Here is a 57671-nt window from a genome sequence, read left to right as displayed (position 1 = left end):
TGGTTCCTGAAACAATCGAACACTACCATCCTCCATCGTTTTTAAAGATAATTCTCGAGGAATAGACATTGCTCCCATCCATGGGTCTGTTGGACTTTGATATGGATATCTCCAATTTGCCATCCAAGCTAACCAAACTCTCCTCCCATCTTTTTTCGGAATATCGGAAAATGATTGTGCAGCATAAAAATCTTGACCATAATCAGTAATTAAGACTGTTTCAGGTGAATGATCATTTATAAACTGCTCGCCATCAAACTCACCAACAAAATATTGAGCAGTTGAGCCATTTGTTTTATTGTTATCACCAATGCTAACGTGCAAAACCCATTTTTCGTTACCTTCGTCTCCATCAACTGCTAAACGAAAAAGATCAGGACACTCCCAAACAGCTGCATGTGAACCTTGCCCATCTCCAAATCGGCTAAGGTAGTGCCAATTAATTAAGTTATCTGAACCAAAAAATGTAACACTTTTATCAGTTGAGACAACCATAACCCATTTTTCTGTCTCATCATGCCAAAAAACTTTAGGGTCTCTAAAGTCTTTGATCCCAGGGTTTTTAATCACTGGATTCCCCTCATAACGCTGCCATGTTCTCCCTCTATCTTTACTATAAGCGATACTTTGAGCTTCGCCACCAACCGTACTCGTATAGATCGCGACTAAACCAGCTTTACCGTCAAAAAAGCCTGTTGAATCATTCCAATCCACGACAGCACTGCCAGATAAAGCCTGTCCTAGTTCATCATGTTCCAATGCAATCGGTTGATGCTCCCAATGCAATAAATCCTTACTAATGGCATGGGCCCAGTGACCGTTTTTTTGATGAAATAAATGGTATTCTCCTTTAAAATAAATCAACCCATTCGGATCAGCTAAATTTCCGGTTAAAGTTGAAAATGATACTGCGGCCGATATCTTTCAGTATAATAATCATCATTTGCATCGTAATCTAAACTTATAGTCTGACTACATCCAACCATCCCAGCTAAAGTAATTGCTAAACAAAGTAGGATTTTTTTAGAAGAAAAAAACAAGATCTTCACCCCTTAATTCATTTTAGTTACTTCATAAATTACTTTTCACTATAACAAATGGTCGTAATTTTAGAGTTTAATATTTTTGGATTCATACATATAAAAATTAAAGGTTCTAAAAACACAAAAAAATCCTCTAGATTTAACTTAGAGGATTATCTTCTTATATCATTTAAGCTAGCATTAATTTTTTCTACTGCTTCATCTGCAGAGATTTTAACATCTTTTTTACCTATCCCAACATCTTCAAACAGTGTCTTAATTGCCTCACTGACGACAGGATAGACCGGAGTAATCGGGCGGTTTTTCGCAAAGTTTTGAGCTTGGATCACAAAGATATTTTTAGGGTATTCATTCAGTTCAGGAAATTGATTAGCTACTGAGTATCTAGCCGGTAAATCACCAGTAACTTCCACATAATTCTTAGCTCCATCAACATTCGTCAAATAGTGAATAAATTGCCATGCTTCTTCAGGATATTTTGTTTTTGAGGATATTCCGAGCGCCCAGCCCCCATTTGGTGCGACTTGATTTTTGCCAATCGGTAAAGGGGCAATTCCAAAATCCTCGCCTAATTTAAAGTCAGGAAAGTTCTTTTTTAAGTCTTCTAAATACCAAGAACCTAGAACAGTCATACCAACTTTTCCATTTACTAATGGATTTGGAAGTGATTCAATCGGTGCAACTTGATATTTGTGATATAGATCTTGATAAAATTGTAATGCTGCCAATGCCTCATTGGAATTTAAAAATCCGTCTGCAGTAGTTGCCTCCGAATTTAACACTTCCGCCCCAAATTGCCAAAGGATCGGTAATTTAAAATAAGCTGGTGCTTCTCCATCAGCAAAACCTTGTGCTGGATCAATTCCATATACGCCATTCTCTGGTTGATTGATTTTCTTAGCAATCTCTAAGACTTCCTCCCAGGTCATCGGTTGGTATGGATCGTTTGATGGAAATGGAAGATCCGCTTCTCTGAATAATTGCATACTGTAAAAAAGCGCTAAACCAGATTCTACAATTGGGGCTAAATAAATCTCATTATTAAAGATCATTCCATTAAGAGTTGTTGCTGGTATATCTATAATATTCCCTTCTTGTCTCATCTTTTCGTCAATGGATAAAAGCGATCCTGAATTTGCATACAAAGCCAAGTTTGGACTATCGATAGCCATAATATCAGGAGGATTACCAGCAGCAATTTCCGTTCTCAATTTCAATTCATAATTACCATAAGGAATTAATTCCATCTTAATTTTAATATTAGGATGCGCTTTTTCAAAGTCCGAGATCAGCTCACTGTAGGCACGATTTTCTAAATTCGTTCCATTAGCTCTCCAAAAGGTTAACTCTATTTGAGTTACTTCTAGATTTCCCTTTGCATTTTCGTCATTTGAATCGGTGAAAATGACTGAGAAAAAAGACAATGTATATCCTGTGAAAATAAGTACAATAGATGTAACTATGATCAAAACAAGCTTATTTTTCATATAATTGTCCTTTCCTTCAAGTTACTTAACACGATTTAACGATTTCCGATATTCAACGGGCGTTTGATCAAAGTATTTTTTAAATACTGTACTGAAGTATCCGGAATTTGAAAAACCGACTAAATGTGCCACATCAATAATCTTTAATTGAGGATCTTTTAAAAATTGCCTCGCATTTTCCATACGTAAATTAATTAAATAATCACTAAAGGTTTGTCCTACTTGTGATTTAAAAATTTCCGATAAATATGCGCTATTTATATGGAAGTGTTCCGCTAATAAAGATAAGGAAACTTCGCTTCCGTAATGTTGATCCAAAAAACGTCGAACATTTTCAACGATTTCTGCCCCATTAGATGACGCTCGAATTTTTATCACATTCTCAATGATCAAACCAGCTAAATCAACAAGCTGTTCGTTTACTTTACTTTGTGAATTGAGTTCCCAGATACTTTGCTGGCAATTCCAAATCAAGTTATTGATTTCCACTGAATCGATATCGTATTTTCTGGTCAGAGACCCTAACAAAAATAACACCCGGTTCGCAACAAAAGAATATTTCATCATCGATTGGTTTGTGGTTTCCCCTAGAATGACACTCATGTTTGTTTCGAAAGCCTTATGATCAACGTTTTCGATTGTGTTCATTAATCTTTTTTCCAATTCCATTGAAAAATCAAACATCTCATTTGTCGCTGAACCATCGATCACCTGTGAATGTGAACCTAATTCACTTTGACTCCAAGAAAGTAATGCTGAAATATATCCGTTCTTAAACTGGGATAATCCTATAGCAACCTTTCCAATCCCAATGACCGTTTCTAATTTTAAAAACTGTTTCACTTTCCTTTGTAAGTCTTGAATAAAGCTCGATGAGCCAGTTAAAGGCTCTTCATCTAGACGACTAATAAAATGAACCATATTTGCGTAGTTGGTATCATAAAATGAATATGTTCCTTTTGCCCCTTCAGCAATTTCCTTACAGAGCATTTTAAACGGAAGCCATAGTTCTTTTTCATTTTTTTCTGAATCTCGAATTTCCACGGTCACAAATTGAACACTAACATGGTCATTCGAGAAATCTTCCAACCCTAACTGTTGTAACCTATCTTTTGTTATATTTAATTCAGACCAATCCTCTTTAACTAAATAAAGTAGATATTGTTCACGTATTTCCTCAAACTGATTGTGAACTAGCCGAATGATTCGCTCCGATTCCATTTGAGTTTTTTTTTCTTCTTCAATTTCTCCACGAATTCTAAATAATGCATCTAGTAGTTCGTCAGGAGCAACAGGCTTTAAAAGGTAGTCTCTAACTCCTGCTTGTAACGCTGATTTAGCGTAGTCAAAATCGGAGTATCCTGATAAAACGATCATTTTTACATGGGGGTATTTTAGCTGACATTGCTTCACAAACTCAATTCCATCCATGATGGGCATTCGCACATCGGTAATAACGATATCGATCTCATTTTCGTTTAATATCTTTAGCGCATCTTTTCCATTTGCAGCCTCTGCTACAACTTGGAAACCTTCCTTTTCCCAATCAAGCTTCATGCGTAATCCTTTACGAATTTGAATTTCATCGTCTGTAATTAATACCTTCATCATGTATAGCCCCCCCTGTTTTAATACACAATGTAATTTTTGTACCTCGATTTTTTTCAGAGTCTATGTTAAATGAAAAGTTCTGTCCATAATATAACTTCAATCTACCGAGGACATTCTTCAACCCAATGCTAGTCCCTTTACTAGCTAAAACATCATTTGTTTCATTGTCGATATCTACATTCATCAACTCTGAAATAACCTCACTAGACATGCCCATTCCATTATCTTCGACGATAATCAAAATTTTATTGCCACACTTTTCTGTTCGAATTTTGATTTTAGCAAAAGTATTTTCAATAAAACTATATTTAACAGCATTTTCAACGAGTGGTTGGATCACAAACTTTATGATCTGCACGTGTTTCGTTTCTAGATCTTCCTCAATTTCAATAGAAATAGAGTCTTCATATCTCAATTTCAAAATATCCGTGAAATTACGAATATAATTGATTTCTTCACCTAATTTCACCTCATCACTATGAGTATCCAACGAATATCTCATCATTCGACCTAAGTAAACACTTACATTTATAACGTCCTTATTTTTACCTTGTGCCGCAAGACCTCCAATAATTTCCAACGTGTTATTCAAAAAATGCGGGTTAATTTGTAGCAACAAGGCTTTGTATTCTGCATCTTTCCTACGAAGATTCGCTTCATACTCAATTTTGATTAAATGGTTTAGACGATCAATCGTTTGATGAAAAACTTTAATTAAATAACTAACTTCATGGTTATCTGACTTAATCGATGGCATTAAACCTTTCGCTTCAGAAAACTCTCCTCTTTCAAGGAATCCCAACGCTTTCGCTAACTTTCCAAGGGGACCTACAATATTAGTAGAGAGTAAATAAGCAGCGATTAAGGTTAGAATAAAAATGATACCACTTGTCATTAACAATCTCTTTTGTATTTGATCTACCTTAAAAAACAACTCAGATTTCGTAATTTCAGTAAATAACACCCAGTCACCAACTGTTAGCTTTTGAAAAAACACGTAATATTCTTCCCCATCATAAACAGTTTCAATTAAGCCTTTACTTTGATTACTTTCATTTATTTGAGTTAAGCTATGCTCCAACACGTATTGAGGAGTTTCAATCTGACCTGATAATACATTTTCACCAAGCCTAGTTAATAAATGAGCACGCCCTGTTTCACCAAGCTTAATTTTACCCAAAGCAGTCTTTAATAATAATGAAGGAAAGTTAACTTTTATAACTCCAGAAAGGTCTAGCGTATTCATATCAAACAAAGGGATAAGAAAACTATTGATGACATCCAAATCGTTGTGGCCATACGAGTCTGTGTGTGCTTTTACCCAACGCTGATCATGATTTGAAAAGTCTTTGAACCACTCTGTTTCCTCTAGCAACGGATGATCCCCCCATATTCCTGTCCCATCATTCAAAAAAATCGATACAGACATTGTATGAGAATTATTTAAGACCATTGAATTTAATTGTTTTCTTAACTCATTTCTCAATAAATAGCGATCAGGGTTATTGGCATCAACATTTTTCTTTTCAAATTTTAACCATTGTTGAGTTGACTGATTGACGAGTACCTGCTTTCCCAAATCTTCAGCTTGTACAGTAATCGCATCAATGTAAAAAGAGTATTGATCCATCATATCCTCTGTTGAACTTATTGTTTCATCCTCAATTATAGTTGTAAACCAACTTGGAATGATTATGGATAAAACAAGAAATGGTACCGTTAATATAAGTGTAAAAATGACAAACATTCGATTACGTAACGAAAAAAACATATTTCCTCCTATGGAAATGGCTTTTTATCTTTTTCTTATGTCCTATTCTCTTAAATTTATCACAACAACCCAAATCTTACTATAGTTCAAGGGGAAGTGGAAACATAGGGACGGATCGAGACTGGTGAAAAGGTCTATAAATAATCGAATTAGTATTAAACACTTACTGAAAATGGTGATTTTTTCTCTTGCGTAAGTCGCAAATATATTGTACTTAGAAATCATATATTACTTTTTCACTTGTCTCGAACGGTTCTGGAGTCATAGGATTAGGTTCCTATACGCTTAAGTTGCATTCATTTACTTCCATTTTTGTTGCCAGAGCAACATTTGTTTTAAATTAATCTCTATTTTAATAGCCTAATTAGAACAAAATATCATTAAAAACCACCTGTCAAGAATCAATTCATTTTGAATACTGACAGGTGGTTTTTTTGAATTATGGAAGGTCCTTTGGAAAAGTAAGCCTAGCCTTCGTTCATGATTTTAGTTTCAAGTTGTGGCCAGTAGTAAAGCATCTCTTCACGCATCATCAATCTATGATTGAAATCGCTTTTTCATGAGAAATGTTCATTATTGAAAAGGGAAAACTGAAATTTTTAAAGATATATAAAAACGGTTCTCATGCATCTTTCGTTTCGCAAAACAAAGAAAGCAAAAGAACCACCCCTTTATTTCACCAATTCTTAAAATATATTACCCTATTTATTAAATTTTATATGAGATACTATTCTTGTGAAATAATGAACATGACTAGGGGAGTGGTTTCTATGCAGCGATGGTTATGTAGTCTAATGTTGATCATTAGCTTTTTCTTTGGGTTTGTGAATGTTGTGTCTGCTAATGAAGCAACAAGCAAAATGTATTATCTAGGAAGTGACACTTGTCCTGTATGTAATGAGGCCTCACAATTTTTAGATCGATTGAAATCACAAGGTGAATTAAATTACGAAATTATTTATGTAGAAATTAGCAAGGAGCGAGAAAAGGCACGCGCCTTATTTGAGCAATTTGAAATCCCCCCTCAAGAACAACTAGTTCCACTTTTTATATTTGAGGATAAACATATTCTTGGGTTTAATCAAATTGTTGAGGGTGAATTGACACAACGACTTTCTCCTCATTTTAGCAGTGGCTCAGGCTTTTTGAGTAATAATCTTGAGAATATACCTCTCCTATTTGCTACGGTTTTAATAGGGACTGTTGATGGCTTTAATCCTTGTTCACTATGGGCACTGATGTTTTTAATAAGTATGGTCATTCGTTTTAACTCTCGAAAAAAGATGGCAATCGTTGGTGGAGTCTTTATTGTTACAGTGGCAATTATTTACGGATTATTCATGGCCGGAACATTTTCGATCGTTGTTCGTGTCATCGATTTTTTCTGGTTTAGATTTGCATTATTTTCCCTGGCAATGATTGTTGCTATCGTAAACATTCGAGAAGGTTTTGGAAAAAAATCTTCACTATCCTTTACAATTAAAGATGAACATAAAAAGAGCTATGTAAAAAAAATAAGAGAACGTCTTTTCCGTGTCGAGTCAGTCACTGGAATTGTTCTCGCTTCCATCTCTATTGCTGCATTAGCCTCTTTTATTGAATTACCATGTACAGCTGGATTTCCAGTTATTTGGAACGGTTTAGTCTCTAGCTATGGTGTTGGCCTTGGAGAATACGGATTTTATTTAGCCATTTATTTATTGATGTATATTTTAATGGAATTAATTATTGTTGTTTTTATGGTTTGGACGATGAGAAAAGCTTTTATGGGCCAATTTATTGGTGAAAATTTAAAATTATTATCAGGGATGTTAATGGGATTTTTAGCAATCATATTATTAATCGGATACGAGTACATGAATAACATTTGGATTGTACTAGGTGGATCAATTGCTATCGTTGTTCTTTCAGTAATCATTATGTTTATTAGAAAGCTTATAAAACCATAGGCTTTGTCCTGTGGTTGTTTTCATGAGACATAGGTCTTGGCCATTTTTAAAAATCGAGGTTTTCCCCTCTATTTCAGTTATCCGATCAGAAAAAAATGTAGTATGGGAAGCCATACTACATTTTTTTTAATTCTTCATCAAACATTTGTTTTTGCCGCTTTATAATATCAATTGCCTGATCTGAGATTTCGCTTAATTCCGAATATAATTCTTTAGAAGTATGTTGATCTCCTTCGTTTACTTCCTGAAAAATTTGTTCGACTAATTGTCGTCTTATGTGTCCAATCCCTCGTAATTGATCACCTAACTGTTCTAATTGATTATGATCCAATTTATTTACCTCCCAATACTATTTATCCTATCTTGCCAATTTTCTTACGTTACTATCCATAATTGTCTCATTGAGCAAGCTAGGCGTTATCCTTATTTTTAGAACGGGGTTCCCAAGCATGAATATACTGTAATGGAGAAATAGTGATATTCATAGAAAGGAGAATACTAGATGGGCAAAAGCACCGAAATAACAATTTCTGAACTCATAAAGAAGTTGGGAATAACATCTGAAGCTAATCTTCGTAACTATATTCAATCATTATTAGAAGATGAGGAAATTCTTAACCTTGTTAAAAATGGAATCCGCAGACATCTTTCAACGGTTAATCTATTAAGAAACAATTCTGATATTTTATCGCAACAACTGAATTTCCCAACTAAAAACGATGTCGCAAACATCGCAAAATTAGCTATCCAAATTGAAGACAAAATCGATGCCTTAGAGGAACGTATTTTTCATTTATCTGAGGCTCAACAGATTCAGGATACTCCGGTACAAAATGTTGTTAGACAACAAGGGTCTGAATTATCTGATGCACAATTAACTGAAGAAATCGCCAATATCAAACGTCTCCTTAAAATGAATTTGATCCTCAATGCCGGAAATATCACAACTGAAAACGGTCTTAACAACAGAATTGAAGACCTAAGAAACAGAGGAAAAAGACGTGGCTAAATTCAAGGCTTTTACTTCAATTTGGAATACACCAAACCCGAAAGTTGGACAAACACCTAAAACTTCTATTTGGAAGAAGAATAAAGCTACTGTTTGGTACTACCCTGCAAAAGAGAAAAAGTACAAAACACCCTTACTCCTTATTTATTCATTAGTTAGTAAGCCATATATCCTTGATCTTAGCCCAGAAACAAGTATGATCCAGGCTTTCAATCATAAAGGCTATGATGTTTATTTACTCGATTTCGGTGTCCCTGGATACGAAGATAAAGATTTGACTCTTGATGATTATATTCACAGCTATATTCAAAAAGCCGTACAACATACCTTAAGGCACTCAAAATCCAATGATTTAACGATCGTTGGGTATTGTCTCGGTGGTACACTTGGTACAATCTATGCAGCAATTGCAAAAGAACCAGTTAAAAATCTGATACTCTTTGTTACTCCAATAGATTTTAAAAAACTTCCTATAAACCAAGAGATACGAAAACTATTAAACGATGAGCGAAAAAATATAGAAAAATTGATTGATCAATATGGCATAATCCCCGCAATGTTCATTGATAAAGCTGTTAAATTGGTAACATCGCCGCTTCCAATTACACCTTACCTGGCACTATATGAACATTCAACTGACAAACAGTATGTGGAGAGATGGCGAAGATTTAATCATTGGGCAAGAGATCATATTCCATTTGTCGGCGCAACATTAAAACAACTAATCGACTTAGTCCTTGATAATCAGCTTACCCAAAATAAATTGTTGATTAACAACGAAAGGGTTAACCTTTCAAACATACACGCAAATTTATTAGTAATTTCCACCTCTGATGACGAGCTTGTTCCTGAAGAACTAACCGCACCAATCATGGATCTAGTTTCAAGTAAAGACAAGACGTACAAAAAGGTTAAAGGTGGCCATGCAACGTTAGCTGTCAAAGGGTATTTACCAGAAGTACTTGAAAAATGGTTAGAAAAGCGTTCGTAACCTAACAACATCTACCCTTAGGTAACTTCTTTGCCTAAGGGTAATTTTCTAATTTAGCTAGATTAATACAGCTTATCTATAACATCCGTCCAAGCTATTTTTATTTTGATGAATAGTATAAAAAGTCTTAACCACCTAAATTTAAGGAGGGACCACATCGTGAAAACTGACAATCTTCCTCTCGATCTGAAAGGAAAATTACTAACTGGTCACTTAACAGAATTCCAAGCAGATCCTCTCGCCTTTCTCACCAAGCTTACAGAAGAATATGGCGATTTTGTCCCATTCAGGCTTGGACCATTTCAGAGGGTGTTTTTAATCAATGACCCAAATCTAATCAAGGAAGTTCTTGTAACCAAACAAACGTCATTTGTTAAATCAAAAGATATTCAAACTTTAAAAACAATTGTTGGTGAAGGACTGTTAACTAGTGAGAAAGATCTTCATAAACGACAAAGGAAGCTTATTCAACCATCATTTAAACGATCTCATATTATTAACTATGGACATGACATGATTGACACAACTTTACACTACCTATCTAATTGGCAAAATGGTGAACATAGACTCATTTCAGAGGATATGCAAAATATTACTTTAGGAATTATTAGCAAGACCATGTTTGGCACTGATTTTGAAAAAGGGGCCAAAATCATTGAAAAATCAATGGATGCAGTAATGAAGCTTGGCATTAAAAGAATGAGAGCCATCGTTAAGCCGCCGTTGTGGATACCAACAAAAAATAACCGCAAATTGCTAGCTGCTATCAAACATCTTGATGCTGTTCTCGATGACATTATTGCAAAGCGAAAGCAGAGCTCAACTAGGTATGAGGACTTGCTTGGAGTACTAATGAATGCCAAGAACGAAGATGATGGGACCATGATGAGTGACAAACAACTGAAGGATGAACTAATGACAATTTTCCTTGCCGGTCACGAAACTACAGCAAATGCCCTTACTTGGACGCTTTACTTACTTGCTAAGCATCCTGATGTTGATGCAAAATTTCATCAAGAATTATCAAATGTAATAGATAGTGGCACCCCAACTCCTGAACATTTTAGTCAATTAAAATATACCCAAAGCATTGTCTGGGAATCGCTTCGTCTATATCCACCAGCCTATATCATTGGCAGACAGGTTGATACTGACGTCACGATTGGTAACTATCAGTTAAAAAAAGGTGACATGGTTGTTATGAGTCAATATGTCATGCACCGTAACAACGCCTATTTTGATCAACCTGATTCATTTCTTCCTGAACGATTTGAAACTGATTTACTGAAAACACTGCCTACCTATGCTTTCTTTCCTTTTGGCGGAGGTCCAAGAGTGTGTATTGGAAACCATTTTGCATTAATGGAGACTGTACTTGTTCTCGCTTGTATCGGACAACGGTATCAAGTAAACTTACTAGAAAATCACGATGACGTAAAACCACAACCTCTGATCACACTTAGACCAAAACGTGGTGTAAAGATGCTCATTACCGAAAGAAAAGGAGCAGATGGCGCCTAAAGCTAGACATCATATCTCCCACTTAGCACCGACAAAAGCTACTCAGCTCTTTCATACATGTAGCTTTACCTCGAAGACCTACCTGGACCACAGAGGCAGTGTTTAAGTGAACTAGGGTATTTTACCTCGGGATACTGGGCACTCGAGCGAGGCATCAAGTACTAAGTACGGTTAAACTTTTCTATCCTAGAACAAAGCGCAAGCGCCTTTGGTAGCCCCGACAAGCAAATGTTCTTCGATGAAAAAAAGTGTGCTCATTCACTTTTATTCTCGAAGAACATTTGATTTCGAGGGGCTTAACAGCTGCTCCTTCCCCACTACGTTTGCTCCTGCGATTACTCGTCGCACGAAAAACCTTTGCTCCTGCGATTACTCGTCGCACGAAAAACCTTTGCTCCTGCGATTACTCGTCGCACGAAAAACCTTTGCTCGTCGCAAGGCACCTAGAAGCGAATTCAAGCAGTAGCCTCGCTGGAGCTAGACTGTCACTATAGTTAAACTTATCCACAGATGAAAAAACATATAATTTCCTTAACAACAAAAAGAGGCTTGCACTAATGGCACAGCCTCTACATTTTAATTATTATGGATAAAAGATTGGAGAGCCTGGTCCTAAATCAATTCCTAATGTCATCCACACGATTAACATGATGATCCAGACAATCGAAAACGCAATAGAATAAGGAATCATCGTTGATATTAAGGTTCCAATTCCAACTTTTTTATCATACTTTTGTGCAAATGCAATTACGATCGCAAAGTATGGCATTAATGGAGAAATGACGTTAGTTGTTGAGTCAGCAATTCGGTATGCCAGCTGAGTAAGCTCAGGAGAATAACCTAACCCCATCATCATTGGTACAAATACCGGAGCCATTATCGCCCATTTGGCAGATGCACTACCAATAAATAAGTTAATAAACCCTGCAACAACAATAAAGGTTAAGATTAAAGGGATCCCTGTAAACCCTGTTGTATCAAGGAATGCAGCACCTTTAACAGCCATAATCATACCTAAGTTCGTTTCATTAAAGTACGCTACAAATTGACCAGCAGCAAAAGCAAGTACGATATAAGCACCCATGGTTGCCATTGTATCAGACAATTGTTCAGCGACATCTTTATCACTTTGTATTGATTTCGTCATTCTTCCATAAACAAAACCAGGAACAAAGAACATGATTAAAATAATTGGAACAAGCGAAGAGAAGAACGGCGAATTAATTACTGCACCATCAACACCGCGTAGTGGACCCCACGTTGGTACAATTAGCAATGCTAAAGCTGCAATCGTTAAGATAAATGCCGCTAACGCTCCAAATAAACCCTTTTTCTCTATTGAAGTTAAACCTTCTACCTTCTCTGTAACACTTCCTTTATAGGTGCCTAAACGTGGCTCTACCACTTTTTCAGTCACAATCGTACCAATGATTGTTAGTACAAATACCGATACAATCATGAAGTAATAGTTCATCGCATAGTTAATTGTTTCTGCATAAATTGGATCAAACGTCGCTGCTGCGTGTTGTGTTAATCCTCCTAGTAAAGGATCTAAGGATGTTAGCAAGAGGTTTGCACTAAATCCAGCTGATACACCTGCAAAAGCAGCAGCTAAACCAGCTAATGGATGTCTGCCTAATCCAGCAAATAGTACCGCTCCTAGTGGTGTTAAAACAACATACCCAGCATCTGCTGCCATACTAGACATAATTCCACCAAATACTAAGGCAGCTGTAATTAACTGCTTTGGTACTGACATGACAAGCGCTCGGAGTCCGGCACTAATTAACCCAGACCTTTCAGCTATCCCAATTCCTAGCATTGTTACAAGAACAGTGCCCAACGGAGCAAACCCTGTAAAGTTACCGACCATACTCGTAAAAATGTACTTAATTCCATCACTACTTAATAGGTTTCTAACTTCAAGTATTTCCCCTTCTTGTAAAGGATGTTCAACACTGACTCCTAACGAAGAAAAGATCCAAGAAAATAAAACGACAAATCCAGCAAACATCGCAAAAAGCGTGACTGGATGTGGCAATTTATTACCGACACGTTCGATCGTATCTAGTGAACGCCCCACAAAATTATTACCGAAACGTTTGATCGTATCTAGTGAACGCCTCACAAACCCTTTTTTCTCACTATTATTCAAATTTATCATCCCTTCAAAATTTTCCGTATATTATAAATACCAGTAAATATTATATATAAAAAGTATTATTATAGGAAGTAATAATAAAAAATACCGAATAGGACAATTATTTTAAATTTTAAGACATAAATAACACTATTAGAATATAAAGATTTCTCCATTAACATGGTGTTTTATTGACAATAATTCCTTACATAGGATGCCCGAAAGACCTTGAATAACATCAATTTTGAAGAAAACAAACAAATAAAGAAGTAGCTAAGTGAACCTAGCTACCCCTTTACGTCTTAGTTGGCTCCTTCTAGCTTAGTCTTTCTAAGCGGAAGCCGTTTCATGTATTTTTTTACCCCATAAACCATATTTGCGGCTGTACATCCAACCCTGTGATTACTAGTAGCCAATGGATGGGTTGTCTTACTTGACAGTAATGATTTTAAAACTTCTTCACTTAACCCCTTTTCTTCAAGAGCATCAGCAAATTCCTTTTGTGCGCTTTGCTTTGCTTTAAAGAGCATCATCTGAATTCGGCTATATACATTAACTGCCCCATCCCCGGTTGTTTCAATCGGCAGAAAAATAGCTTCAGGGTACCTTTCAGTAATTAACGATTGAACACCATCTGATACTCCTGATGATGGCATGCAACCAAAAGGTTTTACTGAGATTGTCATGTTTACCTTCTTTTTTACAACGTTTAGTATTAATTTCCCCACTTCCATATGCCCTTCGCCACCTCGTAGCTGGTTGTTGTAATGCTGATTTGCAACTTCAGCCACTTGATCCATATCAGGTAAATGGTAATCATGAAGTCCCATAATTTTCGCATATGCTTGAAACCAACTTCTTACGGTGAGATCTGCGACTTTTAACATAGCCAATCGCTTCATTGGATTTTTCCCTTTCAGTCCAAAACGTCCTTCATCATCGTTCCGTAGCGCCATCCGCTTTTTCGTATCGTAACGACCTTCCCAAATCAAAAACAAAATCCAGGCTGTCAGTGATTGAACTTCTACTTCGGCACCTTCACTTTCTAAAAACTTCTGCAACTGATAATTGCCGTCACCTTCTGTTGTCATCGCCCAGAACTCACCGATAATGCTTACTTTCGGTTTCACAAGCGTTCGGTTTACCTTAACGGTTGCCAATTCCCTGCGGCATCGATATAAGGTTTTTATGATTGATTTTCTTTCACTAAAGGCATCAAAAAGCATTTTTTTACAACGTTCTAATGCTTCATTCGTCGCTCCTTCGACAACTTCATAAGGGCGAATTCGATAACCAATCGCATTTAAAATATCACCAATCAACACACCTTTAAGAAATGTGATAAAAAAAGAACTGTCTAGTTTTAACGCCGATTCTTCCCCTGTCGCTTGCTTCAAACCACTTTGTTGTTGAAAAAGGAGAACTCGGAAGCCGTCAAAGCCAGCATCTCGAAGCGCTTTACGATATTCTGTTACATACGTTCCAAAACGACAGGGACCACAAGAGCCACTCGTTACAAATAAGTAATTCTTTACGATCTCATCTTTCGTCTTACCTTCAACATCACGTAAATACGTTAAATGTTTAATTAAATTTCCAACTGTAAAATAAGTTGGATTACATTGTCCACGATTTCCGAACTCTTTTCCATAGCGCAACGCATCAGTATCTGGACATTCCAAATGAGCTACATTATACCCAATTCCTTTTAAACCTCCTGATATGAGGTAGTCGTGAGCCATCGTTAAACCACCAAATAATATCGTCGTTGACTCTTTATCTTTAGCAAAAAATTGCCTTGGAACCGGATCAAACCATTGTTGTTTCGTTTCATTAAGTCCTAATTTCGCTTCTTGTTCTTCACGGTAACGAAGTAGTTCCCGTTCAAACTTCTCAGCAACCTTATCCATTTCGTATTCTCCTTTTTAGCCTTGAGCTTTTCGACTTGTAAGCTCTTCGAACTCTTCTAGTAATTGATTACGCTCTAGCGACTTTCGTTTTTTCTCAATCAGTTTTTGTAACTCTTCCTTTTTACTCGCTAAATCCTGCAAGCGCTCTTCGTTAAGACTTAAGCTATGAGCATAAGTTTTCACCCGAATTTTAATTGAACCACTTGGCTTATTTGCATCAATGTCATGCAAAGCAGAATATGGTGTTCCTGCGGTTGATATGATAGAGTCAATCAAACCGTACGTTGGCGCATCATGCCCACATTTAAAGCTGGATAAATCAAGAACTGCTACATGAGGATGGCGAGCTGCAAATTTTGCTGCCCATACCTTTTGAACACTATTTGAACTGAAATTCTCCGGCCAGACGTCGGTGACTTCCAGTGCATAATCAACTTTGCCGCTCTCTAAATCATCTTTAAAGTACTTCCGGAGCCACGCTTCATCCTTAGGTATCGACCGCATGGATAAAATCGGATAACCTAAGACCTGAAACTCATCTAACACACCATGATTTAAGCCAGGGTCTGAATGATATGGTCTGCCTATCATCAAAATTGCCACTCGGTTTTCATCTTCAATCTGCTCTAAGATTTCCTTCCCTTTTTGTTGCATTTCATCATCAAACATTCTCATTGCCTGCCAAGCTTCATCTATGGCAAAATCACTTTCATCTTCTGTTACCTGAAGGAATTCTCGAAACGCTTCATACATTTGCTTCTTCAGTAAGTTAGGTTCAGTAAATGTCACAGCTGGATCAAAATATTGAATATCGCGTTCTTTGAAAAAATCTGTTTCTTTCGTAAACGCAGCTTTAATTACGTTTGGTGCGCCTGCAACAATTGGGCAACTAGCCGAATCAATGACATTTTTTATATGAGCATCAATATGAGTAATACATGGAAAGAACACAGCATGTAATGGTTTTTCCTCTTTATGGTGCTTGAAAAGTAAATTATGAACATGGGCCTGGGCCACTTTTGACGGATAGCATGGGTCAATCGAGCCATACTTCCCACCTGCTTGCCACATTTCTTCACTCGTATTATCACTAAAAACTACATGTTTTTCAGGGATCCCTAATGCTTCAAAATACGTTCGCCAAAACGGCGCTGTTGACCAGATATTTAGTACCTTCGGAATTCCGATCCTTAGTTGTTTCCGATGTTCAATTGCTTCCTTAGACGAACGTTGGAATGGTCTTTGATACGCAACTTTTTTCGTACCTAACCCAAAGAGCATAGACTTCACTTGAACATCGTCAATGATCGTCGTATCTTCAGGCAATGGCTTTGGATCATAAAAATGCTTAAACATTTTTTTCGCTTCATAGTCAACTAAGTTAGGGTAATGTTTTTTTAACTGATTCCGCTCTTTTGTTAAGGCAATTAATGCATCCTTATCTTCGACGGTGCCTTTTTCACAACTAAATCCTGAAATATACCTTGCCGTTTGACCATCTGGGGTTTTCGTATCAATAAATGTCCGACTGCAAAGATTAGGGCAAAAATTACAGCGTGTCGATTCATCATTTCGCGATTCGTATGTCATTCCAATTGCTGAATCCAAGCCTTGGAAGGTTGTAAACCCTTTTCGCTTTACAACACGAATCGTTTCCATAGCAGCCCCAATCGCACCTGCTTCACCTGTATGTGGATGAACGAAAACCTCGGCATCAGGAACGCGTTCTTTAATGTAATCCACTTGTGCTTTCACAGCAGCTAAATTATGCTGCGTTCCACCTTGGAGGACAAACTTCCGTCCAAGCTCTGCCATTCGTGGCACTTGAACAACGTACTGCCAAATATTTTTTGGTAACACAAGGGCTAAACCTGCTAATAACTCTTCTTTTGCATAGCCTTCCTTTTGAAAATTCACACGATCTGAATCTAAAAATACCGCACAACCATATGAGAATTTCGGTGACAAATCTGCTCGAAAAGCTGTATCAGCATATTCTTGAACCGGAATTCCGAATTGATCTGCCATTGCTTGCAATAGCATTCCATTTCCTGCTGAACATTGGTTAGATAAACGGAAATTGCGTATGTCTCCATTCTTCAAAAATAATACTTTAATGTCCTGGCCACCGATATCACAAATCACATCAATATCCCCAAAAAAGTGAACCGCACTCATCATATGCGCAACAGTCTCAACTATATTGACGTCAGCATTTAAGGTTTTTTCCAGTACGTCTGCTGCATACCCTGTCGCACCAAAGCCCATAACTTCAAGATTCGCTCCACTAGCTACCACTTTTTCACGGATCTTTCCTAATAGCTCACGTGTATCTTGTATCGGATTCCCTTTGGATAGTTGGTATTCTTTTAACAAAATATTGCCATCCATATCTACTAGCACAGCCTTCGATGACGTAGAGCCACCATCTAACCCAATAACTGCTTGAATGTTTTGCCCTTCTTTAAATTTGACTGGCGTAAATTTCGGAATGCTATATTGAATTCGAAATTGCTCTAACTCCTCCACATCTTTTACTAGAGGTGCTCCAGCTTTTTCACCTAGTTTCGCTTTTCGCCCATGAGTAATAAATGTTTTTAACGCTTCAATCCCTGTGTAAACACCAACCTCAGCTGGCTCGTGCATGCCATACATAACAGCACCAAACGCAGCATAATATTGAGCGTTTTCCGGGATGAAAATCAACTCTTCAATTGGCACATCCTTTGGATATTGATAGCCTCGCTCCTCCCAACCTTCTGGAATTCGCTTACGCCAGCATTGTTGTAAGAAAGGTAAATATGTATTAGGGCCACCTAGTAAAAGAACTTTGTGTCTTAATGTATTTCCTCTCGTTAGAACTGATAGATTTTGCATGACGATTGCATCTGCAAGAGAGCACATAATTTCGGCAGAAGGAATACTACTCTTCACTAAGTTAACAATATCTGTTTCAGCAAAAACACCACATTTTGCCGCAACGTGATGAAGTTTTGTATCATCAAATTGTAATTTTGCTACCTCAGCTTCTGGCATACCAACCTTAATCATACATTTATCAATTGTCGCCCCAGTACCTGATGCGCACTTGTCATTCATAGAGGTGATCGCTTGTTTGTCCCCAGTTTCTTCGTTTTCTTTAAATATGATAATTTTTGCATCCTGGCCACCTAGTTCGACAACACTTCCTACATCTGGATGTAGTTCTTCTACAGTCATTGTTACAGCGTTAACCTCTTGAACAAACTTGGCTCCTATATGTTCTGCAATTGGGCCACCACCTGAACCCGTAATAAACACACGAATTTTATCTCTATTTATGTACGAGAATTCGTTACCAATTCGGACTAAAAATTCGAGGACCATTTCTGCTTGCTTTGTATGATGACGTTGATAATCTGACCATAATATTTCTTTCGTAGTAGGATTAACTACCGTTGCTTTTACCGTAGTAGAACCTACGTCAATTCCAATAAATATGGAATCAAGTTCCTCATTCTTCACAAAACCACCTCACTATGAAATTATTGCATTTTTAGTATGGTTATATATTTGCAACATATTCATAGTGTAATGCTAAAAATATAGTAAAAAAAATACGCTACTTAACTAAAAGTAACGTACTCTCGCGTTTATTTTTTTTCATCACAATCGAATGCTGAACACCCTTCATGTTCACTACAACTAGCACACTTTCCAGCTTTTGATTTCTTGATAAATCTATAAAGTGACCAACCTGCATATGCAAAGATCATAACCCCAATGATTACATTACCTACCATTTTCTCATCCCCTTTAATATCCTAGCAAACTTCCAACTTGATAAATAAGGAACGATAACAGATAGGCAAGTACTAGAGCATAGACAATCGAGACGATCGTCCATTTCGTTGAAGCTGTCTCTTTCTTTATTGTAGCTACTGTTGCCATACATGGGATGTAAAGCAAAATAAAGGCCATAAAGCTATAGGCAGATAAGGATGTATAATGTGAAGTCATTAATGCTTGTAATGTTTCAACGTCTGGAGCGTAATAAATAATATTCATCGTCGAAACCACGACTTCTTTTGCCATAAAACCTGTCAATAATGCGGCTCCAGCCTGCCAAGTACCAAATCCTAATGGTTCTAAAATGGGTGCTATGACACCACCGATTAACGCGAGAAAACTCTCATCCATGTCCACGTCTACACCACCAGGACCCAGGTATGTTAGTAACCAAATAAAAACTGAACCTGCGAAGATGATCGTTCCTGCTTTTTTCAGAAACCCCTTCCCTTTATCCCAAACGCTTCTCACTAGTGTTCCACCATGCGGAAGACGATATGGTGGAAGTTCTATAACAAAAATAGAGGCTTCATTTTTTAATAGTGTTGTAGAAAAGACTTTTGCCAACAAAAGCGCTAACGCAATTCCTAAAAAATATAGGGAAAAGACAATAAGGGCTTGGTTGTCAGCAAAAAATGCAGCTGCAAACAATGCATACACAGGTAAGCGTGCAGAACACGACATAAGTGGCATTAAGATAATTGTCAGTAAGCGTTCCCGTGGTTGCTCAATTGTTCTAGCTGCCATTACGCCTGGTACATTACACCCAAAGCCGATGATCATCGGTATAAATGCTTTCCCATTCAACCCAATCTTCTCCATAAACCGGTCCATAACTAACGCTACCCTTGCCATATATCCCGAGTCTTCTAAGAATGAAATGAAGATGTACATAATAAAAATTTGGGGAATAAACACGAGTACCCCACCGACACCAGCAATAATTCCATCCACAATTAACGCTTCAATAAAAGGCGATGCATTTATAAGTGCAAGAAACGTAATGATTAAGTCTGTAAACGGCCCTGACAAAAATTCATCTAAAAGGTCTGATAGAGGAAAACCTAACCAATCAAAGGTTAGCATAAAGACAAGAAACATCGTCAGTAGAAAAATAGGAACACCTAAAAAGCGATTTGTCACAACCGTATCAATTTTTTCTGTTAATGTTTTGGAAGTTGATATGTCTTTCTCTTCTACATCTTCTACTATTTTTTGGATAAATTCATTTCTTTTACGATAAATATAATGGTGTAAAAATACCCCTTCTGTTTCCTTTATACTCTTCTCCAATTCTTCGTGTATTTTATCCAATTGCTGTTTTGAAATGAGTGACTGAAGATATGAATATACGTAAGAGTTTCCTTCAAAAAACTGCAAAGCAAGCCAACGCTTTGGAAGGTGGGAATCACCTTTCAGTAAACCATCTACTTCTGTTATTGCTTTCTCAATCAACTGCCCATAATAAAGTTGAAATGGATATGAAGTGTCATAGTCTGAGAGTTTCTCCCCTAACGCTAAGCACCCTTTACCTGTTCGGGCAACAATTGGTATAACTGGTACACTGAGTTTTTTTGCTAATTGAACTATGTTTATTTTCGTCCCATACTGTTCAGCAACATCGGTCATATTTAATCCGACCATTAGTGGTTTCCCAAGTTCAAGTAACTGAATTGTTAGATGTAGGTTACGATGAAGCTGGGACGCATCAACGATATTTAAAACCATAGAATATGTATCATTCACTAAAAAATTAGAAACAACTGCTTCATCCTCTGTTAGAGGATTTAAGGTATACAAGCCAGGTAAATCAATAAGCTCTCCATGTTGCCTTTTTAACTTTCCAATCTTTTTTTCAACAGTTACTCCACTCCAATTGCCCACATAGGCGTAAGATGTAGTAAGCTGATTAAAAAGTGAAGTTTTTCCTGTATTCGGATTTCCAATTAAGGCAACTTTTTTCATCGTGAAGACTCCACTTCTATTCTGGAAAGATCGACTTTTCGAATAGCGATCCTATTACCTTTACACTCAATTAAAATTGGACCACCAAAAGGCATTTTCCTTAGGATATTTACTTCAATTCCCTCAAAAATCCCCAAATCTAATAATCTCCTTTTTATCAGATGATTACTTTTTGATAAATCAGTAATTCTTACTTTTTCCCCTTCATTTACACTAGCTAAGACCATTAGAAGACCCCCAAACAACATTGATAATCATTATCAAAATTAGTCTATATCGTGTGTAGATATCTGTAAATAGGAATAGAAAAAAATTCCTTTTTTGTTCTTAACTACATTTTAATAGTGTAATTGTCAATCACACTAAATTCATAACAAAATAAAAAGGGAACTAACAATGTTAGTTCCCTTTAATGCTCAGACGATTTCCAATTTTATGGCGCGCCCTGAGAGATTCGAACTCCCGACCCTGGCATTAGAAGTGCCATGCTCTATCCAGCTGAGCTAAGAGCGCATGTTGTGATTTCAATGAGGCTTATTCACGATGCTTACGGACGATGTTTCGCTCCGTAGATCCTGTTTCTTCCTCTACTAGTAATGCTTCGTTGTTTTTTGCGTCGAAACAACTCGCTGTGGTTCATTGATGTATCTGCTCGTCGCTGAGCTAAGAGCGCATGTTGTGATTTCAAAAATAAATAAGAGTACCGAGGGCCGGACTTGAACCGGCACGATAGTCACCTACCGCAGGATTTTAAGTCCTGTGTGTCTGCCAATTCCACCACCCCGGCATAACCAAAAAACGGACTTGCTAGTATAAAATTTAAATGGTGGCTCGGGACGGAATCGAACCGCCGACACGAGGATTTTCAGTCCTCTGCTCTACCGACTGAGCTACCGAGCCATTAGTAATTACTAATTCATAAAAGTGGCGGACCCGACCGGGATCGAACCGGCGATCTCCTGCGTGACAGGCAGGCATGTTAACCGCTACACCACGGGTCCAAGAAAATGGCGGAGGAAGAGGGATTCGAACCCCCGCGCGGTTTAACCCGCCTGTCGGTTTTCAAGACCGATCCCTTCAGCCGAACTTGGGTATTCCTCCGTTTGAACACAATTACTATTAACTTTCATGTGAAAAAACAATTAAAAAAATGTCAGTCACAAGAATATATATTATCAGGGTTATTTAGTTTTGTCAACATCTGCTGAAAAAAAGTTTTTTTCAAGAGAATTTGACTACAGGATTTTCATTTGTTTCAAATACTACTCTCCAATATTGATTGAGGAGCTCATCCAACTCTTGACTATGCTTAATCGTAATCTCTGCATTCATCCCAAAATTTTCAGCAGCCTTTATCATATCCTGCCTCTTATTCTCAATATAAAACCTTAAAGAATGTTGTGAACACATTTTACGCACCACCTTAAAGATGACTTATTTCCTTAATTTTACCTTTTTTCAGTAGAAAGTCCTGTGATGAATCTCACAGCTTGTACATTAATTAATATAAAAAAAGCACATAGTGCAATCCATGTGCTTTAATTATAAAATATCTTCTTAGAAACACGTGTTAAAAGTTTGAACATTTTGTGACCAAAGAACTACATTAGTTGGTGATATTAAGTTTCTCCATGACTGAAGCTTTAAGGTTAGCGATGTTTTCCTCACTATTCTTTAATGAATTGCTCGTTGTTCCGAAATAGAACTTTATTTTCGGTTCAGTTCCTGATGGACGGACACAGATCCAAGAGTTTCCTTCTAGAATATATTTTAGAACGTTTGACTTTGGAAGTAAAATATCTTCAACAGTTTCTAGATTTAAATCCTTCCGTTGTTTGGTTAGATAATCTTCTACTGCCACAACTTTCAATCCAGCAAATTCTTGCGGTGGATTTTCTCTAAAAGAAGTAATCATTTGATTCATCTTCTCAATGCCTGTTTTTCCTTTGAGGGTGATCGATTGTAATCCTTCTAGATAAAAACCGTATTTTTCAAAAAGCTCTAACAATCCTTGGTACATTGTTTTATTTTGAGACTTATAGTAAGCTGCAAGTTCTGCTGCTAATAATACTGCTTGTATAGCGTCCTTATCCCTTGCAAAGTCTTTTATTAAGAAACCATAGCTTTCTTCGTATCCAAATAAAAAGGTATTTTCACCTGAGTCTTCAAACTCTCTTATTTTTTCACCAATAAATTTAAAACCTGTTAATGTATCAATTGCCGATAACCCATACGCATTGGCAATAACTCTTCCTAGTTCAGAAGTAACAATTGTCTTTATAACTACCCCATTTTCAGGTAAGATTCCCGCTTTCTTTTGTTGCGAGAGAATGTATTCTACCATTAATGCACCAGTTTGGTTTCCTGTTAGAACAACATATTGTCCTTGATCATCTTTTACAGCTACACCAACTCTATCAGCGTCTGGATCAGTGGCAATTAAAACATCAGCTCCTAGTCTTTCTCCGTACTTAATGGCCATTTCAAAAGCGGCATGTTCTTCTGGATTTGGCGAAGCCACTGTTGAAAATTTACGATCTGGAACTGCTTGCTCTTCAACAATATGGAAATTTGAAAATCCGACAGCTTCAAAGCTACGTTGAACTGGCAAAGTAGCCGTTCCGTGTAAAGGAGTGAAAACAATCTTTACATCATTGCCATATTTACTCACTAGCTCATGATTTACTACTACAGTTTTTAGCTTTTCCACGTAAGCTTCATCAATTTCTTCTTCAACCATAACCAATTGACCAGTAGCTAACAGAGATTGCTTTTCAGCTACTTCAATCAGTAGCTCATTTTCAACCTCATTAACTTTATCAACTAGAAACTGAGCGGCATCTGGTGTTAGTTGAGCACCATCATCCCCATAGACCTTAAAGCCATTATATTCTGGGGGATTGTGACTTGCTGTAATAACAATCCCCGAAAATGCCTGTAGATAACGAACGGCAAATGATAATTCCGGCGTTGGACGTAACTGTTTGAACAAATAGCTCTTTATCCCGTGCTTTCCTAGAGTCAACGCAGATTCTAATGCAAATTCCTGTGACATAAAGCGATTATCGTAAGCAATCGCTACTCCTCTTTCCATCGCTTTTTCACCATGTGCTTTTATGTATTCTGCTAACCCTTCAGCTGCTTTACGAATTGTATAAACATTCATTCTGTTAGTACCAGGACCTATCTCCCCACGCATACCTCCAGTACCAAATTCTAAGTTCTTATAAAAACATTCCTCGATTAACTGGTCATTGCCATTCATTTGTTGCAATTGAGCTTTTAATTCTCCATCAATATCGTTATGGTTTACCCATAATTCGTATGTACTTTTCCAATTCATCGATGAACCCCCTCACGTTTAGTTATTTTTGATACATCCTACATTTTAACAGTAAAATAGATTGAAAATGTCAATTATAGTTCGACATTTTTATTAACATTTCAACATCTAGTTTATTCTTTATTATTCTAAAGTCTTTGTCAAGTGGTCCGAGTAAAAGATCCATGTTTCAATTAAAACCTAGATCTGGGCAAAATTTATTCTTAGCATGTGTTTAATAATCCTATTTTTTGCTTAGCGTAGTCCTCCTTGCCTCTTCACACTTTGCTTGATGAGTGCCTTTATTTAGAGACAAAATGAGCCCCCTATTTTCATTTCAATTGAGGGGACTCGGTTACCATATACATACTAAATGACTTGTCGATTTTTATCTATAAATTCATCAACTGCAACAGTCGCATGTTCAATTTGTTGTTCTACTTTCCATTTATGAGTTTGATATTCTGTATAATTCCAGTTGAAACGTTTCTTCATATAATTTAGCACCGGTTCTTTCCATCTGCGAACCCATTGAATATTAAAGAAGATTGCCCCTGTACGCCGATTAAAAAAATCTACTGGTGTAGATACCATTTCATTTTCAATTCCATAAACTAAAGCTGCAAATACCTCTTTTGAAAGGTCATACCTATTTGCTTTATCTCCGTCAATTTCCATTATCTCAAAAACCCGTTTTACGTTAGTTCCATATCGTTTGCTTAGGTTTAAAGCTTCTTCCTTTGGTAGTCCGAGTCTCATTCCCTCCTTTGTCATTTCTTCTAGGAATTTCGGAAAATTAGCAGCACCACCAAAATCACCACCTGCTAGCCTGATTTTATTCGTTGTACATGGGTTTTGAATGCCAAGATCTTTCCCAACAAAATCAACTATACGTTGAGCCATTTTCCGGTAACCTGTTAATTTTCCACCAGCTATCGAGATTAGCCCGCTTTTAGAGATGAATATTTCATCCTTTCGTGAAATTTCAGAGGAATTTTTTCCTTCTTCGTGAATTAATGGCCGCAACCCACTCCAGCAAGATTCAATATCTTGAGTTGTTAAATTTACGTCAGGAAACATATAATTAACAGCTTCGATAATGTAAGTACGATCAGCTACAGTCATTCTAGGATCAGTAATATCATCTTTATAAAAGGTATCAGTGGTGCCAACATAAGTTTTCCCATCACGAGGAATAGCAAAGCACATCCGCCCATCACACTTTGTGTCGAAATAGACTGACTGCTTTAAGGGAAAACGAGATTGATCGATAACTAGATGGACACCTTTAGTTAAGTATAAATACTTTCCTTTTTTCGAATTGTCTCTTTCACGTAAGGAATCTACCCAAGGACCTGCTGCGTTAACGATCTTTTTCGCCCTAATTTCAGTGACTCCACCAGTAAACTGATCAACAACCTTTACACCTACAACCTTTTTGTTTTCGTAAATAAACCCTTCTGCTTTGGCATAATTAACTGCTAACACTCCTCGTGCAACAGCTTCTTTTATAATTTCGATGGTTAGCCTTGCGTCATCTGTTTTGTATTCTACATATACTCCGGCACCCTTTAACTTATCTTTAAGAAGCAATGGTTCTTTTTCCAAAGCTTTTTGTTTATTTAACATATAACGTCGTTCTGATTTTTTTACTTTCGCTAAAAAATCATAAATCTTTAAACCAAGCGATGTCGTAAATCTTCCAAATGTCCCACCTTTTATTATTGGTAAAAGCATCCACTCTGGAGTTGTCACATGTGGAGCATTTTCATAAACGATGGCTCGTTCTTGCCCTACTTCTGCTACTAGCTTTATCTCTAACTGTTTTAAATACCTTAGTCCGCCATGAACTAGTTTCGTTGATCGACTAGATGTCCCGGCCCCGAAATCTTGCATTTCAATCAATCCTGTTTGAATTCCCCGAACTTGGGCATCAAGAGCGATTCCTGCCCCGGTAATTCCCCCTCCAATAACTAAAAGGTCTAATTCCTGATTTGACATTTGTTGTAAAACACTCGTGCGGTGTAGTCCTGAAAACAGGATTGCCATTTAATAAACCCCCTATTAATTCGCAGAATACGCGAAAAGACCACAACAACTCATTATTTTAAATAGAGTGTTGTGGTCTCTCCAATTCTCCGACCAATTTATTAACTTAAAACCATTATATTATTTTTATTCAAATCTGTTACTACTATTTTTACTAAAGGCTCTTTTCGGAAGGCTGTTTTCGTAAACTTTGTTGCTTTTAGGTCGTAACCAAGCATTCTCTTGGTTACGACCTAAAAGCTAATAGCAACAATCTTTGAGAAAACAGCTTACTTAAAGGCAGTAGTGGCTTCTATTGCCTTTTTCCAGCCTCGATATAACTTTTCTTGATTGGTTGTAGTCATATTTACTTTAAAAGTTCGATCTATTTTCCATTGCTCAGCTATCTCTGTACGATTAGTCCAAAAACCAACAGCTAGCCCCGCTAAATATGCAGCACCTAAAGCTGTGGTTTCATTTATCGTTGGACGCTCAACCGTTACGCCTAAAATATCACTTTGAAATTGCATTAAGAAATTATTTGCTACTGCACCACCATCAACACGAAGTGTTTTTAGTTGTATTCCAGAATCGGCCTCCATAGCAGTAAGGACGTCTTTTGTTTGATAAGCAAGTGATTCTAACGTTGCGCGTACAAAATGTTCTTTCTCCGTACCACGAGTTAAACCAAAAATAGCCCCACGAACCTCACTATCCCAGTATGGTGTTCCAAGTCCTACAAAAGCTGGAACAACGTAAACTCCATCTGTTGACTCAACTCTCGTCGCATACTTCTCACTATCAGCGGCTGATTTAATCATTCTTAGCCCATCCCGCAACCATTGAATTGCAGAGCCTGCCACAAAAATACTTCCTTCTAATGCATACTCGATCTTCCCGTCAATTCCCCAGGCTATCGTGGTTAACAAACCATGTTCAGATTTAACTGCTTTATCCCCCGTATTCATTAGCATAAAGCAGCCGGTTCCATACGTGTTTTTTGCCATACCTTCTGAGTAACAAGCTTGCCCGAATAAAGCTGCTTGCTGATCTCCTGCTGCACCGGAAATAGGTACCTCCTGACCAAAGAAATGAGTACCTAAAGTCGTAGCATAAATCTCAGATGATGGCCGTACTTCTGGTAGCATCACTTTAGGTATCGTAAGCATTTCAAGTAATTCTTCATCCCATTGTAAGTCATAAATATTATAAATTAACGTACGTGAGGCATTTGAGTAATCTGTTATGTGAGCCTTTCCACCAGACAACTTCCAAATGAGCCATGTATCAATCGTACCGAAAAGTAACTCTCCGTTTTCTGCTTTTCTCCTAGCACCTTCTACATTGTCTAATATCCATTTCACTTTGGTCCCAGAAAAATAAGCATCAATTAAAAGACCTGTCTTTGCTCTAACCATTTCCCCAAAGCCTTTTTCTTTTAGCTCCATACAAATGTCTGCAGTTTGTCGCGACTGCCAAACGATAGCATTATAAATAGGATGTCCTGTCTCTTTCTCCCAGACAACAGTTGTTTCCCGTTGATTAGTGATCCCAATGCCAGCTACCTCATTTGCTTTAATTTCAGACTTTGATAAAAGCTCAGCAATTACCGCTAAGATTGAACCCCAGATTTCACTCGCATTATGTTCCACCCAACCTGGATTTGGAAACAATTGTGTAAATTCCTTTTGAGCTGACCCAACAATTTCTCCATTCTTATTAAACAAAATAGCCCTTGTGCTCGTTGTTCCTTGGTCAAGTGAAAGGATATATTTTTTTTCCATAGGAAGCCTCCAATCCCTATATCGAAAAAAAAGATCAAAAACAACATTCTAGAAAACTACTAGAAAATAATTTGTTTCCAATCTCCTATCTCCGATGCAATTATTAACTTATTTTCATTTAATCATCGTCTGGAAACGCTGTCAATCATTAAAGAAGCGTTATCGGACTCAACCCGTTTTTCAATCCCACCACAATTCTGCTCTAGACGTAGTAACCGCAGTAGCACCCGCTCGTAGTGCCTCACCTACCTCATGCTTTTGCCGTATCAAACCGCCAGCAACTATAGGAATACGTGATTTTTCATAAACTTCTTTAATGATGTGGGGCATTACTCCTGGCAATACTTCGATAAAGTCGGGCTGGGTTGTTTCAAGCAGCTTATAGCTTGATTCGAGTGCAATCGAATCAAGCAAAAATAAGCGTTGAATTGAAATTAACTGATGTTTTTTAGCTGTTACCACCACATTTTTTCTTGTTGATATTAGCCCAGCTGGTCGAATATCCTGGCATAGAAATTGTGCTGCATATTCATCATTTCTTAAGCCTTGAACTAAATCGGCATGAAGTAGCACCTTTTTTTCATTGTTCTTTGCTAATTGGATCAAATGTTTCAATTGACCGATATGGCTATTCAACAAAACAATATACGTATAGTCACTTTTCACTAACTTCTCAAGATCTTTGTACCTACGAACTGCCGGCAAAATTCTTTGACCATTGAAAGCCATAATTACACCGTCCTATCCTTTACGTTTTTCTACTTACTGTAGCATACATAGGACGTATTGGAACTAGACTATCTTTCCACAAATAACTGAAATTTTTTCTCGTATACAAAGCTTCCTTTACTAACATTAACCAATGCTTCCCAATTTCCAGAATGAAAAAATTGGACATTTGTTTCATATAGCCCATTTTCAACATGAGCTAATTTCTGCTCAATTTGGTGGCCAACCGCATTAGAAGCTAGTAGGGTTATTTCAACGTTGAGATCTTTTCTTGCTTGTAATTGCTCATCAAAAACTAGTACTTGTAGAACAGAACGATCCCCGACTTTAAGCGGCGTACTCAGCGGGTAAAGTTCTACTTTAAGTCCCTCAATGGTCGATGTATTCGTAAGGTCACCAAATAAATAAAAACTAAAAAACATAAAAAACAGGCTAGCAATAAATACAATTTTCTTATTTATTTTCACTTTATCGACTTGTATCTTCATTTTTTTCATCCCCTTGTCGCTAACTAGGATGAACTTAAAGTACTCTTGCTAAACGTTAAATAGTGAAGAAAATAAACAGATTTTTAATATTTATAGTTGATTGAATACAAATCTTTACGACGATCTTTTAGTTGTTGGACATTACCAGATTTCCGATGCCGTCGTAATATTTCCAAATCAACATCACCAACAACTACCGTTTCAATATTTGCAGGACATTCACCTTCAATACCATCCCTTGGGAATGTAAAATCAGAAGGAGTGAAAATAGCTGATTGTGCATATTGAATGTCCATATTTTCAGCTTCTGATAAGTTCCCAACAGTCCCTGCTAATACAACATAAACCTGATTTTCAATCGCTCTAGCTTGAGCGCAATATTTCACTCGTAAAAAGCCTTGGCGTTCGTCTGTACAAAACGGTGTAAAGATTATATTAGCTCCTTTATCCGTAGCAATCCGACCTAATTCTGGAAATTCAATATCATAGCAAATTTGTATCGCAATTTTTCCGCAGTCAGTGTCAAATACTTTTATTTCATCCCCACCTGTAATCCCCCAATATTTACGTTCATTCGGAGTAATATGGATTTTATATTGCTTTTCAATCGTTCCATCACGTCTAAATAAATACGCAATATTATATATTTTCCCTTCTTCTTCAACAAAGTGTGATCCACCAATAATATTGACATTGTATTTTACAGCTAGCCCTGTGAATAATGAGATATACTGCTCGGTAAATTCCGTTAAATTGCGTATCGCTTGACTTGGAGATTTTTCCTCAATGAATGATAACAATTGCGTAGTAAAAATTTCTGGAAATACGGCAAAATCAGATTGATAACTTTCTGCCACATCTACGTAAAACTCACATTGCTTAGCGAAATCTTCAAACGCATCAATTTTTTCATCATATATTGAATGACACTAATTCTAACAGGAAATGATGTTTTAAAATGACGCTTCGATATCGGCTGGTAGTCAATGTTATTCCACTCCATTAACGTAGCATACTTCATCGAAGCATTATCATCGTCTAAATAATTCTTGTTAATTCTCTTCAACGTAAACCCATTCATTACCTGAAAGGTTAACACAGGGTCATATATGTTATGATGGATAACTTCCTCGACGTATTGTCTTGGTGTTAACGAATTAGAGTGTTTGGAATAGTTAGGGATACGGCCACCAATAATGATACTTTTTAAGTTTAAGTTCCTTGCTAATTCTTTTCTTGCCTCGTATAGTCTTCTACCAATTTTCATTCGTCGAAAGTCTGGATGTACCATGACCTCCATACCATATAAGTTATACCCCTCAGGATCGTGATTTGTGATATATCCGTTATCAGTAATTTCGTCCCACGTATGTTGATCATCATACTCATCAAAGTTCACAATTAAACTAGAGCATGAACCAATAATTTTCCCTTCGTATTCAACGCAAAATTGTCCCTCTGGAAAAATCTCAATATGACTCTCTAACTGATCTAGTTCCCATGGATCCATATTTGGAAAACAGATTTTCTGTAAAACCAATAGTTCTTGAAAGTCAGCTTTTGTAATTTGGCGTAACGCTATTTTTTTTTCGTACTTTGTAACATCAATTTCCTTCATCCTCAGAACTCCTCTCGAATTCATTCCTATTCATAATTTAAACATAAAAGCGAAGTCTATCCAATTGATCTGCCCTTTTCGATTGTTAACCGTTTGGATGTCAGCATGGGGAGCACTTTTGACCGTTTAAGAATATACAAAATTACTCATCATCTATGGTTGATGATACTGTATGAATGGCCAAAATACTACCACTGTTGTGTGGTGTAAAGGGGGCAAGTTCGGAATGGAGCAAGCTGATAAATAGAAAAGCTGTCCAAAGTTGGCCAAGTTTCGAAAAAAATGAACCGTAAATAAACATAACCTACGAAGACTCCTTCTAAATAAAATCTAAATTTCGAAAACATATTGGTTGCTATTCTCACAAATCCGGTATATAATTTATCTTAAGTTAAGTTATCTTGAATTTAAGATATATTATTTAAGGAGGAATTATTATTATGACAAAAACAAAATGGGCAGTTGATACAGCGCACAGTAGTGTGGATTTTTCAGTAAAACACATGATGATAGCAAACGTGAAAGGTACCTTTAATGAATTTAGTGCAGAAATTGATGCAGATCCAAATGATCTTACAACAGCAGATATTTCTTTTAGTATTGATACTGCAAGCATTGATACTCGAAATGAAGACCGTGATAACCATTTACGTTCAGCAGATTTCTTTGATGTAGAAAACTTCCCAAAATTAACATTTAAAGCTACTGAAATCGTAAGTAACGGTGATGGTGAGTATGAATTGCAAGGTGATTTAACTATTCGTGGGGTGACTCGCAAAGAGTCGTTTACTGTAAAATTCGAAGGCCAGGGGAAAGATCCTTGGGGGAATGAGAAGGTAGGTTTTAGTGCTAATGGCAAAATTAAACGCAGTGACTATGGTTTAACATGGAATGCAGCATTAGAAACTGGCGGGGTTCTTGTAGGAGATCAGATTAAGATCTCACTTGAAATTCAAGCTGCAAAGGCTTAATCATTAAAGGTAATAGTAACGGGAAGCACCTCTGTTTGTCTTCGGGCAGATAAAAAGCAAAGAAGAGACCAGAAATTTTACAATTCCGGTCTCTTCTTTGCTTTTTTCTGTATTAGGGTATTCCCACTATTAATCTAAGCAGCAACTTCTTTTACGGATATATGTATGTCGACTAAGCCCATTTTTGTTTCTAGCGGCACCGTGATAAATACATTACTTGTACGAAATTTTGAGGACCCTTCATTAATTACCGGCGGGGTTACGTCAATTAGAACATTATCTTTTGAAAGCTCAGTTGCAGTAGTTCCTGCTACCCAGTTTCCAAATTCTTGAATGGCACTCCAGCCTATTTCATCTAATTGTTCAATAATCATTCCGCCCATCATTACCCCAACAATATTTTTTGCCGTTTGTTCAGTAATTGAACATATGATTTGACCATTTAACTGACCATTAATTCCTAATATAACTGAAACTTGGTTAGAAGGAATCGCCATTTGTTCTACACGGGGTCTTAGTGGTTTAACCTCAACACCAAAAAAGTTAATAAAAATAGATTCAGTGGCTCGACAGATTGCGTTGACATGTTTTGCGTTCATGATGTTTTCCTCCTAATTTATGACCAGTACCATTTTAGTAATAAGAGATGTATCAGTTAGAATCTCTATTAGGCTGTTTTTAAAAGGCTCTTTTCGTAAACATAGTTGCTTTTTTACTCTAAAGTAATCGGAAAAATACCTTATTTGAAGTTATCACCCAATAAATTAAGTAAGAAAAGAGCAATACTTACTAAATTAGTGGTGAATTCTTAGTATTTTGTGTAAAAATCCGGTTTTTGGGATTTTTACGAAAGTAACAAACTTTGCGAAAACAGCCTTTTTAAAAGATTGTTGCTCCGAATGGAATATTTATGAAATAATGTCCATAAAGCCACAATGCTCACGTAGAGAGCTTTTTTATTATTATAAATTAAAACCACTCGTTAGGGTAGAAAAATGTCGAAAATTCGAAAAATAATCTTATTTGAGTGAATTTCATAATTACCTTAATCAAGCTATATCAACCTGCGAATGGTATTTACGCAATTACATTTAGAACCTTATAGCGCAAATAATAAATTATGACATTCATTAATTTACATTTAAAACCAAAAAAACCGCCAGTGGCGGTTTTTTATCTGCTTCCTTTTTCATATGGTTTACCAATTGCTTTTGGTCCTTCGGCTTTACCAACAAACCCAGCTAACGCTAAAATTGTTAACACATAAGGAGCAATTAATAAATATACCTGAGGTACGTTTGCCAAGAATGGAATTGCCTGACCAGTAATACTTAACGATTGCGCTAACCCGAAAAATAAGGCTGCACCAAGTGCCCCAAGTGGATGCCACTTACCAAAGATTAATGCTGCAAGAGCCATGAAACCTTGTCCAGCAATCGTATTTCCTGCAAAGTTACCCGCTGTTGTTAAGGCAAAGACTGCTCCTCCCATACCAGCAAAAGCACCACTAAGCATTACCCCAATATAACGCATTCTGTTTACTTTTATCCCCATTGTATCTGCAGCCATCGGATGTTCACCGACTGAACGAAGACGCAAGCCGAATGGAGTATAAAATACCACATACCAAACTACCAAAGCTGCTATAATTGCAATAAAGGATGTGTAATATACTCTTTGGAAAAAGAGTGGTCCTAAGAAAGGAATATCCTGTAATAAAGGTAAATTTTCCCGTGAAATACGGTAGGTTACATAGTCTGTTTGACCTTTACCAAACATATTACGAACTAAAAATACTGCTAGCCCCACTGCTAAAAAGTTTAAGGCAACCCCACTTACAACTTGATCTGCCTTAAAGGTAATAGAAGCTACTGCGTGAAATAAGGAAAATAATGCGCCTACGATAACTGCAAAAATTAGAGCTATCCATGGTGACCAAGCACCAAAACCTAAACCTTCTAAGTATAAGGCACTAACAATCCCGGTAAACGCACCCATTACCATTAATCCCTCTAACCCGATATTTACAACACCTGAACGTTCACTAAATAATCCGCCAAGAGCTGTAAAAATTAATGGAGCTGCTAAAATATAGTAGCTGGGATGACTAACGCTAAAATATCCATAAAACCCATTTATTTTCCCTCCTTTTGGAGCCGGTTAATAACGAGTCTAATTAAGTAGCTTGATGCTACAAAAAAGATGATTAATGCAATAACGATATTAACCAATTCTGGAGGAATTCCAGCTTGTGATTGCATATTAGGTGCACCTACAGTTAACGCACCAAATAACGCAGCAGCTAAAAATACTCCAATCGAAGTGTTCGCACCTAGTAATGCTACGGCAATTCCGTTAAATCCAGTACCAGTAAAACCTGCTAAGATTGACATATAACCATATGTTCCAAGTCCTTCCATTGCCCCTGCAACACCCGCAAAAGCACCTGAAATGACCATCGCTAAAACAATATTTCGATTAACGTTCATTCCAGCATAATGAGACGCATGTTTATTATATCCAACCGCCCGAAGTTCAAAGCCTAAAGTAGTTTTCCATAAGATAAACCAGGCAACAAAGCAAGCAAAAATAGCGAGAAAGAAACCAAAATGCAGACGTGAATAATCAGTTAGTGCTTGTAAAAATGGTGATGCAAGCGAAGCAGATGATGCAATTCTATCGGTTCTTTCACCCGGAACCAGTAAGTATGTGCGAATGATGTAGTTACTAGAATATAAAGCAACATAATTCATCATGATGGTAACAATAACCTCATGAACATAAAACCTTGCTTTTAGAAATCCAGGAACCAACCCCCAAAGCGCCCCAGCTAATGCTCCAGCTGCTATTGCTAGCGGTAAATGAATAATAAACGGCGCATCGATTAAAAGTCCAACAGAAACAGAAGCAAGCCACCCTACAATTAATTGGCCTTCTACCCCTATGTTGAATAAGCCAGTACGAAATGCAAACGCCACTGCTAACCCTGCTAAAATAAGCGGTGTCATCATGCGGAGCATTTCCCCGAAATAATAGATGTCGCCAAATACTCCTGATAATAGCGCCATGTACCCTACGATTGGGTTTTGCCCAATGAATAACATCAGGATGGCACCAACAAAAATCCCTAAAAATACCGAAATTAACGGAACTAGAATGTTCGTTAATTTTCCACCAGTTAGCCATTTATGGATCATTGTTGTTCACCTACTCTCTTGCTCTTCCCACCGGCCATGAGAAGTCCTAATTCTTTTTCGTCTGTTTCTTTTGGATCCACAATAGCAACAATTTTCCCTTCGTAAATAACGGCGATACGGTCACTTACGTTTAATACTTCATCTAATTCTAACGAAACAAGTAATACCGCTCGTCCCTTATCACGTTCTTCAATGAGTTTACGATGAATAAATTCAATTGCACCAACATCCAAGCCCCTTGTCGGCTGTGCCGCAATTAAGAAGTCTGGAGAACGATCTACTTCCCTAGCAATAATTGCTTTTTGTTGGTTACCACCAGATAAGGATCTGGCTAAGGTTTGTTCACTTGGTGTACGAACATCGTATTCCTCTATTAGCTTTTTCGACTTATCAAGTATGGCTGGAAAGTTTAAGATTTTATTTTTCGAATATGGTTTTTGATAGTAAGTTTGTAAAACAATATTTTCAGCAACAGAGAAATCAAGAACCAACCCATGCTTATGACGATCTTGAGGAATATGAGCAATCCCAGCTTCAGTAATTTTACGAGTCTTTAATTTAGTTAGATCTTTACCATTTAAGGTAATCGAACCGCTACTTGCTTTACGTAATCCAGTAATTGCCTCAATTAATTCAGACTGACCATTTCCGTCTACACCAGCAATTCCTAAAATTTCCCCAGCTTTTACTTCTAAATTAAGACCATTAACAACTGGAACTTTACGAACATCATGAACAACTAGATCTTTTACAGACAAAACATCATGTTTAGGCTGAGCCTTTTCACGTTCAATTGTAAAATTGACTTCTCGACCTACCATCATTGCAGCTAAGGCATCAGGATTAGTTTCCTTAACCTCCACTGTACCAATTCCTTTACCACGTCGAATAACTGTACAACGATCACATACAGACATAATTTCTTTTAATTTATGTGTAATCAATATAATTGATTTTCCTTCTTTAACTAGGGCTTTCATAATTTGAATAAGTTCACTAATCTCTTGCGGTGTTAAAGCTGCTGTGGGTTCATCAAAGATTAAGATTTCCGCACCGCGATATAAAGTTTTAATAATTTCAACGCGTTGTTGCATTCCAACTGAAATATCTTCGATTTTTGCCCTTGGATCTACCTTTAAACCATATTTTTCTGAAAGTTCTTTAACGTCTTTTTCAGCCTTCTTTATATTAATTCTTCCGGCAATTGTTGGTTCACTACCTAGAATAATATTTTCAGCTATTGTAAAATTCTCGACAAGCATAAAATGTTGATGGACCATCCCGATACCTAATTTGTTGGCCACATTTGGATCAGTAATTGCTACTTTTTCGCCTCTTACCTTAATTTCACCTTTATCAGGTTGGTAAAGACCAAAGAGAATATTCATTAACGTAGACTTACCAGCCCCATTCTCTCCAAGGAGTGCGTGAATCTCACCTTGACGTAGCTGGAGTGTAATGTTATCGTTTGCAACAATTCCCGGAAATTCTTTACGAATATTATTCATTTCAATCACGTTATTCAAAAGTAACACTCCTAACGTAAATCGCTCCAATTTGTTTTCAATTGCAAAGTAACAAAGGGGCTGACTCCCTAGCATCTGCTCACCTCAATGTTATGCTAGATAGTGTTATCTTCCAATAACCTAACTATGTATTCATTGAGGTGACTGACACTTTTCTTGAGTCAGCCTCTTTGCAAGGTACTTATTTATTATTGTTGAGCTGCATATTCTTCATCAGTCATTGGAACGTTGATTTCACCGCTTAAGATTTTCGCTTTGTAGTCTTCTACAGCTTGTAAAGCTTCAGCAGAAACGTTCTCAGTAGTTGGAGCAATTCCAACCCCTTCTTGCTCTAAACCAAACGTAACAATTTGTCCACCAGGGAAATCACCGTTCATAGTTCTTTCAGAAACTTGATATACCGCTTGGTCAACACGTTTAATCATTGAAGTTAATGTAACATTTTCAGGTAGACCTTCAGCATGTTGGTCTTTATCTACACCAATTGCCCAAACGTCTTCCCCAGCTCTTTTACGCTCTTTTGCTTCAGTAAATAGTCCATTACCAGTACCACCAGCAGCATGATAAATGATGTCAGCGCCTTGAGCGTAGATTGTACCAGAGATTTGTTGTCCACGTGCAGCATCATTAAATGATTCAGCGTATTGAACAATGATTTCAGCATCCGGATTAACAGCTTTTACCCCAGCTTTAAATCCGTTTTCGAACTTCTTAATTAGGAAACCGTCAACTCCACCAAGGAAACCAACTTTATTCGTTTTTGTTGTTAAACCAGCGATTACCCCAACTAGGAATGAACCTTCATGCTCAGCAAATGTAATATTTGCAACATTTTCTAATAAGTTGCCATCGTCACCTTCAACAACCATGTCAACGATTGCAAGTTGTGCTTCAGTTTGTTGCTGAGCTACTGCCTTAACATCGTCGCCCATTAAGAAACCGATTGCAAATACTAAATCGTTACCTTCACGTACAAGACGATTTAGGTTAGGTTGATAGTCTGCAGCATCACCTGATTGTAAGTAACCAACTTCAGCTCCAAAGTCAGCTTCAAATTGTTGAAGACCTTCCCAAGCTGATTCGTTAAACGACTTGTCATCTACTCCACCAACATCTGTAACCATTTTTACAGAAAAATCAGTTGTTTCTTCAGTTGGAGTATCGCCACCACCTGGTGCAGGTGTAGGTTCTGCAGGTGCAGGGTCTGCACCTTGTCCACATGCAGAAAGCAGTGTTCCAGCTGCTAAAGCAAGTGACATAAGAATAGGAAATTTTTTCTTTTTCATTCTGTTTTATCCCCCTTTAAATTGGTGTGATTAAAAGTATCATGCTTACAATTTCCAATTTGGCTATTTTTTAAACAAAAAATAATAAGCTCTTGAATGTATGACGTCAGACATCTACATTAGGAATATTTAGGTATGCCACCTGAAGTCATGAACGATTTATGTAAGCACTTAACTTAATCAGCATAAATATAACACTTCTGAAGCTTATTTAAAAGACATATTTTGCATTTTTTTGTTTAAATTTGCGTAATAAGGATACATTTTTTTAAAAGGCTGCTTTTGTTTCTAAAACTCTTACAGAATTTAATATGAGTTCCATTTCAAATATCAATTTCCTTTTCCTTCTCGGTTTTAATATTTGCTTCCCCCCTACAGTTGGTTCTATTTAATATTCTAGTCAAATTTTTTAATTTATTTTACATATTGACCGTTTTCCTAAACGAAATGAGGCGGAGGACAAATATTTTTGTCCTCCGCCTCAACCAACGTTCAATTATTATATATCTTTTATTCTACACTTTAAGAAAGGATCATCGTCTCTGAAGTTTGATCAAAATTTAAAGTTTTGCCTTGGAAATGCCATTGGTCACTTTCAGTAATGAAAAATTTAATTCCGTTTTTCTCAATAATAAAAGACTCTTGTTCTAGTAAATCTTTTTCTACACCTAAAAAGAAACCTTCTGCGCCACGAACAAATAATCGAATTGCCTCATTATCCCCTAGTACAAATTCATTCTTATAAAACTCTGCAGCTTGTTGGCTAATTTCAAATATCATTAAAAGTTCCCCCTCGATAGTTTGTGAAAAAGTTCACAATTTCTTGTAAAAAATTTTAACTCCCAATTGTTTAATCTATCTCTGTGGAAAGTGATTGTTCACTTTCTATACTCTTACTTTACTACGGTTTTGCCAGCCTTTCAATAGACTTCACAAAGGCTACATATAATTTCTATAATTTACTAAATTCTAGCCTCAGTTGATATTTTTCCTTTTCCAAACATATATATTACAAATTAACGATTGGGAGGATTAATATGAGAGGACTACCGAAAATTCCACCTCATTGGAAACCTGCTACCATCACTTTCTTAAAAAAAATCCTGGTTTTTTGGTTTCGTTTTTGGAAAAACTGGCACTATGTTAAGTACTACTATTATAATTCTTCTAGGCATCTGGCAAAAACCCGAAAATACTCGCGCAAACTACACAGTATTAGAAAGACTCTCAACTAATATGTTAAACTTAGTTATAAACGTTAATAAATGAGGCTGATCAAAATGGATTTTTATCAACAATTAAGTAAGTATTATGACCTTATCTTTCCTTTAAATAGTCAATCCATCGCTTTTATTAGAGAACGGATAGGTGAAGGGGCTGTGCTTGATATCGCCGCAGGAACGGGGAATCATGCTCTTGCCTTAGCAAATCTCGGTTTAAATGTAACTGCTACAGATTTAGATAAAAATATGGTAGCTATCATCGAAGAAAAAGCTTTGAAGAATCAAGTTTCTCTTACCGCTGTTTCATTAGCTATGGAGCAACTTGACCAATTAAAGGACAAGCGCTATTCGACAATAATAGTGCTGGGCAACTCTCTTGTGCATTTGGATAATATGACTATGTTAACTGAAGTCTTGTCTAACATCCATAACTTATTGACCAAAAGTGGAAAGTTACTTATTCAAATTGTTAATTATGATCGTATTTTAAAAGAAGGAGTTACTGAGCTACCGATGATTACCCGTGAAAAAGAAGAGCTAACTTTTCGACGTACATATAAACATGTGGACAAAAAAATTAAGTTTTGCGGGCAACTTACAATTGGGGAAGAAATTCTAAAAAATGAGGTTTATTTACTCCCTATAACAAGCAAACAACTTGTAGATGTTTTAGCACAGGTAGGTTTTCAGGAGATAAATTTATATGGCTCTTTTAAGGGGGAGCCGTTTGAGACACATTCACCTGCCTTAATAGTTGAAGCAACCAAAAAGTAACCTATGGAAAAGTGCACTTTAAGGCTACTGCTGAAGTGCACTTTTCATTTCTACACTACATTTCTAGGATGTTAACAATAACTGTATAGTTTTTGGGATCAACTTGAACAACCTGATGCACCAAAACTAGTAAGTTTTTATTAAGTTTTTTTTCTACGTTTACAATCTCTAATATCTCCCTGCCTAATTCATCCCCCTCATCAAGTTTAATATCATAATAGGTTTGATCGATAATATTCATAGTCCCCCTCCAATATAAGAGTTCATATTCTATATGTACGTGTTGCTTGTCTAAATCTTGAGAAAGATTTCTCGACAATAACAGAGCCAATCTCCTTCTTTTTAAAAATCATATTTACTGAGATTAACTTTAAGTGGTAATATTTTCTTGTTACATGAAATTACTAGAGAGGTAAGGGGATTTCATTGGAAAAAGAAGTAGAGGTATTTTTTAACGAAGATGTCCTTAAAATTGGAGCAGAATTGTTTATGCTCGATTACTCTACCTTAGAAAAATTAGGGAGTTTTGAAAACTACGTTTTCTCAGCCCAACGTAAAGGTGAAGAGTTTATCCTGAGGTTAACTCACAGTAGTCACCGCTCGAAACAGCAGGTCGAGGCTGAACTAGCATGGCTTCAATATTTACAAAGTAAAAACGCTCCCGTTTGTGGACCAATTAGCTCTAAAAATGGTCAACTTGTAGAAGCAATTCCAGCAGGTAAAACATTCTTTTTTATAAGTCTGTTTGAAAAAGCTAAAGGAACTGCTGTAAAGGTCCAGGATCCAATCTTTAACGAAAAATTATTTAAAGCCTGGGGAAGAGCGACAGGGATTTTACATCGCTTAAGTAATGACTATGTAGAACCAAATGGCATTATCAAACGACCTGACTTAGTTGAAGAGTTTCGTATTCAGTTTGCACCTTTTATTCCAAATGATGATGTAAAAGTTAAAGAAAAAGTAACTTCCATATTGCTAGCGATAAAGAACCTACCAAAAGATAAAGAGCGCTATCGTCTCATTCATTCAGACATTCATTCTGGAAACTTTTTCTATGATGGAGCCGATATCACGATATTTGATTTTGATGACAGCACTTACCATCACCTGATCGGCGATATTGCGATCCCAATTTACTATTCTCTTTGGCTTAATAATAAGATTATCAACAAAGAAAAATTTATCAATGAAGAGTTTTTACCCGCTTTTATGAAGGGCTATGTAAAGGAAAATCATATTAACCTAACATTGCTAAATGATATTGAACTATTTCTAAAACTTAGAGATTGTGAGCTTTACGGAGTACTTCATAAGAAATGGGACTTATCGTCACTAAATGAAAAGCAGAAGAATATCCTCAATGAGATTAGAGAACGTATCATTTCTGATACACCAATTGTTTCGGTACAATTAGAAAAACTTTTTAGGTAGGCTGGCTTTGCCAGCCTTTTACTTCTTTTAGGTTCAAAAGTTGCTAATAGTTTCTTAACTAAAAGCAATAAAACCTCGCTCCCGCACTTACTCAACAGTACTGTAAAAACTGACATATATGGCCATACATAAAATAATCAGGATCCCAACACCTTCCCTAAGTGAAGGGATTTCGGCTAGAATGAATACAGCTGCAATAATTCCATAAACAGGTTCAAGACAAGCAATGATACTGGCCTTCTGTACATTCACAGATTTTAACCCTTGAATAAACATAACGTGAGAAACCCCGGTAAAAAGAACGCCTAGTAAAACAAGTAACAAGAAGTTGTCTAGCTGAAACTGAAACTGAAATGGAAACAAAAACAAAAACGGAATTAATACGATAAACCCAAAACTATTCTGGTAAAAACCAACGACAATACTCGAATATCCCCTTACAAGAACACGATTGATAATTGCCAGGAGCGAAAATGTAAACGCCGATACGATCCCCCAAAAAGCACCTAAAAAGCTAGTATTCTCAAAACTTACTTCTTGTACAATAAGAAAAACTCCAAATAAGGTTATCAGTGCTATGCCTATATTTTTCTTTTAAACCGCTCTTTTAATAACAAGGGCTCTAAGAAAACCGAAAACACAGGAAATGTTGCAAACGTAATGAGGCCAATTGCTACTGAAGAAATTTGAATAGAATAAAAGAAACTAGACCAATGGACAACTAAAATAACTCCAATAAAAAAAAATTTACCTATATCTTTAATACTTACTAAACGAAAAGGAATTTTCCAAATAAGCAAAACAAACAATAGAAACATGGCTGCAAAAAACATTCTACCAAGTACAAGTATAAAAGCATGGTAGGATATGAGCTTGGCAAAAATGCCCGAAAGCCCAAATAGCAATACAGCGCTATGAATGAATCCAATATCAATCTTTTTATTGCTCAAGAGCTCACCACCTTTGTTAAATTATAATATAAACAAGGCTGACAATGTTGCTCTTGTCAGCCTCTTGGTTGGTTGTTTAAAATAGTTTATTCACTTCTAAATTCTTATTTTCTAAAACCTCTATCTGTTTTACAGTTTCTCTAGCTGTAGCTCTGGTTTTTTCTACCAATGAGATAATATTGTGATATGTCTGTTGGGCACCTTTGATTAAAAGTGGAACACCAATAAAATCGATGTGAAGGCGCCTGGAAAACAAACCTCCAAATGTCATGGCTAAAGGAACTGTTGGTGAAGCGTTTGAAAATATAACCTTATCAGTACGAGTGCCGTCTTCATTGATTAAAGTCAGAAGTTCCTTTAATGCAGGAACCAAGGCTTTAGAACTTCCTCGACCGACTGTATAAACTTTATTTCCGTCATCATCATTTCCATGATAAATGATTCTTCCCATATCTTTCGTTCTAAGTTTATTAAAAATGTCAATATTTAATATTTCTTCCTTTGTCGGAAGACGGTCTTTAGGCAACTTGTTTAAGTGGTAGGCTGCCGCTAATGCAGACGAATGTGTTCCACCGTAGCAGTTGTAAATATAAATCATCATCAACATCCTAACAATTTTTTATTTAATGCCCTAATTGAGTGAATTTCATAATTTCCTTAATCAAGCTATTTCCTCAATAGCGAAGGTTTATGAATTATGAAATTCATTAAATAAAGACATTAGACGAAAATAGTTAAATGTTAGTATTCCTTACCACATTTTTTTTATGCTTGCCTCAAGGCCTCTTTTCCAACGGACTGTCCATGGCTCATGTTCTTCTCCTAATGGTTTGACAAGAACTGTTTTCATTTTTAAAAGTTTTCCACATAAAACATCTGTAAATAGCTGATCTCCTAAAAAGATGCTGTTTGTACTATCTACACCGATTTCCGCCATTATATTCTTAATTTTACTTGGTGCTGGCTTATTGCACCTTCCATACCCTAAAATGTTATAAGGTTTAGTAAACCTATCGACTCTTCCTTGGCTATTATTTGAAACTACGATTAGCTTAACATCACTCGCTTCTAATTTTTCGTGCCAGCTAGTAAATTGAGCGTCCCCAAGTTGATCATGAGCCGCCAACGTACTATCAAGATCCGAAAAAATTGCATGAATATTATGCTCTTTTAGAAAATCAAGTGAAACGTTCGTAAAGTGCTCATATTCATAATCTGGCTTAAAAATCTTCATCTATATCACTGCTTTCTTCTTAAGTTAATTTAAATTGTTTACGTGCTCGATGTACCTCCAAATACTAAATCACATAGTCTTTAGCTATTTTTTCCTAGCTAGGAAATAATTACACCTATCTATTTTATAAGTGTTTTCTCCTTTTTAAAAGAAAAATGTTAAAAATCTTTTTGCACGCTGAATTATTCTATTGTTTTAACTGTTTATTGTATCAACCTGTTATTAATGAAGCAGGGGAAAAGTCAGAACCTTTTTATAGTATGAGCTAATATTTATAATAAAAAAATGGTATTTTGGACTATCCCATAGATTGCCCTCACCTTTAGTCCCCCTAAAAAATGTAAATAAAGGCATGTAGAACGCGTTTGTGTACCACAACCTCCTAAAATATGTAAAATTTAGGCTCACAAAACACATTTACGTGCCGTAACCTCCTAAAATATGTAAAACTCAGGCTCGCAAAACACATTTGCGTACCGAAACTTCCTAAAATATGTAAAATCCAGGCTCGTAAAACACATTTGCGTACCGTAACCTCCTAAAATATGTAAAATCTAAGCTCGTAAAACACATTTGCGTACCATAACCTCCTAAAATATGTAAAACTTAGGCTCGTAAAACACATTCATGTGCCGTAACCTCCTAAAATATGTGAAATTTAGCTCGTAGAACGAGTTTATGTGCTGTAACTTTCTAAAAAATGTAAAATTCAGGTTCGTAGAAGACGCGCTCGGCTACGAACTTAATGCAAATACAGTAAAGAAAAAAGACTGTTGAGACTTTCTCAACAGCCTGAGATAAAACAGGACATTTCTCCGTTTTATGCTTTTTTATTTATTTTTGCGATGGAAAGAAGTTATTCGTAGCATGTGTATGCTTTAAGAACGGGTCTTCTTCATGATATACCGCTTGCTTTACTTTGGTAATTTCAGCACGAAGTTCGTCAAGGTCAATATTAAGCTTTAATAATTCTTCAGTTGCAAGCTTTATCGCATTATTAGCTGCATCCGATGCCATTCTTAAAGTATCCATGCTACCTTGTGGGTTATGAAAACCGTCTGAATTTTCTGCAGCGATAATATCTGTATACCATTGACTTTCACGAACAAAGCTTTGAGCTTGTGTTAACTTATCTTGAGGAACTCCAGCTGTGATCATCCGATTTACAAAATAGTGTGCTTCGACAGTTAAGTCCTGAGCTTCGTGAACTGCCTCTAAATGTCGCTCTTGAATTTCGCCAACTCTTTCAACAATGTACTTCTCTGTTTTATCTGAGTGACATGTACGACATGATTGTTCAATTGTTTCTAGTGGTGAGACCCAATAGTGTGACGAGATTTTACGTCGGTCATCCCTTCGTTCAAAAGGCATATGACAGTCTGAACAAGATACACCAGCTCTTCCGTGGGAACCATAACTCCAAAGCTCGTATTCTGGATGTTGAGCCTTAATTATTGGTGCACCTGAGACAGCATGAATATAATCATATTCAAAACCTTCCTCTATAGCTGTTGTTTGAAAATATTCAAACATTTCTTCAGGTTTCGTGCCATAATCCCATGGAAAGCGAACTTTTTTCAGCTCAGGTTCAAAATAATATTCGACGTGGCATTGAGCACATACATAGGTACGCATTTCATTTCTCGTTGCCTCAGTTAAATCTTTTCCTTGACGGGCTAAGGCGTGTGTTAATGACGGACGTGTAATCCTTAACTCCATCGTCACCGGATCATGACAGTCTGAACAACCAATCGAAATATGGCCATATTCCCCTAATTCATCCAAAGCACCAACAGCTGCCATTTCTTCTAATCTTGGCAGTAAATCTCCCCTGAAATTTGCCGCCCAATAATCATCGCCAAATTCCTTTAAAAGTGGCGTAACAATCGTGCTCTTACATGTCATACAAGACCCAATTGAACGCTCTGTGATTCTAGCAATATTCAACACATCCTCAACTGCGTAGGTGTGACCTCTTGTTGTATTGTATTCTTGTTCAAATGCGAAACCTGCAAACAGGATTGGTAAATACGGCTCATACTCTGGAATAAACTTAGATACTGGAGGCATTCCGTTCCCCATATTCTTCAAATAACTTTCGTAATGAATTGGAAACGCATCTTTGAAAGCTGAATTTAGATATTCGTCCGGAGATAGATTTGTTAGCGCTGCAGGGTTATCTACAGTTAGCTCTTCACGACCCAAACATGCAGCAAGTATGGTTAGCAAAAATACGATAAGTATCAGTTTATAGACTTTTCTTTTTTTCATTATTCTCAACCTTTCTTAAGTTTGATTACCTTGCAGCATCAATATTTAATTTTAAATGCCAATCAGAAGACTTAAAAATCCCTAAACCATGCGGAACTTGACGATGGCAACCGATACAAGTTCCCTTGGAGTCATGAGCAACATTCTCAAGTGTATACTGATGACAGGATATACAATTTTTATTAACAACCTCTACTGAAGGTTCTGTAGCATGCAAAACATCAGGGATTCGACTTGCACCGAGAGTATTCATATAAATATGCCCCATACCAGCCCTCGCCTTAAATAACATTTTATTAACCGTGCTATCTGTTGGGGCGTGGCAATCATTACAGTCTAGCTTCCCGTGTGGTGATCTACTAAAAGCCTCATACACGGTGTCCATAACGTGACAACTTGAACAAAATTCCCCAGTATCTGTTGCTTTTATAGCTGTAACTGTCCCTGCATATAAAACAATGCCAATAAAAGCTCCTAATAAAATTACAAATAATATTTTGTTATTGGACTCTTTAAACCTTTTAAACATTAAGACACTCCTCTCTTTCAAAAGTTCTATTTCCTCACCATAATAGCCACATTCACACATTTTTACACACTTTTTCACAGAATTTAGCAATAGTTATCAATTTTACAATTACTAGATTCTGTTTTATGATTTATTTAGGAAATCGAATTAAATTTCAAGGAGGTATTCAATTGAAAGCATATACTCATGCAACAATTATTGTAGGAAATGGTGAAATGATCGAAGACGGGGTTTTATTAGTAAATGACAAAAAAATTCTCAACATCGGTAAGCAAATTACGATACCAGAAGAAGCTGATATTATTGAGTTACATGGGAAATTTGTAACTCCTGGTTTGATTGATGTTCATACCCATTTAGGTGTCCATGAAGAGGGGGTTGGCCCTGCAGGTGCTGATTTTAACGAGATTACTTCAGCAACAACGCCTTATGTCCGAGCTTTAGATGGACTCAATCCCATGGAAAAAGGATTTGAAGTTGCTCGCCGTGCCGGAATTACAACAGTTCAGGTTTTACCTGGGAGTGCCAATGTGATTGGTGGAGAAATCGTTACAGTCAAAACTGCTGGGAAGATTGTCGATGAGATGGTTGTAAAAAGTCCTTCTGGAATGAAAGCTGCTTTTGGAGAAAACCCCAAGCGGGTTCACGGAGATAAATCTGCAAAAACACGAATGGGAGTTGCTGCAGTTTTCCGTCAAGAGCTTATTAAAGCGGAAAACTATCTGAAAAAATTAGCCAAAGGCGAGGATGTTCCACGCGACTTAGGGCTTGAAAATTTGGCAAAGGTACTCCGCAAAGAAATACCGCTAAGAGCACATGCTCACCGCGCAGATGATATTGTGACCGTCCTTCGTTTAGCGAACGAATTTAAGATTGACGTGACAATTGAACATTGCACGGAAGGACACCATATTGCAGACTTTATTAAAAAGTATAACGTCATGGTTGCCGTTGGACCAACGATGTCTTCTAGATCGAAAGTAGAAAATGCTGATAAAGGCTGGCATACTTTGCTTGCGCTTGAGGAAGCTGGGGTTCCCTTTTCGATTACAACCGATCATCCAGTAGTAGGAATTGAATATTTGATAACCTCAGTGATTCAAGCTGTGAAGAATGGTCTAAGCGAAGAGTCAGCTTGGAAATCAGTTACTCTCAATGCAGCTAAACATATTGGCATTGAAGATCGTGTTGGTTCTCTAGAAGTAGGCAAAGATGCTGACTTTGTCATTTGGAGTCATCACCCCTTTGACGTTTCAGCAAACGTCGAGAAAACGATCATCGAGGGCGAAGTGGTTTTCGAAGATTAATAGTTTTGAGTTTTGAAGCGTTGCAAAGCAAACCAATACTAATGACTCACAGTAAAAAACACTTGAGATTGTGAAATCTCAAGTGTTTTTTGTACGTTGTATTCTTTAAAACGCTTTTGTCATACCACCATCGACCAAAATCATTTGCCCTGTAATATACGTGTTAGCTCCTGAACCTAAGAATACTACCGTTTTAGCAAACTCCTCTGGTTCTCCGTATCGGCCCAACGGTATATTACTCTCAGCTTGAGCTTTGACTTGATCAGAGCTTAATGCTAATTTCTGGGCTTTTATTTCATCCAATTCTGCTGTCCGTTCAGTTGAAATTCTTCCTGGACCAACAGTATTTATTAAAATTCCATCATTAGCCAATTCTTGAGATAAGCTTTTGGCTAAACCAATGATACCTGTTCGGAACGTATTAGATAAAATAAGGTTATCAATTGGTTGTTTAATTGAAGATGAGGTAATATTAATAATTCTTCCTTGCTGCTGTTTTCGCATATAAGGTAAAACCTCTCGGATTGCTCTTACATAACTCAATAAATTTAATTCAAAGGCATGTTGCCAATCTTCATCTCCAAAAGCATCAAATCCCCCAGCGGGTGGTCCTCCAGAATTGTTAATTAAGACATCAATTTTACCAAACCGAGCAACTGTTTCTGTTACAAGCGAACGAATATCTTCTACTATCTTCAAATCACAAACACAATAACCTATTTCAACTCCTGTTTGTCTTGTCAATTCTTCTGCAGTCTCTTTTAATCCAACCTCATTTCGACTCGCTAACATGACATTGGTACCTTCTTCGGCATATTTAAGAGCAATTGCTTTCCCTAATCCTTTACTAGAAGCTAATACTAGAGCAACTTTCCCTTTAAGTCCTAGATCCATTTTGATTACCTCACTTTGATTAGCTAAGATACTTGTGTATTATCATTCCCATTTGCAAGTTTTTCTTTTTTAGCTTTTTGCCACTGGAGAAAGATGATGACCGCAATAATTGTAAACCCAATTATATCTTGGATAAAGTTTGGATTCATAAATAACATGGCACCAGCAAATAAAACAATTCTAAATAACCAATTCATTCTTGTTAAAAAGTATCCTTCTGCTGCGGTCCCTAACATCATTACTCCAGTTACTGATGTAATAATTACTAGAATTCCACCCATTATTGTTGTATCAATGAGTAATAAAGACTTATTGAAAACAAACATATATGGAACTATAAAGCCTGCAATGGCTAGCTTCATAGAAACAAACCCGGTCCTCATCTCGTTCCCACCTGATATACCAGCTGCTGCAAAGGAAGCTAAGGCTACCGGTGGTGTAATGTTAGCGAAAATTCCAAAATAAAATACAAATAAATGGGCAACAAGTGGCTCAATTCCTAACTGCACCAATGCAGGAGCCGCCATTGTAGCTGTAATAATATAGGTAGGTATACTTGGTAGTCCCATTCCTAGTACAATACAAGCGACCATCGTAAACATGAGTGTTAACAAAAGACTGTCACCACCTAAAGTGACAATACCATTAGCAAGCTTAAGACCGAAACCTGTTAAGGTGGCAATCCCAACGATAATTCCTACAGCTGCACAGGCGATAGCTACCCCAACAGAAGTACGGGCCCCCGTCTCAAGAGCTTCAACTATGTCGCGGAAGGACATTCTTGTTGTTTTTCGGAACATACTTACAACAACCGTGACAATAATAGTTAAAAACGCTGAAAAGATAATCGTTTTTCCACTGAAAAATAGCATATACATCAAGAAAATTAATGGTATTAATAAATGACCTCTTTCTTTTAATACCTCTTTTACCTTTGGTAGGTTCTTACGTGAAATCCCTTCTAAACCTTCTTTAGACGCACGTAAATGAATTTGAGTAATAATCCCTAAATAAAATAGTAATGCAGGTAAAAGAGCGGCTAACGCAATTTGCCGATAAGGGATCCCTAACATTTCAGCCATAATAAATGCTGCGGCACCCATGATTGGTGGTAGTATTTGTCCTCCTACAGAAGCAGATGCTTCTACAGCTCCCGCAAAATCTTTTTTATAGCCAATCTTCTTCATTAGCGGAATAGTAAAGGCACCAGTAGTTACTACATTGGCAACAGCAGCACCATTAATACTCCCTAAAAAGCCACTAGCAATTACAGCTACTTTTGCAGGACCTCCCTTTGATTGCCCGGCAATGGCCATTGCTAAATCATTAAAAAATTGACCCATACCAGACTTTGAGAGAAACGCTCCAAACAAAATAAATAAAAATATATAGGTTGCCGAGACACCTATAGCAGTTCCATAGATTCCTTCAGTTGTTACGTAGAGAAAGTTGACAATATCGCTCCATTCGTAGCCGCGATGCTTAAAAATCCCACTCATCTCTCTACCATATAAACCATATATTAGAAAGAGAACAGCCAGAGTTGGTAACCCCCAACCTGTAACCCGCCTTGCTGCCTCTAAGACGAGGACTACTAGAATTCCGCCAAAAACAAGATCCAACTGGTTTGGAAGACCACCTCTTTGAATAATCCCTAAATATTCAACAAAAACATAAACCGTTGTCGATAATGCCATAAGTGCAAGAATGACGTCATATAATGGTAACTTATTTCGGTTTGACTTTTTAAAAGGTGGATAAAGGAGATAAATCAATATTAAAACGACAGCCACATGTAGCGAGCGATGTTTTAATGTAACTGGCATGCCAAAATACGATGTATATAGATGATATAAAGATAAACCAACTGCAATTAACATTACAATAAGTGCGATTGACTTTTTTTCAAAGACACGAAACCTTGATTCATTATCATATTTTTCTAGAATTTTTCTTTGCTCACTATTTAATTGTGGTTCCTCAAACTTAACTTTTTCAGCCATGCCTTCACCTCTTTTCAATATAAAATTGCATTTGAGTAAAGTGTGGAAGATCTTCTGGAGACATGATTCTTCTTCCATTTATGAACAGTGTAAACTCTGCGTTATGCGAGTGGATCCATCGAAACTGACTTATCTTTTGGCTTAAGTCTGTTATTACTGTATAACCGTCTTGATTACTAACTGTACCCTCGAGCTGATGTGGAACACCAGCACCATATGACTTAAATCTAGTTTCTATGAGCTGTAACCCAAAATCATCTAGTACTTGATATACTTCGATCCATGGAGTTAGCTCAACAGAGTGAATCCAGTGAACCTCAATTTGATCGTGAATGTTTATACTAAACCTACCATAAACAGTATCACTTCTTTGCTCTTCGATAACTAATTCAAGGCGAGCTTTGTGATACTCTCCAAAAGCTAACCAGGTAACTACCAATCCTACCAATAATAAAACTAGTCCACCAATTGCCAATACGCTTAATTTTTTGCTCATAATAGTGTAGGGGCTGACCATTGAGGCAACCTGTTTGGTAGCCTTAAAGTCAGCCTCTTCCCTTTCTTTCAAACGATTATTTAAGAGCGCCTACTTCTTTAAAGTACTTTTCTGCTCCAGGATGGAATGGTACCGGCATCCCTATTGAGACAGCGTCTAAAGAAATGTTTGTGGCGGCATTATGTGATGCATGAATCACATCGAGATTTTCAAAGATTGTCTTTGTAATCGCATACACAACATCTTCAGACAAACTGTTATTTACTAATAAAACATTCGTAATTGATGCAGTTGGAATATCTTCGTCATTGTCATACGTCCCAGCTGGAATAATATTTGCCGAGAAGAACGGATAGTTTTCTTCTAAATAATCCATTGCTGCACCATCAATCGGGACGATCTTTGCTGGGTGTGTCGTAGATAAATCAATAACTGTTGCATTTGGAACCCCACTAGTAACAAAAGCTGCGTCAATCATGCCATTTTTAATTTGGTCAACCGCTTCACTGTATGAAAGGTAATCTTCATTTATGTCATCGTAGGACATTCCGTAAGCTTCAAAGATTAATCTTGCATTTAATTCTACACCTGAATTCGGAGCACCGACTCCTACTCTTTTACCTCTTAAATCTTCAACTGTATTTATTCCAGAATTAGCAGTTGTAACAATTTGCACAAAGTTTGGATAAAGGGCTGTTAGACCTCTTAACTCTTCTTTCGGAGCTTCACCTTCAAAAGCGCCACTTCCCTCATAAGCTTGTAAAACTGCATCAGCCATTGTAATTGCTAACTCTGCACGGTTAGTAGCTAATAGATTAATATTTTCAACAGAAGCACCTGTAGCCTGAACAGATGTATCAATCTTTAATGTTCCTTCTAAAAGGTTAGAGATAGCACCACCAATTGGGTAATAAACTCCTGATGTACCTCCTGTTGCAACTGTAACGAATAAATCATCAAAGCCTTCAGCTTCTTCTGCTCCACTGTCTGTGTTACTTTCCGTCTCACTTGGTGATTGCGTTTCTTTGCTAGAATCACTACATGCAGCTAAAAGCATAAGTAATAAACTAGCAAAAATAATAAGTATTTTTTTCATGTTTAAATCCCCCTAATGTATTTTGTCTTACACTAGTAATTTGCAAGAAGCATGCCAATTTTTCAATAGTCTACAAAATCCACTATTTCTGAAAATAAAGATAATTATCTCGAAAATAAAACGGCAAAATTTGCCGCTAGGGATTTTTTTGCCGTTTTTAACGACTACTGAACTGTTTTAATTTCTCTCTTAAACCTCGCTCACTAATTCCTAACATTAGGGCTGTTTTTTTACGATGATTGCCGTTGGCCTTAAGAGTTTCTAATATGAATCGTTTTTCTAACTCCTTTAATGTCATACCAACAAAACTTGTAATATCTCCACTATCACTAATTAACTGTGTCCGAGTTGTCTCCCTAAGTTGTGGTGGTAAGTCAGTAATTCCTATGTAAGGACCGTCAGAAATCACCATTGCACACTCAATAATATTTGAAAGTTCACGAATATTACCAGGGTAATCATATGACAGCAAACTTTTTTCAGCTTCTGGCGTAATTCCTTTTATATCTTTACCTAATTCCTGATTTAATTGTTTAATAAATTGATAGATCAGAACATGTAGGTCGTCTTTTCTTTCTCTGAGCGGTGGAATATTAATTTCGATGACATTTAAGCGAAAATATAAATCTTCTCGAAACTCACCGTCTTTGATTGCTTGAATTAAATCTTTATTAGTAGCAGCAATTACACGAACGTTTAGCTTGATTGTTTTATTGGATCCGAGTGGTGTTACTTCCTTAAGTTGAAGAACTCTTAATAATTTCACTTGTAACGCCACCGGCATGTCACCGATCTCATCTAAAAAAATTGTCCCGTTTTGGGCCAGTTGAAATTTCCCTTCTTTATTTGAAACAGCACCTGTAAATGCTCCTTTTTCGTAACCAAATAATTCACTTTCTAAGAGTTGGTCGGGAATCGCCGCACAATTTACGATTTCAATATGTTCTTTTTTTCGTTTTCCAGAGAAATGGATAGCTCTTGCAACAAGTTCCTTACCAGTTCCACTTTCTCCACCAATTAATACATTGGTATCGACATCCTTTACCTTATCAATGAGTTGAAATACATGTTTCATTTGCTCACTTTTACCAATCATTTCTTGATACCGGTATTTTTTTTTCAAGCTCTTTACTTAAGTATTCAACTTGATGGTTTAATTGCCGAAACTGAAGTGCATTTTTAATCGTAGATCGAAGCTCATCCATATTAATCGGCTTTGTCACATAAGAAAAAGCCCCTTTCTGTAAAGCTTCCACTGACGTAGAAATTGTTCCGAAAGCTGTAATCATAATAATGGCGATGTCCGGTTGGATTACTTTTAGCTTTTGAATGATTTCAATCCCATTCACATTACCTATTTTCAAGTCTAATAGACATAGCTGAAAATGCTCTTCTTCAACATACTTTATGCCTTGATATGGATCTGTCGTAGCAGTTACATTAAAGTCGTCCTCTAATGCAAAGGTAAGCGAAGAACAAATTGCCGCCTCATCATCAATAATTAAGATTTTCTCCATGAGTTGTTTCTCCTTTCTTTGAAAACTTTAAGGTCATTGTCGTTCCAAATCCTTTTTCACTTTTTATTAATAAGCTCCCATTGTTTTCTTTCATATACTGCTGTGCGATGGCTAAACCTAATCCCGTTCCTTTTGGTTTTGTTGTATAAAACGGTTCGAAAATCCTTTCAATTTCTTCATTATTCATCCCTATTCCTTGGTCAATAATTTCAATTATCACATCATTTTCACGGGTAAATGCTTTTATTTCTATCACAAGATTACCTTGTTCCTTACTTGTCATTGCATCAATACTATTTATAATTAAATTAATAACAATTTGTTTTAACTGATTTCGATCCGCCTCTATGAATAAATCATCCTGAACTAAGCTACTTAATGTAAAGCCCTTATTTTCAACTGTTCGATCAAACAATATGACACATTCATTTACAACTTGAGCCGCGTCTACAATTTCTTTATTAAAACTCCTCGGTCTTGCATAATCTATCAAGCCTTCAATTAATTGATTAATTCGATTAATCTCTACTGGCAGATAAGTAGAAATTTCGTCTTGAAATCGTTTATTTTCAATTTTTTTAGGAATTAATTCTACAAATGTTTTAATTGAAGTTAAAGGATTGCGAATCTCATGAGCAATTCCAGCAACAACCCTACTTAACGCTTGGTTTTTTTCCTGCTCGAAAATTTGTTGCTTTAACTTACGATCTTCGGTCCCATCTTCAAATGTTAGTATTAAGCCAGTAATCTTTTGCTCGTAATCATACTGGGGATAGATATAATAACGAAGAAAATACTCTCGGTCCTCTAGATACCAAAATGTTTCTTCGACTAAATATTTCTCGCCTTTTTGTAGAACACTCTCAATCCTATCGCTTAATAAATCCTTTAAAAGTTTAATTTCTTCATAATGTTTCCCAATCTCTTTACCAGAAACACCTGCTATTTCCATAGCTTTAGGATTGAGAGTCGTTACTTTCTTTTCTTTATCACACGTGACAATCCCTCTTGGACTACTATTAAGTATTTGTTTTTGAAACAAATAATTATTTTTCGTTTGCTCATTTTGCCGCTTTAGCGTTGTATTTAACTCAGATAGGTCCTTGGTCTTCTTATCAATCATATTTTGCAATTGACGATTCCAACGAATTCCAAGAAGAAAAAGTAAAAGTGAAACTCCAAGTAGACCTCCAAAAAGCTGGGTGATAAACAAAAGTCTTTCTGACGCTTGTTGATCATTTTGGGCAAACCATTCATGGTAAATCTCACTGTAGGATCCTTCACTCTTAATGGTACGAAGACTTCGATTAATTTGATTTAACAATTGATAATTTCCTTTTTGGACAGCAATTGTATATTCAATGGGCAATAAGTTACTAGCGACAAATTTAAACTCCTCTTCCAAGCCCAATCGCTTAAGATAGTGCTCTGCCACTAGATGATCTCCAATAAATGCTACAGCTCGTCCATTTGCTAATAGCTTTAACGCATCAAATTGGTTACTAGTTGTATTGTATTTGATTCTTCTTATGTTCCGCATAAATTCATACTCAACAGTTCCTCGTTGCAAAGCTGTTACCTTATTAGATAAGTCATTAATACCTTCAATACTGTAGTTCCCCTCGCTAACAAGTAAGCCCAGTGATGAAGTTAAAAGTGAATTAGAAAATTCCATAAAAAGAGCATTTTGCTCTAAAAAATGAATACTCAAAATGACATCTATTTCTCCATTTTGCAATGCCTTTATTGCATTTTCTTTGGTAAGAGGCTGATAATCGATTTGAAAGCCTTCTAGTTCAGCAATTAAATTCATAACATCTATTGAAAATCCTCTATAGACACCGTTTTCTTCAAATTGTATGGGTGACAAATAGGGATCAAATGCTACTCGTAATTGATTTTGTTCAGCAGATACAAGAATATTTTTTTCGAAAAAAAACATTGAACTTAAGAAAAAAACAAACAAAACGATCCGTGTGTCCAAAAGGCAGATTCCTCCTTTTCTACATTATATTAGGCTGTTTAAAGTTTTCGTAAACTTTGTTGCTTTTAGGTCGTCTTTTGAGAATAAATAAGCTTTTTGGGACAAATTTATTTGTCCCAACGGCTTATTTATTCTCAAAAGCTTCACGCTAAGCGTGAAGAACCAAGCATTCGCTTGGTTACGACCTAAAAGCTATTAGCAACATCTTTTAGAAAAGAGCGTTAAATTAAATAAACAGAATTACTTAAATTTTAACATAATTAGAGAAGAGTAGGATAAAAGAAAAGCCTTTTAAAAGTATATCAACCTTTCATTATCGTATATAATAGATCAGTAGACTTACATTTATAAGTAAAGGGGTATAGTTATGCTTAATTGTCGTGAAGATATTTATTTTTTAACTAATCAACTTGTCAATATTGAGAGCATAGTAAATACAGACGGGGAAAAAGAAATTAGCCAAGCAATTCACACGTTAATTTCTTCATACTCCTATTTTCGCGATAACCCGGACTATTGTATCAAGCAACAAACAATAAATGACGATCGCGAACGATATAATGTCATTGCTTTTGTTAAAGGAACTAAAAAGAAAACTAATAAAACTGTGATCTTGATGGGACATCTAGATACTGTTGGAATTGATGATTTTAATCACCTGAAGGACAAAGCTTGCTACCCTGATGAACTTTATGACGCATTAAAAAAAGAGCCTATTCCAACACTTGTTGAACAGCATTTACATTCCAAAGAGTATATGTTTGGTAGAGGTGTTCTTGACATGAAGAGTGGTGTTGCTAGCCATCTATACCTCTTAAAATACTACTCTGAACATCCAGAAGAGTTAGAAGGAAACCTTGTAGTTGTGGTTGAATGTGACGAAGAAGATAGTTCACATGGAATCCTTTCCTCGCTCCCTTTATTAAAAAGCCTAAAGGAAGAACACCAATTTGAATATGTAGGGGCAATTAATTCAGATTTTGTTTCACCACGGTATGAAGGAGATCCTAATCGTTATATCTATAAAGGTACTGTAGGAAAACTATTACCATCCTTTTTTATCACAGGTGCTGAGACTCATGTTGGTTCATGCTTTGAAGGGTTAGATCCAAATTTTATTGCAGCAGAACTAACTAAACAAATTAACTATAATCCTGAACTTTGTAATGAGGCATTTGGAGAAACAACCGTTCCACCAGTATCCTTAAAACAAATGGATTTAAAGCCTTCTTACACTGTACAAACAGCGCTTGCGGCTTATGTATATTTCAACTTTTTTATCCACTCCTGGTCACCAAAGGATGTCTTAGAGAAGTTAAAAGTGCAAGCGGAGATCGCCTTTACAAATGCACTTGAAACGTTTAAAAATAGATATCAATTATTCAGCCAGATGAGCAATCAACCTTTTATTGATGTACCATGGCAGCCGCGAGTTCTCACATATGAGGAAATGGATCAATTATTAATGGCGGAACACGGAGATCCATATGCTACCCATATGGATGACTTTAAACAAAAACTGTTATTAGACACGGACCTTGATACAAGAATGTTCTCTGCCAAGGTCGTTGAAGAAGCATGGAAATGGATGAACGACAGAAGTCCAGCTATCATCGTTTTTTATTCTTCTTTATATTCACCTCGAATTGAAGTGACAGGAAAAGATGAGTTAGAGAAAAACCTAATTGCTGCCCTTGATAATGCAGTAAACAAATTTCAACCTAATTATTCACATCCAATTGTAACGCGAAATTTCTTCCCCTACATTTCTGATATGAGTTTTGTGGC

47 protein-coding genes, 5 tRNA genes and 3 pseudogenes (2 of these 55 cut by a window edge) are annotated in these 57671 nt (G+C 36.7%); 9 read left to right on the top strand and 46 right to left on the bottom strand.

The window, feature by feature from the left end:
* The 6 genes and pseudogenes from H1D32_RS18110 to H1D32_RS18085 all read right to left on the bottom strand — a co-directional run.
* Window positions 1-864, bottom strand: partial view of a glycoside hydrolase family 32 protein gene (locus H1D32_RS18110; protein WP_261179656.1) — the 5' portion only. 786 nt of this gene lie to the left of the window's left edge; the window shows 864 of its 1650 coding nt (coding positions 1-864); it begins with the start codon at window positions 862-864; its stop codon lies beyond the left edge, outside the window.
* A gap of 26 nt (window positions 865-890) precedes the next feature.
* A complete protein-coding gene (locus H1D32_RS18105; RefSeq protein WP_261179655.1) occupies window positions 891-1040 on the bottom strand; it encodes a hypothetical protein in 150 nt (49 codons plus the stop codon).
* 155 nt (window positions 1041-1195) lie between these two features.
* Window positions 1196-2530, bottom strand: a complete 1335-nt coding sequence (locus tag H1D32_RS18100) for an ABC transporter substrate-binding protein (protein ID WP_261179654.1) — start codon at window positions 2528-2530, stop codon at window positions 1196-1198.
* Window positions 2531-2551: 21 nt separating this feature from the next.
* The gene (locus H1D32_RS18095) at window positions 2552-4141 is read right to left on the bottom strand and encodes a response regulator transcription factor (protein ID WP_261179653.1); all 1590 of its coding nucleotides are present in this window, start codon (window positions 4139-4141) and stop codon (window positions 2552-2554) included.
* Window positions 4113-5912 carry a cache domain-containing sensor histidine kinase gene (locus tag H1D32_RS18090; protein WP_261179652.1) on the bottom strand — a complete coding sequence of 600 codons (1800 nt, stop codon included), beginning with the start codon at window positions 5910-5912 and terminating at the stop codon, window positions 4113-4115. Before H1D32_RS18090 ends, H1D32_RS18095 begins: the two co-directional genes overlap by 29 nt.
* A 470-nt stretch (window positions 5913-6382) precedes the next feature.
* Window positions 6383-6445 (bottom strand): annotated as a pseudogene (locus H1D32_RS18085) (SpoVR family protein); the annotation flags it as partial.
* A gap of 237 nt (window positions 6446-6682) precedes the next feature.
* On the opposite strand from H1D32_RS18085, the gene H1D32_RS18080 reads away from it, so the two are divergent.
* Entirely contained in the window at window positions 6683-7861 is a 1179-nt protein-coding gene (locus tag H1D32_RS18080) for a thioredoxin domain-containing protein (RefSeq protein WP_261179651.1), read from the top strand.
* A 115-nt stretch (window positions 7862-7976) separates the two neighbouring features.
* Here H1D32_RS18080 and H1D32_RS18075 read toward each other — a convergent pair whose 3' ends face one another.
* Window positions 7977-8192 carry a hypothetical protein gene (locus tag H1D32_RS18075; RefSeq protein ID WP_261179650.1) on the bottom strand — a complete coding sequence of 72 codons (216 nt, stop codon included), beginning with the start codon at window positions 8190-8192 and terminating at the stop codon, window positions 7977-7979.
* Window positions 8193-8363: 171 nt separating this feature from the next.
* Here H1D32_RS18075 and H1D32_RS18070 point away from each other — a divergent pair, with 171 nt between their 5' ends.
* From H1D32_RS18070 to H1D32_RS18060, 3 genes are all read left to right on the top strand, one after another.
* Complete coding sequence (locus H1D32_RS18070) at window positions 8364-8870, top strand: hypothetical protein (RefSeq protein ID WP_261179649.1); 507 nt, start codon at window positions 8364-8366, stop codon at window positions 8868-8870.
* On the top strand, window positions 8863-9861 hold the full coding sequence (locus H1D32_RS18065) for an alpha/beta fold hydrolase (RefSeq protein ID WP_261179648.1): 999 nt from the start codon (window positions 8863-8865) through the stop codon (window positions 9859-9861). The genes H1D32_RS18070 and H1D32_RS18065 overlap by 8 nt, the downstream gene beginning before the upstream one ends.
* A 159-nt stretch (window positions 9862-10020) precedes the next feature.
* Entirely contained in the window at window positions 10021-11382 is a 1362-nt protein-coding gene (locus H1D32_RS18060) for a cytochrome P450 (RefSeq protein ID WP_261179647.1), read from the top strand.
* 583 nt (window positions 11383-11965) lie between these two features.
* Here the strand turns inward: H1D32_RS18060 and H1D32_RS18055 are convergent.
* From H1D32_RS18055 to H1D32_RS17965, 19 genes and pseudogenes are all read right to left on the bottom strand, one after another.
* On the bottom strand, window positions 11966-13489 hold the full coding sequence (locus H1D32_RS18055; RefSeq protein ID WP_261180000.1) for an AbgT family transporter: 1524 nt from the start codon (window positions 13487-13489) through the stop codon (window positions 11966-11968).
* A gap of 335 nt (window positions 13490-13824) precedes the next feature.
* Window positions 13825-15432 (bottom strand): 2-hydroxyglutaryl-CoA dehydratase, encoded by a 1608-nt coding sequence (locus H1D32_RS18050; RefSeq protein WP_261179646.1) that lies wholly within the window; start codon window positions 15430-15432, stop codon window positions 13825-13827.
* A 15-nt stretch (window positions 15433-15447) separates the two neighbouring features.
* A complete protein-coding gene (locus H1D32_RS18045; protein ID WP_261179645.1) occupies window positions 15448-18936 on the bottom strand; it encodes a BadF/BadG/BcrA/BcrD ATPase family protein in 3489 nt (1162 codons plus the stop codon).
* Between the two features lie 128 nt (window positions 18937-19064).
* On the bottom strand, window positions 19065-19214 hold the full coding sequence (locus tag H1D32_RS18040; RefSeq protein WP_261179644.1) for a FeoB-associated Cys-rich membrane protein: 150 nt from the start codon (window positions 19212-19214) through the stop codon (window positions 19065-19067).
* Between the two features lie 13 nt (window positions 19215-19227).
* The gene (feoB, locus tag H1D32_RS18035) at window positions 19228-21225 is read right to left on the bottom strand and encodes a ferrous iron transport protein B (protein WP_261179643.1); all 1998 of its coding nucleotides are present in this window, start codon (window positions 21223-21225) and stop codon (window positions 19228-19230) included.
* A complete protein-coding gene (locus H1D32_RS18030; protein ID WP_261179642.1) occupies window positions 21222-21452 on the bottom strand; it encodes a FeoA family protein in 231 nt (76 codons plus the stop codon). The genes feoB and H1D32_RS18030 overlap by 4 nt, the downstream gene beginning before the upstream one ends.
* Before the next feature lie 209 nt (window positions 21453-21661).
* Window positions 21662-21738, bottom strand: a tRNA-Arg gene (locus H1D32_RS18025).
* A 188-nt stretch (window positions 21739-21926) separates the two neighbouring features.
* A tRNA-Leu gene (locus H1D32_RS18020) sits at window positions 21927-22012 on the bottom strand.
* Window positions 22013-22049: 37 nt separating this feature from the next.
* Window positions 22050-22125, bottom strand: a tRNA-Phe gene (locus H1D32_RS18015).
* Window positions 22126-22150: 25 nt separating this feature from the next.
* Window positions 22151-22226, bottom strand: a tRNA-Asp gene (locus tag H1D32_RS18010).
* Between the two features lie 7 nt (window positions 22227-22233).
* Window positions 22234-22326 (bottom strand) — tRNA-Ser (locus H1D32_RS18005).
* 120 nt (window positions 22327-22446) lie between these two features.
* Window positions 22447-22635, bottom strand: coding sequence for an aspartyl-phosphate phosphatase Spo0E family protein (locus tag H1D32_RS18000; RefSeq protein ID WP_261179641.1), 189 nt, complete (start codon window positions 22633-22635; stop codon window positions 22447-22449).
* Window positions 22636-22831: 196 nt separating this feature from the next.
* Window positions 22832-24568 (bottom strand): phospho-sugar mutase, encoded by a 1737-nt coding sequence (locus H1D32_RS17995; RefSeq protein WP_261179640.1) that lies wholly within the window; start codon window positions 24566-24568, stop codon window positions 22832-22834.
* Between the two features lie 348 nt (window positions 24569-24916).
* The gene (locus tag H1D32_RS17990; protein WP_261179639.1) at window positions 24917-26596 is read right to left on the bottom strand and encodes a glycerol-3-phosphate dehydrogenase/oxidase; all 1680 of its coding nucleotides are present in this window, start codon (window positions 26594-26596) and stop codon (window positions 24917-24919) included.
* Window positions 26597-26865: 269 nt separating this feature from the next.
* On the bottom strand, window positions 26866-28359 hold the full coding sequence (gene glpK, locus H1D32_RS17985) for a glycerol kinase GlpK (RefSeq protein ID WP_261179638.1): 1494 nt from the start codon (window positions 28357-28359) through the stop codon (window positions 26866-26868).
* 180 nt (window positions 28360-28539) lie between these two features.
* Entirely contained in the window at window positions 28540-29088 is a 549-nt protein-coding gene (locus H1D32_RS17980) for a glycerol-3-phosphate responsive antiterminator (RefSeq protein ID WP_261179637.1), read from the bottom strand.
* Between the two features lie 68 nt (window positions 29089-29156).
* Window positions 29157-29576: a FixH family protein gene (locus tag H1D32_RS17975; RefSeq protein WP_261179636.1), complete on the bottom strand. Its 420-nt coding sequence runs from the start codon at window positions 29574-29576 to the stop codon at window positions 29157-29159.
* A gap of 83 nt (window positions 29577-29659) precedes the next feature.
* Window positions 29660-31194, bottom strand: a pseudogene (locus tag H1D32_RS17970) (GNAT family N-acetyltransferase).
* 142 nt (window positions 31195-31336) lie between these two features.
* The gene (locus tag H1D32_RS17965; RefSeq protein ID WP_261179635.1) at window positions 31337-31495 is read right to left on the bottom strand and encodes a hypothetical protein; all 159 of its coding nucleotides are present in this window, start codon (window positions 31493-31495) and stop codon (window positions 31337-31339) included.
* A 139-nt stretch (window positions 31496-31634) separates the two neighbouring features.
* On the opposite strand from H1D32_RS17965, the gene H1D32_RS17960 reads away from it, so the two are divergent.
* On the top strand, window positions 31635-32165 hold the full coding sequence (locus H1D32_RS17960) for a YceI family protein (protein ID WP_261179634.1): 531 nt from the start codon (window positions 31635-31637) through the stop codon (window positions 32163-32165).
* A gap of 134 nt (window positions 32166-32299) precedes the next feature.
* On the opposite strand, the gene H1D32_RS17955 is transcribed toward H1D32_RS17960, so the two are convergent.
* The 6 genes and pseudogenes from H1D32_RS17955 to H1D32_RS17930 all read right to left on the bottom strand — a co-directional run bounded on the left by H1D32_RS17955 (window position 32300) and on the right by H1D32_RS17930 (window position 38954).
* Window positions 32300-32764, bottom strand: a complete 465-nt coding sequence (locus tag H1D32_RS17955) for a chemotaxis protein CheX (protein WP_261179633.1) — start codon at window positions 32762-32764, stop codon at window positions 32300-32302.
* A 574-nt stretch (window positions 32765-33338) separates the two neighbouring features.
* Window positions 33339-34300, bottom strand: a pseudogene (locus H1D32_RS17950) (ABC transporter permease).
* Window positions 34301-35362, bottom strand: coding sequence for an ABC transporter permease (locus H1D32_RS17945; protein ID WP_261179632.1), 1062 nt, complete (start codon window positions 35360-35362; stop codon window positions 34301-34303).
* Window positions 35359-36888, bottom strand: a complete 1530-nt coding sequence (locus tag H1D32_RS17940; RefSeq protein ID WP_261179631.1) for an ABC transporter ATP-binding protein — start codon at window positions 36886-36888, stop codon at window positions 35359-35361. Before H1D32_RS17940 ends, H1D32_RS17945 begins: the two co-directional genes overlap by 4 nt.
* 188 nt (window positions 36889-37076) lie before the next feature.
* Complete coding sequence (locus H1D32_RS17935) at window positions 37077-38174, bottom strand: BMP family lipoprotein (protein WP_261179630.1); 1098 nt, start codon at window positions 38172-38174, stop codon at window positions 37077-37079.
* Window positions 38175-38696: 522 nt separating this feature from the next.
* Complete coding sequence (locus H1D32_RS17930; protein ID WP_261179629.1) at window positions 38697-38954, bottom strand: hypothetical protein; 258 nt, start codon at window positions 38952-38954, stop codon at window positions 38697-38699.
* A 500-nt stretch (window positions 38955-39454) separates the two neighbouring features.
* On the opposite strand from H1D32_RS17930, the gene H1D32_RS17925 reads away from it, so the two are divergent.
* Window positions 39455-40171 carry a class I SAM-dependent methyltransferase gene (locus H1D32_RS17925; RefSeq protein ID WP_261179628.1) on the top strand — a complete coding sequence of 239 codons (717 nt, stop codon included), beginning with the start codon at window positions 39455-39457 and terminating at the stop codon, window positions 40169-40171.
* A 55-nt stretch (window positions 40172-40226) separates the two neighbouring features.
* On the opposite strand, the gene H1D32_RS17920 is transcribed toward H1D32_RS17925, so the two are convergent.
* Complete coding sequence (locus H1D32_RS17920) at window positions 40227-40412, bottom strand: hypothetical protein (protein ID WP_261179627.1); 186 nt, start codon at window positions 40410-40412, stop codon at window positions 40227-40229.
* A gap of 185 nt (window positions 40413-40597) precedes the next feature.
* Between H1D32_RS17920 and H1D32_RS17915 the strand changes: the two genes are divergently transcribed.
* Window positions 40598-41602, top strand: coding sequence for a phosphotransferase enzyme family protein (locus H1D32_RS17915; protein WP_261179626.1), 1005 nt, complete (start codon window positions 40598-40600; stop codon window positions 41600-41602).
* 87 nt (window positions 41603-41689) lie between these two features.
* Here H1D32_RS17915 and H1D32_RS17910 read toward each other — a convergent pair whose 3' ends face one another.
* The 6 genes from H1D32_RS17910 to H1D32_RS17885 form a co-directional block, all read right to left on the bottom strand.
* Window positions 41690-42148 carry a DMT family transporter gene (locus tag H1D32_RS17910; RefSeq protein ID WP_261179999.1) on the bottom strand — a complete coding sequence of 153 codons (459 nt, stop codon included), beginning with the start codon at window positions 42146-42148 and terminating at the stop codon, window positions 41690-41692.
* Between the two features lie 35 nt (window positions 42149-42183).
* Window positions 42184-42552, bottom strand: a complete 369-nt coding sequence (locus H1D32_RS17905; protein ID WP_261179625.1) for a DMT family transporter — start codon at window positions 42550-42552, stop codon at window positions 42184-42186.
* 76 nt (window positions 42553-42628) lie between these two features.
* A complete protein-coding gene (locus H1D32_RS17900) occupies window positions 42629-43150 on the bottom strand; it encodes a DUF3189 family protein (RefSeq protein WP_261179998.1) in 522 nt (173 codons plus the stop codon).
* A gap of 153 nt (window positions 43151-43303) precedes the next feature.
* Window positions 43304-43786: a YqeG family HAD IIIA-type phosphatase gene (locus tag H1D32_RS17895; protein ID WP_261179624.1), complete on the bottom strand. Its 483-nt coding sequence runs from the start codon at window positions 43784-43786 to the stop codon at window positions 43304-43306.
* 834 nt (window positions 43787-44620) lie between these two features.
* Window positions 44621-46057, bottom strand: a complete 1437-nt coding sequence (locus tag H1D32_RS17890; protein WP_261179623.1) for an ammonia-forming cytochrome c nitrite reductase subunit c552 — start codon at window positions 46055-46057, stop codon at window positions 44621-44623.
* 25 nt (window positions 46058-46082) lie between these two features.
* The gene (locus H1D32_RS17885; protein ID WP_261179622.1) at window positions 46083-46586 is read right to left on the bottom strand and encodes a cytochrome c3 family protein; all 504 of its coding nucleotides are present in this window, start codon (window positions 46584-46586) and stop codon (window positions 46083-46085) included.
* Between the two features lie 170 nt (window positions 46587-46756).
* Here H1D32_RS17885 and H1D32_RS17880 point away from each other — a divergent pair, with 170 nt between their 5' ends.
* Entirely contained in the window at window positions 46757-47893 is a 1137-nt protein-coding gene (locus tag H1D32_RS17880) for an amidohydrolase (RefSeq protein WP_261179621.1), read from the top strand.
* Between the two features lie 105 nt (window positions 47894-47998).
* Here the strand turns inward: H1D32_RS17880 and H1D32_RS17875 are convergent, their stop codons facing one another.
* The 7 genes from H1D32_RS17875 to H1D32_RS17850 all read right to left on the bottom strand — a co-directional run bounded on the left by H1D32_RS17875 (window position 47999) and on the right by H1D32_RS17850 (window position 55883).
* On the bottom strand, window positions 47999-48787 hold the full coding sequence (locus H1D32_RS17875) for an SDR family oxidoreductase (RefSeq protein ID WP_261179620.1): 789 nt from the start codon (window positions 48785-48787) through the stop codon (window positions 47999-48001).
* Between the two features lie 23 nt (window positions 48788-48810).
* Window positions 48811-50790: a TRAP transporter permease gene (locus H1D32_RS17870; protein WP_261179619.1), complete on the bottom strand. Its 1980-nt coding sequence runs from the start codon at window positions 50788-50790 to the stop codon at window positions 48811-48813.
* A gap of 4 nt (window positions 50791-50794) precedes the next feature.
* Window positions 50795-51358, bottom strand: coding sequence for a DUF1850 domain-containing protein (locus H1D32_RS17865; RefSeq protein ID WP_261179618.1), 564 nt, complete (start codon window positions 51356-51358; stop codon window positions 50795-50797).
* A gap of 4 nt (window positions 51359-51362) precedes the next feature.
* Window positions 51363-52382, bottom strand: coding sequence for a TAXI family TRAP transporter solute-binding subunit (locus H1D32_RS17860; RefSeq protein ID WP_261179617.1), 1020 nt, complete (start codon window positions 52380-52382; stop codon window positions 51363-51365).
* A gap of 157 nt (window positions 52383-52539) precedes the next feature.
* Window positions 52540-53457: a sigma-54 interaction domain-containing protein gene (locus tag H1D32_RS17855; RefSeq protein WP_314733448.1), complete on the bottom strand. Its 918-nt coding sequence runs from the start codon at window positions 53455-53457 to the stop codon at window positions 52540-52542.
* 10 nt (window positions 53458-53467) lie between these two features.
* Entirely contained in the window at window positions 53468-53899 is a 432-nt protein-coding gene (locus H1D32_RS25095; protein WP_314733447.1) for a response regulator, read from the bottom strand.
* On the bottom strand, window positions 53877-55883 hold the full coding sequence (locus tag H1D32_RS17850) for an ATP-binding protein (protein ID WP_261179616.1): 2007 nt from the start codon (window positions 55881-55883) through the stop codon (window positions 53877-53879). The genes H1D32_RS25095 and H1D32_RS17850 overlap by 23 nt, the downstream gene beginning before the upstream one ends.
* 367 nt (window positions 55884-56250) lie before the next feature.
* Here H1D32_RS17850 and H1D32_RS17845 point away from each other — a divergent pair, with 367 nt between their 5' ends.
* A protein-coding gene (locus tag H1D32_RS17845; protein WP_261179615.1) for a M20/M25/M40 family metallo-hydrolase crosses the window boundary here: on the top strand, window positions 56251-57671 show its 5' portion. It continues 232 nt past the right edge of the window; 1421 of the gene's 1653 nt are visible here — the first part of the coding sequence; the start codon lies at window positions 56251-56253; its stop codon lies off the right edge, out of view.

Source organism: Anaerobacillus sp. CMMVII, assembly GCF_025377685.1.
Classification (GTDB): Bacteria; Bacillota; Bacilli; order Bacillales; family Anaerobacillaceae; genus Anaerobacillus.
This window is presented reverse-complemented; position numbering and strand designations above follow the sequence as displayed.

Coding starts and splice junctions, on each gene's coding strand:
- H1D32_RS18030 (WP_261179642.1), bottom strand. CDS start 21,452: ATGGTCTTAGCTAGTGTAAATGAAGGGGAAAAAGTAAGAATTACTGAT.
- H1D32_RS17955 (WP_261179633.1), bottom strand. CDS start 32,764: ATGAACGCAAAACATGTCAACGCAATCTGTCGAGCCACTGAATCTATT.
- H1D32_RS17875 (WP_261179620.1), bottom strand. CDS start 48,787: ATGGATCTAGGACTTAAAGGGAAAGTTGCTCTAGTATTAGCTTCTAGT.
- H1D32_RS17870 (WP_261179619.1), bottom strand. CDS start 50,790: ATGGCTGAAAAAGTTAAGTTTGAGGAACCACAATTAAATAGTGAGCAA.
- H1D32_RS18000 (WP_261179641.1), bottom strand. CDS start 22,635: ATGTGTTCACAACATTCTTTAAGGTTTTATATTGAGAATAAGAGGCAG.
- H1D32_RS17900 (WP_261179998.1), bottom strand. CDS start 43,150: ATGATTTATATTTACAACTGCTACGGTGGAACACATTCGTCTGCATTA.
- H1D32_RS18100 (WP_261179654.1), bottom strand. CDS start 2,530: ATGAAAAATAAGCTTGTTTTGATCATAGTTACATCTATTGTACTTATT.
- H1D32_RS17935 (WP_261179630.1), bottom strand. CDS start 38,174: ATGAAAAAGAAAAAATTTCCTATTCTTATGTCACTTGCTTTAGCAGCT.
- H1D32_RS18050 (WP_261179646.1), bottom strand. CDS start 15,432: ATGGATAAGGTTGCTGAGAAGTTTGAACGGGAACTACTTCGTTACCGT.
- glpK (WP_261179638.1), bottom strand. CDS start 28,359: ATGGAAAAAAAATATATCCTTTCACTTGACCAAGGAACAACGAGCACA.
- H1D32_RS18090 (WP_261179652.1), bottom strand. CDS start 5,912: ATGTTTTTTTCGTTACGTAATCGAATGTTTGTCATTTTTACACTTATA.
- H1D32_RS17930 (WP_261179629.1), bottom strand. CDS start 38,954: ATGATATTTGAAATTAGCCAACAAGCTGCAGAGTTTTATAAGAATGAA.
- H1D32_RS17890 (WP_261179623.1), bottom strand. CDS start 46,057: ATGAAAAAAAGAAAAGTCTATAAACTGATACTTATCGTATTTTTGCTA.
- feoB (WP_261179643.1), bottom strand. CDS start 21,225: ATGAAAAAAGTTGCCTTAATTGGAAATCCGAATACAGGAAAAACTTCA.
- H1D32_RS17990 (WP_261179639.1), bottom strand. CDS start 26,596: ATGGCAATCCTGTTTTCAGGACTACACCGCACGAGTGTTTTACAACAA.
- H1D32_RS17860 (WP_261179617.1), bottom strand. CDS start 52,382: ATGAAAAAAATACTTATTATTTTTGCTAGTTTATTACTTATGCTTTTA.
- H1D32_RS17965 (WP_261179635.1), bottom strand. CDS start 31,495: ATGTTTATTTACGGTTCATTTTTTTCGAAACTTGGCCAACTTTGGACA.
- H1D32_RS17960 (WP_261179634.1), top strand. CDS start 31,635: ATGACAAAAACAAAATGGGCAGTTGATACAGCGCACAGTAGTGTGGAT.
- H1D32_RS18070 (WP_261179649.1), top strand. CDS start 8,364: ATGGGCAAAAGCACCGAAATAACAATTTCTGAACTCATAAAGAAGTTG.
- H1D32_RS25095 (WP_314733447.1), bottom strand. CDS start 53,899: ATGGAGAAAATCTTAATTATTGATGATGAGGCGGCAATTTGTTCTTCG.
- H1D32_RS17995 (WP_261179640.1), bottom strand. CDS start 24,568: ATGAATTGGAAAAGTACATACGAATTATGGGTAAACCATAACGATATT.
- H1D32_RS17975 (WP_261179636.1), bottom strand. CDS start 29,576: ATGAAGATACAAGTCGATAAAGTGAAAATAAATAAGAAAATTGTATTT.
- H1D32_RS17855 (WP_314733448.1), bottom strand. CDS start 53,457: ATGAAACATGTATTTCAACTCATTGATAAGGTAAAGGATGTCGATACC.
- H1D32_RS17895 (WP_261179624.1), bottom strand. CDS start 43,786: ATGAAGATTTTTAAGCCAGATTATGAATATGAGCACTTTACGAACGTT.
- H1D32_RS17925 (WP_261179628.1), top strand. CDS start 39,455: ATGGATTTTTATCAACAATTAAGTAAGTATTATGACCTTATCTTTCCT.
- H1D32_RS18040 (WP_261179644.1), bottom strand. CDS start 19,214: ATGGTAGGTAATGTAATCATTGGGGTTATGATCTTTGCATATGCAGGT.
- H1D32_RS17885 (WP_261179622.1), bottom strand. CDS start 46,586: ATGTTTAAAAGGTTTAAAGAGTCCAATAACAAAATATTATTTGTAATT.
- H1D32_RS18080 (WP_261179651.1), top strand. CDS start 6,683: ATGCAGCGATGGTTATGTAGTCTAATGTTGATCATTAGCTTTTTCTTT.
- H1D32_RS17945 (WP_261179632.1), bottom strand. CDS start 35,362: ATGATCCATAAATGGCTAACTGGTGGAAAATTAACGAACATTCTAGTT.
- H1D32_RS18095 (WP_261179653.1), bottom strand. CDS start 4,141: ATGATGAAGGTATTAATTACAGACGATGAAATTCAAATTCGTAAAGGA.
- H1D32_RS17980 (WP_261179637.1), bottom strand. CDS start 29,088: ATGGCTTTCAATGGTCAAAGAATTTTGCCGGCAGTTCGTAGGTACAAA.
- H1D32_RS17920 (WP_261179627.1), bottom strand. CDS start 40,412: ATGAATATTATCGATCAAACCTATTATGATATTAAACTTGATGAGGGG.